Source organism: Streptomyces sp. NBC_00859 (assembly GCF_045161865.1).
In the GTDB taxonomy this organism is placed as follows: domain Bacteria; phylum Actinomycetota; class Actinomycetes; order Streptomycetales; family Streptomycetaceae; genus Streptomyces.
Window position 1 is genome coordinate 7,891,017 of the sequence record NZ_CP108826.1, and the last position, 57,671, is coordinate 7,948,687.

53 protein-coding genes and 1 pseudogene (2 of these 54 cut by a window edge) are annotated in these 57,671 nt (G+C 69.6%); 28 read left to right on the top strand and 26 right to left on the bottom strand.

All coding sequences use genetic code 11. The features are described 5' to 3' along the window. Both ccrA and OG584_RS34625 read left to right on the top strand, forming a co-directional pair. Window positions 1-671 carry the final stretch of a crotonyl-CoA carboxylase/reductase gene (ccrA, locus tag OG584_RS34620; protein WP_405783793.1) on the top strand. It extends 676 nt beyond the left edge of the window, so 671 of the gene's 1,347 nt are visible here — the last part of the coding sequence; its start codon lies beyond the left edge, outside the window; it ends in the stop codon at window positions 669-671. A gap of 72 nt (window positions 672-743) precedes the next feature. Then, window positions 744-1,388 carry an FMN-binding negative transcriptional regulator gene (locus OG584_RS34625; RefSeq protein ID WP_405783794.1) on the top strand — a complete coding sequence of 215 codons (645 nt, stop codon included), beginning with the start codon at window positions 744-746 and terminating at the stop codon, window positions 1,386-1,388. 122 nt (window positions 1,389-1,510) lie between these two features. Here OG584_RS34625 and OG584_RS34630 read toward each other — a convergent pair whose 3' ends face one another. The 5 genes and pseudogenes from OG584_RS34630 to OG584_RS34650 form a co-directional block, all read right to left on the bottom strand. Beyond that, the gene (locus OG584_RS34630; RefSeq protein ID WP_405783796.1) at window positions 1,511-2,185 is read right to left on the bottom strand and encodes an LmbU family transcriptional regulator; all 675 of its coding nucleotides are present in this window, start codon (window positions 2,183-2,185) and stop codon (window positions 1,511-1,513) included. Window positions 2,186-2,784: 599 nt separating this feature from the next. Beyond that, window positions 2,785-2,981, bottom strand: a pseudogene (locus tag OG584_RS34635) (transposase); the annotation flags it as partial. Between the two features lie 81 nt (window positions 2,982-3,062). Continuing rightward, entirely contained in the window at window positions 3,063-3,569 is a 507-nt protein-coding gene (locus tag OG584_RS34640) for a hypothetical protein (protein WP_405783798.1), read from the bottom strand. 989 nt (window positions 3,570-4,558) lie between these two features. Further along, entirely contained in the window at window positions 4,559-6,130 is a 1,572-nt protein-coding gene (locus tag OG584_RS34645) for an MBL fold metallo-hydrolase (RefSeq protein WP_405773794.1), read from the bottom strand. Beyond that, entirely contained in the window at window positions 6,127-7,173 is a 1,047-nt protein-coding gene (locus tag OG584_RS34650; RefSeq protein WP_405773792.1) for a class I SAM-dependent methyltransferase, read from the bottom strand. The genes OG584_RS34645 and OG584_RS34650 overlap by 4 nt, the downstream gene beginning before the upstream one ends. Before the next feature lie 63 nt (window positions 7,174-7,236). Here OG584_RS34650 and OG584_RS34655 point away from each other — a divergent pair, with 63 nt between their 5' ends. Beyond that, on the top strand, window positions 7,237-7,800 hold the full coding sequence (locus tag OG584_RS34655) for a histidine phosphatase family protein (RefSeq protein ID WP_405773790.1): 564 nt from the start codon (window positions 7,237-7,239) through the stop codon (window positions 7,798-7,800). 12 nt (window positions 7,801-7,812) lie between these two features. On the opposite strand, the gene OG584_RS34660 is transcribed toward OG584_RS34655, so the two are convergent. The 11 genes from OG584_RS34660 to OG584_RS34710 form a co-directional block, all read right to left on the bottom strand. Beyond that, entirely contained in the window at window positions 7,813-8,982 is a 1,170-nt protein-coding gene (locus OG584_RS34660; RefSeq protein ID WP_405773788.1) for a phosphotransferase, read from the bottom strand. A 10-nt stretch (window positions 8,983-8,992) separates the two neighbouring features. Further along, window positions 8,993-9,955 (bottom strand): aKG-HExxH-type peptide beta-hydroxylase, encoded by a 963-nt coding sequence (locus OG584_RS34665; protein WP_405773786.1) that lies wholly within the window; start codon window positions 9,953-9,955, stop codon window positions 8,993-8,995. Window positions 9,956-10,007: 52 nt separating this feature from the next. Next, window positions 10,008-10,961: a hypothetical protein gene (locus OG584_RS34670; protein ID WP_405773784.1), complete on the bottom strand. Its 954-nt coding sequence runs from the start codon at window positions 10,959-10,961 to the stop codon at window positions 10,008-10,010. A 28-nt stretch (window positions 10,962-10,989) separates the two neighbouring features. Continuing rightward, complete coding sequence (locus OG584_RS34675; RefSeq protein WP_405773782.1) at window positions 10,990-12,126, bottom strand: radical SAM protein; 1,137 nt, start codon at window positions 12,124-12,126, stop codon at window positions 10,990-10,992. A 150-nt stretch (window positions 12,127-12,276) separates the two neighbouring features. After that, window positions 12,277-13,281 (bottom strand): NAD-dependent epimerase/dehydratase family protein, encoded by a 1,005-nt coding sequence (locus OG584_RS34680; RefSeq protein WP_405773780.1) that lies wholly within the window; start codon window positions 13,279-13,281, stop codon window positions 12,277-12,279. Window positions 13,282-13,357: 76 nt separating this feature from the next. Next, window positions 13,358-14,356, bottom strand: a complete 999-nt coding sequence (locus OG584_RS34685; RefSeq protein WP_405773778.1) for a hypothetical protein — start codon at window positions 14,354-14,356, stop codon at window positions 13,358-13,360. Further along, the gene (locus OG584_RS34690) at window positions 14,353-15,234 is read right to left on the bottom strand and encodes a glycosyltransferase family 2 protein (protein ID WP_405773776.1); all 882 of its coding nucleotides are present in this window, start codon (window positions 15,232-15,234) and stop codon (window positions 14,353-14,355) included. The genes OG584_RS34685 and OG584_RS34690 overlap by 4 nt, the downstream gene beginning before the upstream one ends. After that, entirely contained in the window at window positions 15,231-15,902 is a 672-nt protein-coding gene (locus OG584_RS34695) for a dTMP kinase (RefSeq protein WP_405773774.1), read from the bottom strand. Before OG584_RS34695 ends, OG584_RS34690 begins: the two co-directional genes overlap by 4 nt. Before the next feature lie 104 nt (window positions 15,903-16,006). Next, on the bottom strand, window positions 16,007-17,359 hold the full coding sequence (locus OG584_RS34700) for a protoporphyrinogen/coproporphyrinogen oxidase (protein WP_405773772.1): 1,353 nt from the start codon (window positions 17,357-17,359) through the stop codon (window positions 16,007-16,009). 96 nt (window positions 17,360-17,455) lie between these two features. Next, window positions 17,456-17,626 carry a hypothetical protein gene (locus tag OG584_RS34705; protein ID WP_405773770.1) on the bottom strand — a complete coding sequence of 57 codons (171 nt, stop codon included), beginning with the start codon at window positions 17,624-17,626 and terminating at the stop codon, window positions 17,456-17,458. Window positions 17,627-17,857: 231 nt separating this feature from the next. After that, entirely contained in the window at window positions 17,858-19,117 is a 1,260-nt protein-coding gene (locus tag OG584_RS34710) for a nucleotide sugar dehydrogenase (RefSeq protein ID WP_405773768.1), read from the bottom strand. Window positions 19,118-19,357: 240 nt separating this feature from the next. Here OG584_RS34710 and OG584_RS34715 point away from each other — a divergent pair, with 240 nt between their 5' ends. Continuing rightward, window positions 19,358-20,041 (top strand): hypothetical protein, encoded by a 684-nt coding sequence (locus tag OG584_RS34715; RefSeq protein WP_405773766.1) that lies wholly within the window; start codon window positions 19,358-19,360, stop codon window positions 20,039-20,041. A gap of 22 nt (window positions 20,042-20,063) precedes the next feature. On the opposite strand, the gene OG584_RS34720 is transcribed toward OG584_RS34715, so the two are convergent. From OG584_RS34720 to OG584_RS34740, 5 genes are read right to left on the bottom strand one after another with little or no spacing between them, the layout of a single operon-like run. After that, window positions 20,064-20,864: an ABC transporter permease gene (locus OG584_RS34720; RefSeq protein ID WP_405773764.1), complete on the bottom strand. Its 801-nt coding sequence runs from the start codon at window positions 20,862-20,864 to the stop codon at window positions 20,064-20,066. Window positions 20,865-20,875: 11 nt separating this feature from the next. Next, a complete protein-coding gene (locus OG584_RS34725) occupies window positions 20,876-21,643 on the bottom strand; it encodes an ABC transporter permease (RefSeq protein WP_405773762.1) in 768 nt (255 codons plus the stop codon). Beyond that, window positions 21,640-22,596 (bottom strand): ABC transporter ATP-binding protein, encoded by a 957-nt coding sequence (locus tag OG584_RS34730; protein ID WP_405773760.1) that lies wholly within the window; start codon window positions 22,594-22,596, stop codon window positions 21,640-21,642. Before OG584_RS34730 ends, OG584_RS34725 begins: the two co-directional genes overlap by 4 nt. Next, window positions 22,593-23,420, bottom strand: coding sequence for a hypothetical protein (locus OG584_RS34735; RefSeq protein WP_405773758.1), 828 nt, complete (start codon window positions 23,418-23,420; stop codon window positions 22,593-22,595). The genes OG584_RS34730 and OG584_RS34735 overlap by 4 nt, the downstream gene beginning before the upstream one ends. After that, complete coding sequence (locus OG584_RS34740) at window positions 23,417-24,634, bottom strand: M16 family metallopeptidase (RefSeq protein WP_405773756.1); 1,218 nt, start codon at window positions 24,632-24,634, stop codon at window positions 23,417-23,419. Before OG584_RS34740 ends, OG584_RS34735 begins: the two co-directional genes overlap by 4 nt. A gap of 424 nt (window positions 24,635-25,058) precedes the next feature. Here OG584_RS34740 and OG584_RS34745 point away from each other — a divergent pair, with 424 nt between their 5' ends. From OG584_RS34745 to OG584_RS34760, 4 genes are all read left to right on the top strand, one after another. After that, on the top strand, window positions 25,059-26,093 hold the full coding sequence (locus OG584_RS34745; protein ID WP_405773754.1) for a hypothetical protein: 1,035 nt from the start codon (window positions 25,059-25,061) through the stop codon (window positions 26,091-26,093). 90 nt (window positions 26,094-26,183) lie between these two features. After that, window positions 26,184-27,128 (top strand): JmjC domain-containing protein, encoded by a 945-nt coding sequence (locus OG584_RS34750; RefSeq protein WP_405773752.1) that lies wholly within the window; start codon window positions 26,184-26,186, stop codon window positions 27,126-27,128. A 156-nt stretch (window positions 27,129-27,284) separates the two neighbouring features. Then, on the top strand, window positions 27,285-27,695 hold the full coding sequence (locus OG584_RS34755; protein ID WP_405773750.1) for a helix-turn-helix transcriptional regulator: 411 nt from the start codon (window positions 27,285-27,287) through the stop codon (window positions 27,693-27,695). Between the two features lie 245 nt (window positions 27,696-27,940). Then, on the top strand, window positions 27,941-28,813 hold the full coding sequence (locus OG584_RS34760) for a DUF899 family protein (RefSeq protein ID WP_405773748.1): 873 nt from the start codon (window positions 27,941-27,943) through the stop codon (window positions 28,811-28,813). A gap of 318 nt (window positions 28,814-29,131) precedes the next feature. Here OG584_RS34760 and OG584_RS34765 read toward each other — a convergent pair whose 3' ends face one another. Then, window positions 29,132-30,433 (bottom strand): helix-turn-helix domain-containing protein, encoded by a 1,302-nt coding sequence (locus OG584_RS34765; protein ID WP_405773746.1) that lies wholly within the window; start codon window positions 30,431-30,433, stop codon window positions 29,132-29,134. A 422-nt stretch (window positions 30,434-30,855) separates the two neighbouring features. Here OG584_RS34765 and OG584_RS34770 point away from each other — a divergent pair, with 422 nt between their 5' ends. The 10 genes from OG584_RS34770 (at window position 30,856) to OG584_RS34815 (ending at window position 42,324) form a co-directional block, all read left to right on the top strand. Next, window positions 30,856-31,014, top strand: coding sequence for a hypothetical protein (locus OG584_RS34770; RefSeq protein ID WP_405773744.1), 159 nt, complete (start codon window positions 30,856-30,858; stop codon window positions 31,012-31,014). A 38-nt stretch (window positions 31,015-31,052) separates the two neighbouring features. Then, entirely contained in the window at window positions 31,053-32,261 is a 1,209-nt protein-coding gene (gene hemA / locus OG584_RS34775; protein WP_405773742.1) for a 5-aminolevulinate synthase, read from the top strand. Window positions 32,262-32,358: 97 nt separating this feature from the next. Further along, complete coding sequence (locus tag OG584_RS34780) at window positions 32,359-33,213, top strand: TauD/TfdA dioxygenase family protein (RefSeq protein WP_405773740.1); 855 nt, start codon at window positions 32,359-32,361, stop codon at window positions 33,211-33,213. Then, on the top strand, window positions 33,201-34,163 hold the full coding sequence (locus tag OG584_RS34785) for a 3-oxoacyl-ACP synthase III family protein (protein WP_405773738.1): 963 nt from the start codon (window positions 33,201-33,203) through the stop codon (window positions 34,161-34,163). Before OG584_RS34780 ends, OG584_RS34785 begins: the two co-directional genes overlap by 13 nt. After that, window positions 34,160-35,347, top strand: a complete 1,188-nt coding sequence (locus tag OG584_RS34790) for an acetyl-CoA carboxylase biotin carboxylase subunit family protein (RefSeq protein ID WP_405773736.1) — start codon at window positions 34,160-34,162, stop codon at window positions 35,345-35,347. Before OG584_RS34785 ends, OG584_RS34790 begins: the two co-directional genes overlap by 4 nt. After that, a complete protein-coding gene (locus OG584_RS34795) occupies window positions 35,344-37,314 on the top strand; it encodes a phenylacetate--CoA ligase family protein (protein WP_405773734.1) in 1,971 nt (656 codons plus the stop codon). The genes OG584_RS34790 and OG584_RS34795 overlap by 4 nt, the downstream gene beginning before the upstream one ends. Continuing rightward, the gene (locus tag OG584_RS34800) at window positions 37,311-38,687 is read left to right on the top strand and encodes a hypothetical protein (protein WP_405773732.1); all 1,377 of its coding nucleotides are present in this window, start codon (window positions 37,311-37,313) and stop codon (window positions 38,685-38,687) included. The genes OG584_RS34795 and OG584_RS34800 overlap by 4 nt, the downstream gene beginning before the upstream one ends. After that, entirely contained in the window at window positions 38,684-39,928 is a 1,245-nt protein-coding gene (locus OG584_RS34805; protein WP_405773730.1) for an MFS transporter, read from the top strand. The genes OG584_RS34800 and OG584_RS34805 overlap by 4 nt, the downstream gene beginning before the upstream one ends. A gap of 58 nt (window positions 39,929-39,986) precedes the next feature. Further along, complete coding sequence (locus OG584_RS34810) at window positions 39,987-40,982, top strand: NADP-dependent oxidoreductase (protein WP_405773728.1); 996 nt, start codon at window positions 39,987-39,989, stop codon at window positions 40,980-40,982. Window positions 40,983-41,067: 85 nt separating this feature from the next. Next, the gene (locus tag OG584_RS34815; protein WP_405773726.1) at window positions 41,068-42,324 is read left to right on the top strand and encodes a PLP-dependent aminotransferase family protein; all 1,257 of its coding nucleotides are present in this window, start codon (window positions 41,068-41,070) and stop codon (window positions 42,322-42,324) included. Between the two features lie 295 nt (window positions 42,325-42,619). Here the strand turns inward: OG584_RS34815 and OG584_RS34820 are convergent, their stop codons facing one another. Next, window positions 42,620-42,916, bottom strand: a complete 297-nt coding sequence (locus OG584_RS34820) for a hypothetical protein (protein ID WP_405773724.1) — start codon at window positions 42,914-42,916, stop codon at window positions 42,620-42,622. Window positions 42,917-43,627: 711 nt separating this feature from the next. On the opposite strand from OG584_RS34820, the gene OG584_RS34825 reads away from it, so the two are divergent. Continuing rightward, on the top strand, window positions 43,628-44,389 hold the full coding sequence (locus tag OG584_RS34825; RefSeq protein ID WP_405773722.1) for an SDR family oxidoreductase: 762 nt from the start codon (window positions 43,628-43,630) through the stop codon (window positions 44,387-44,389). A gap of 352 nt (window positions 44,390-44,741) precedes the next feature. On the opposite strand, the gene OG584_RS34830 is transcribed toward OG584_RS34825, so the two are convergent. After that, a complete protein-coding gene (locus OG584_RS34830) occupies window positions 44,742-45,770 on the bottom strand; it encodes an ABC transporter permease subunit (protein ID WP_405773720.1) in 1,029 nt (342 codons plus the stop codon). Next, a complete protein-coding gene (locus tag OG584_RS34835; protein ID WP_405773718.1) occupies window positions 45,767-46,762 on the bottom strand; it encodes an ABC transporter ATP-binding protein in 996 nt (331 codons plus the stop codon). Before OG584_RS34835 ends, OG584_RS34830 begins: the two co-directional genes overlap by 4 nt. Before the next feature lie 348 nt (window positions 46,763-47,110). On the opposite strand from OG584_RS34835, the gene OG584_RS34840 reads away from it, so the two are divergent. Beyond that, window positions 47,111-48,322 carry a sensor histidine kinase gene (locus OG584_RS34840; RefSeq protein ID WP_405773716.1) on the top strand — a complete coding sequence of 404 codons (1,212 nt, stop codon included), beginning with the start codon at window positions 47,111-47,113 and terminating at the stop codon, window positions 48,320-48,322. Further along, window positions 48,319-48,993 carry a response regulator gene (locus OG584_RS34845; protein ID WP_405773714.1) on the top strand — a complete coding sequence of 225 codons (675 nt, stop codon included), beginning with the start codon at window positions 48,319-48,321 and terminating at the stop codon, window positions 48,991-48,993. Before OG584_RS34840 ends, OG584_RS34845 begins: the two co-directional genes overlap by 4 nt. 673 nt (window positions 48,994-49,666) lie before the next feature. Here OG584_RS34845 and OG584_RS34850 read toward each other — a convergent pair. Beyond that, window positions 49,667-51,082 carry a hydrolase gene (locus OG584_RS34850; RefSeq protein ID WP_405773712.1) on the bottom strand — a complete coding sequence of 472 codons (1,416 nt, stop codon included), beginning with the start codon at window positions 51,080-51,082 and terminating at the stop codon, window positions 49,667-49,669. A gap of 451 nt (window positions 51,083-51,533) precedes the next feature. Between OG584_RS34850 and OG584_RS34855 the strand changes: the two genes are divergently transcribed. The 7 genes from OG584_RS34855 to OG584_RS34885 all read left to right on the top strand — a co-directional run. Then, the gene (locus tag OG584_RS34855) at window positions 51,534-52,238 is read left to right on the top strand and encodes a transposase family protein (protein WP_405773711.1); all 705 of its coding nucleotides are present in this window, start codon (window positions 51,534-51,536) and stop codon (window positions 52,236-52,238) included. Window positions 52,239-53,120: 882 nt separating this feature from the next. Next, complete coding sequence (locus OG584_RS34860) at window positions 53,121-54,440, top strand: helix-turn-helix domain-containing protein (RefSeq protein ID WP_405773709.1); 1,320 nt, start codon at window positions 53,121-53,123, stop codon at window positions 54,438-54,440. A gap of 3 nt (window positions 54,441-54,443) precedes the next feature. Next, on the top strand, window positions 54,444-55,034 hold the full coding sequence (locus OG584_RS34865) for a hypothetical protein (RefSeq protein WP_405773707.1): 591 nt from the start codon (window positions 54,444-54,446) through the stop codon (window positions 55,032-55,034). Between the two features lie 101 nt (window positions 55,035-55,135). Continuing rightward, complete coding sequence (locus OG584_RS34870; protein WP_405773705.1) at window positions 55,136-55,591, top strand: VOC family protein; 456 nt, start codon at window positions 55,136-55,138, stop codon at window positions 55,589-55,591. A 365-nt stretch (window positions 55,592-55,956) separates the two neighbouring features. After that, window positions 55,957-56,565 (top strand): hypothetical protein, encoded by a 609-nt coding sequence (locus OG584_RS34875; RefSeq protein ID WP_405773703.1) that lies wholly within the window; start codon window positions 55,957-55,959, stop codon window positions 56,563-56,565. 60 nt (window positions 56,566-56,625) lie between these two features. Next, on the top strand, window positions 56,626-56,823 hold the full coding sequence (locus tag OG584_RS34880) for a hypothetical protein (RefSeq protein WP_405773701.1): 198 nt from the start codon (window positions 56,626-56,628) through the stop codon (window positions 56,821-56,823). A gap of 226 nt (window positions 56,824-57,049) precedes the next feature. Continuing rightward, on the top strand, window positions 57,050-57,671 hold the 5' portion of the coding sequence (locus OG584_RS34885; RefSeq protein WP_405773700.1) for an alpha/beta hydrolase. 563 nt of this gene lie beyond the right edge of the window; only the first 622 of its 1,185 coding nucleotides appear in the window; it begins with the start codon at window positions 57,050-57,052; its stop codon lies beyond the right edge, outside the window.

The window sequence follows — 57,671 nt, forward strand, 5'->3', positions numbered from 1 at the left end:
ATGTGGTGCTGATCTGGGGTGCCGGTGGCGGCCTTGGTTCGTACGCCACGCAACTGGCCCTCAACGGTGGTGCGGTGCCCGTGTGCATTGTCTCCAGCAATGAAAAGGCCCGCCTCGTTCGGGCCATGGGAGCCGAGCTGGTCATCAACCGGGCCGAAGAGGGGTACCGGTTCTGGAAGGACGAGACGACTCAGGACCCCCACGAGTGGCGCCGGTTCGGCGCCCGCATCAGGGAACTCACCGGTGGCGAAGATCCCGACATCGTCCTTGAGCACCCCGGCAGGGAGACCTTCGGCGCCAGCGTCTATGTGGCCCGACGAGGCGGAACAGTGGTCACCTGCGCCTCTACATCCGGGTACATGCACCAATTCGACAATCGCTATCTATGGATGAACCTCAAGCGTATTGTGGGGACTCACTTCGCCAATTACCGTGAGGCATGGGAAGCGAATCGCCTGATCGCACGGGGGATGGTGCACCCCACGCTCTCGACTGTGTTCCCTCTTTCAGGAACAGGGGATGCCGCACGGGCTGTCCATCGCAACGAACACAGTGGAAAAGTGGGAGTGCTGTGCCTCTCTCCGGAAGAGGGGCACGGTGTCCAGAACGCTGAACTGCGAGACCGTCACCGAACATCCATCAACCTGTTTCGCGGTCCTCTGTCCTGCTGACCAGACAACCTGTCAGACAGCATTCCTGCGGTTCAGCAACTGATCGAAGAAATTCACGGAAGGGAACTCTGCATGTTTGTCCCACCGCAATATAGCGAGCCGAATGGCTCGTGGATGGTGGATCTGATGCGCCGCTACCCGCTCGCCCTGTGTGTCACGGGTGGTGGTGCGGACCACGTGCCGTTCGCGACGCATCTGCCCGTCATTCGGGACCCGCAGGTGAGCCACGACTGGACTGATGACCTGTCAGGTGCCAGTCTGCTCGGACACATGAACCTCAAGAACCCCCACTGGGCGGCACTGCAGGACGGCGCGCCCGTCCTGCTGGTGTTTACGGGGCCGCATGCCTATGTTTCGCCGGTGGTTTATGAGAAGACTCCTGCTGCGCCGACGTGGGACTTCACTGCTGTCCATGTCCGGGGGACTGTTGAGAAGGTTGAGGCGTCGGAGGACACTCTGGAGGTGGTGAAAGCGACGGTCCGGGCCTTTGAGGGTGATGTTGGTATGGGCTGGGACATGACGGAGTCGGAGGGGTATTTCCGCGAGCTTGTCCCGGGTGTGGGTGCTTTTCGTGTTGCTGTGACTGGCGCGGAGGGTATGTTCAAGCTGAGTCAGGAGCAGGAGCCGCATATTCGGGCGCGTGTTCAGGAGTCGTTCGCGCAGCGTTCGTGTGGGCGGCATCGTGAGACTGCTGAGCTTATTGCCCGGTTGCCCTGACGGCGGGTTGCGGGTGCGGTCTGTGCGGTGGTGTGGCAAGTGGCGCGGGCGGTGGGTTTGTACTTGTTTCCGGGACCGCCGAAGCCGTCTCCCGGTTGGATGGGGGACGGCTCGGTGGGGGTTCAGGCGCTCAGGGCGGTTATGTTTTCGGTGTGTTCGAGGATTTGGCCGGCGGCGCTGTCGAGTGTGACGAGTACCCATCGGTCGAAGTCGATGCCGGAGTGTTCGGCGGCTTGGTGCCATCGGTCGATTCGGTGTCCGGGGAGTGCGATCTGTCGTGGGGTTTCCGGCCGCGGGGCGGTGGCTGGTTCTCCTTCGTTGATTGCTTTGATGGCGTTTCTGAGTTGTTTCGTCGTCCATCGCTTTGCTTCTGCGTCGTCGAGCCACATTTCTTGTTTTTCGTAGGGGAGGGATGCTACTTCTGCGTGGTGCTGGAAGGTCAGGGCGTCCCTGCGCCGGTGCATGTCGAATCTTCTGGATACCCATGCGTAGTTGCGTAGCGTCTGGTATTTCAGGCCGGCGGTTCGGATGCCCAGTTGGTAGCGGTCGGCGTAGTGGTCCTTGCCGTATACGAGCCAGTCGCCCAGCCACCAGGAGGATGAGTCGATCACTCCTGCCAGTTGTCCGCCCGCGCGTTGCCATGCGTCAAAGGTGAGGTTGGGGGCCATTTGGAGTCCCACTCGTGTGGTGAGCACGTCGCCGCGGCGTCCTTCGGCGCCCGACTTCGGCTGTCCGTGTCCTGTCGTCCGTGGCAGTCCAGGGCCAACAGAGGGTGAAGGAAAGCTCGATGGGTTCATCAATTGCCTCCGCGCAGGGAATGGATCGCCGGGCGAACAGGAGACGCAAGAGCTGAGAGAAGAAGGCTTGTGAGTTATACGACTCTCTGACGTGTCAGCGACTGAGTTGGCTCCTCGTGCCGAAGGTCCCCGTTCCGAAGTGTGCGATCTCAGTGAAACCCGAACGGTGATTCTGCGGCAAGGGAGTCATCGCCACGGTGCGCAACTTGCCCAGGTTGAAGGCGGAGGGTAGCTGGCTGGGCACTTGAGGTGACATCCGGTTTCCCGAACCAGGACAGAAGCCGCTAAAGGGTTCGCTGGTGGGATGTGTTCCGGTCGTCGGCAAGTGATTGGCTTTGTCTGCGCGGGCTAAAATCGGGTTCTGCATTTGATGCGCGTGGAGGTCTGTGCGGTGTTCGGTGTCCGCGATTCTGCGTGTATCAGTGAAGTCGCTTGAGGCAAGGCGCTACTCCGTGGTCGGCCGCATGCTCACCCAAGGGCCGTCCCGTAAATGATCCCTGAGTGGCCTCGGCGTGGTGGGCCACTGTTCGGCTGGTGGTCTATTCGGCGGGAGTGAGGTTGTGCATCCGTGCGATGCCTAGCATGGCGTGGTGCACTCAGGTCTTCCAGCTCCCGAACTGCTCCGGCAGTCCCGTCACGGGACACCCGTGCGAACCCGGAACAGGATCCCGTCGATCATCGTCCGACAGTCAGTCCAACGTCCATCCCGGCACCCGGTCTTCGGCAGATGTGGGGCAAGTTGCACCCACTCGCCATCCGTAGGGTCACCCGCCCCATGACCAACACGATGGGCCACGCGAGGCGATCACATGCTCCACCGCACAGAACCTGAGCCCAGACGCGTCACGCGATGAGCGACAAGCTCAGTGTTCCCGAGTCAGGTGTGGAGCAGTGAGGCATGGATGCGGGTGATGGCCCGCAGCACCTCGTCGCGATTCTTGGCTTGCTGCATCCACGCGGGCAGGCGGGTCACCACGGTCATCTTCCGGCCGTGGTCGTGCCATGGGATCCCTTCTCGTAGCGGTGCCTGCACGAATCGCCTGATCAGGTCCAGGTGTTCCAGGTTGTAGGCCCATACCCACCCGTGCCGGATCTCGGTCTGCAGCCACAGACTGACGCCGAAGTACGGATCGGTGGCTGGCTCGTACCGGTCCCGATGCAGGGCCACACCTCCACGGCTCCATTCCTTCGCCGCCCCGCAGTTCCGGCAGACGAGACGCCTTGGTGCGAAGAAGTCTCGATCGCGCACTCCGGCCGACTCTGCACCTGCCACGACGTGCGCGACCTTCTCGCAGCCGGGACAGCGTACGAGGACAGACTTGAGGAAGTCGTACTTCGTGCTGCGCGGGTCCCGGAACCGATGGTGTGCGGAGATCGGACTCATCAGACCAGTATGCGAGCCAAGCACCGAAGGCTTCTACGGAATCAACAAGGTCAAGATCTGCGTTACACGTGCGTGGAGGACGCCGTGTGCTCCGGCCGCAGCGTTGAGGGTCCGGGATGTGTGGGGGCTCGTCCCGGGTGGCTTGTCGTTGACTGGGGCTGGTGTTTTCGCCGGCCCGTTGTGTTCGTGGTGGGGTCCGCGGGATGCTGGTCCGCGGAAGGTGGCGGCGTATCGGGTCTGCGTCACGGAGCGCACTTGTGGCGTGTGTGTGGGTGGGTCTTGTGCTGGAGGGAGTTCCTGCTGGGCGGTGTGCGGTTCTGGTTGTGGTGCGGGCCTTTCTGGTTGTGATCGGGCGCGGGCGGGTGCAGGTTTTTGAGGAGTGAGGGGTTGCCGTGGCCGGTGTCTGTCGGCACGCGGTGGTCTGGTTGGTTTTGCCTTCCCCGGCACGTATCGCTGAGGCTTCCCTTGCAGCCCCGTGCGGTCCCGCAGCCCGTGCGCTCGTGCCTCCGTGGCCCCGTGCGCTCGTGCCCCTGTAGCCCGTGCGGTCCCGCGGCCCGTGCCTCCGCGGCCCGTGCGGTCCCGCGGCCCGTGCCTCCGCGGCCCCGTGGCCCGTGCGGCCCCGTAGCCCGTGCCCCCGCAGCCCCGCGGCCCGTGCGGCCCCGCGGTCCCGCAGCTCGTGCGCTCGTGCCTCCGCGGCCCGTGCGGCCCCGTGCGCTCGTGCCTCCGCGGCCCCGTGGCCCCGTGCGCTCGTGCCTCCGTGGCCCGTGCCCCCGCAGCCCCGTAGCTCGTGCGGCCCCGCGGTCCCGTAGCTCGTGCGGCCCTGCGGTCCCGTGGTCCGTGTGGTTTGTGCGCCTGTGGTTTGTGTGCGCGTGTGGTTTGTGTGCGCGTGTGGGTTTGTGTGCTCGTGCGGTCCCGCAGTCCCGCGGCTTGTGTGTCCGTGCGCAGTCCCGTGGCTTGTGTGGGTTTGTGTGCTGTGGGGGTGGTGTGGTTCAGGATGCCTGGTCGTGGGTGGGCGGGTGTATGTCCAGTGTCGCTCGCCCGTTCGCGCAGGTGCCGTCGGGGACGGTGAACTGCCAGGAGTGCCGGGGACAGACGATCGCTCCGAGTCTGGGATCGTAGTCCTCGGGGCCGAGGAGTGCTCCCATGTGGGGGCAGGTGTTGCTGATCTCGAGGTCTCCGTTTGCTGTGGTCAGGCGGAAGGATCCCGGTTCGTGGCCGCGGGCTTGTTCCATCCGGGTGCAGTACACGGCCAGGTCTTGGGGGTCGCTGCGGCTGAGGAGCGACATCAGTTCTTCGTTGTAGGCGTTGACCGATGGGCGCCAGGCCTGGAAGCGGAAGGAGAAGAAGAACTCTTCCCAGCTGCGTTCACCGCGCAGGATTCCCGGGACGAAGCGGGATTCCAGGGTGAAACGGTAGTCGTGCTGTGAGGGGGGTGTGTGCTCGTCGCGCTGTATCTGGCCGGTAGTGAAATCGACGCTCCACTGGCCGCCGCCCGTGCCGCGGATATCGAATCCGACGATGCAGTCCACTGCGGCGCAGGCCTTCGGTGCTACCGCGAACAGGGCCTCGAAGTGCGCGGCGAAGGCGGGATAGAGGTCTTGTGTGGGCTCCGGGCAGGCCGAGAGCACGGCTTGTATGTCGGGCGCCCGGCGTTTCGCGTAGCGGGCCGTGTACTCCTCCAGGCGGTCCCAGGCGAAGTCGCGGCGGATGCCGGGATCCTCCCGCATCGTGCTGCTGGTGACGTCCAGTACGTCACCGGGCAGCGGTGCGACGCACCGCTCGGCAAGGCCGGGGTCGGTTTCCTGCAGCCATTGCTGGAGTTCTACCGGTGTGGTGAAGATGGATCCGGGGCCGCGGGAGTGTGTGCGCAGGTCCGGGTCGAGGAGCGCGGGCGGCCCGGCGAAGGCTACGGCCGTGCGGGGCCGCAGTATCTTCATGTAGTCCGCCCAGCGCCGCATGGAGTTGACTTTTTTGGCGGCCGCCAGCTCCCGTTGCCGGCCGGCGGGGAACTCGTAGACGAAGGGGTACCAGGTAGCTCCGGAGTACTGGGCGAGCACCACGTCGATGCGCGGGTGACGCCGGCGCAGGGCGCGCAGCTGGTCACGGTCGGTCTGGCAGTCGTTGAGATTGACGACTACCTCGCCGGTCACGGTGTCCTGCACGATGAGTGCGGAGTCCTGGTGCCGGGCAGTGGGCGAGGTGATCAGGTGCAGCAGGAGCTGTCCGGCGCGCAGTGTCTGGCCGTCGTCCAGCAGGGTGGTGCGGGTGTGGCCGAGGCCCTCCACCAGCCGGTGCCAGCTCGGCAGCGGGTAGTTCGCGCTGATCAGCTCGACCGATTCGTCCAGGCCGCGGAGCACGTCTGTATCGAAGTGGTCCTCGTGGTCGTGGGAGACGTACACATGGGTGGCCTGCGTGAGCAGGTCCGTGCAGGCGCTGTTGTCGGGCAGCTGGTGCCAGCCCGACAGAAACGCGCCGCGGGGGGAGAACCAGGGGTCGCAGACCAGGCGCACGTCCCCGGCCTCGATGAGGGCGCCGGCGTGTCCGAGAAAGGTGATCTTCATTGCGTCCTTCGTCTGTTGCCGGGTCGGCGGCCGGTGTGGGCGACGACGAGATGGCGGAGGAGATTGGGGTCGTTCTGGTCGTGGAACGGGCGTCCCACCAGGCCGGCCCGCAGGCCGGCCGTGCGCAGGGTGTGGGTGAGTTCTTCACGGGTGGGGATCATCAGGATGGAGTGATGGACGCCCGCTACCCGCGGGCCGTGGGTGTCGACGGCGATCATGCGGTGCCCGACGGCTGAGCCGTCGGGCAGGGCGAATCCTTCACTGAGCAGCAGGTGCGGCCGGGCGTGGAACAGGCCGCCTCGCGGGCACAGCTGTGCCCGGCGGCCGTCGTCGAAGCCGGGCGCACCGTCCTCGGCGAGGAGGACGTCGAACACCGCGGTGCCGCCGTCGTGCAGCCGGTCCACCAGTGGAGCCAGCATCCGCACGGCTGCCCGCGGCGTGAAGAAGTTGAGCGCGTCGTAGGACAGCAGCAGACTGTCGAAGCCCCTGCCCGGCGCGTGTGTCCCGGCTGGTTGGGCCGGGCCGAGGAGCCCGGGGTCGGTGACATCGCCGCGCAGGAACGTGAAGCCCTCCGTGCCGTGCAGCCGCTGTCCGGCGTGGGCCACCACCGCGGGCCCGGCGTCGATACCGGTGTAGCGTTCCACACCGCGCTCACGCAGTGCGACGGCGTAGCTGCCCGGACCGCACAGCGGGTGCAGCACGGAACGGGGCTGCCAGGCTGCCGCGCCGGTAAGCCAGTCGAGCTGCCGGCGGATCAGCGCAAGCGGACGCGAGGAGTCCGAGGTCGCGGGGTTCAGCTGTTCCCGCAGCAGCCGCCGGCTGAAGCCGGCGTCGCTGTAGGGGAGGGACGGCAGGGCCGCCAGCTGGTCCCGGTCCAGGCGCACCAGGTCGGGGGCGTGGTCCAGGACGGCGGCGGCGCCGCGGTCCATGAAGGCTTCCGCTATGTCGTCCAGGGGGGTTCCCGCGGAGATCATCAGCACCTCCAGGGCGCGGTGGGGGAAAACTGCTTGCCCACTGTTGTGCGCGGCGTTGGGGGCGGTCAACGAAACTGCTGATTCACGCTAATGGCGAGGGCGCATGCCCAAGGGCGCGCCACAATGCGGCACATGTTCGCAGAAACAGCAGACCTCGTCATCGACGTCGTACCGCACTGCTCCTCGACACCCCGCGACACCTGGAGCGGGCACGACGACGCACGCCCCCTGAGTGAGGCGGGCCTGCGCCAGGCCGACGTCCTTGCCGGCGTGCTGGACGGCACGGTGACGGCCCTCTTCAGCAGCCCGGCGCTGCGGTGCCGTCAGTCGGTGGAAGCCCTGGCCCGGCGGGACGGTGTCGAGGTGACCCCGGTGGAGGGACTGCGTGAGGCCTTCGGTTTCGCCGAGCCCAGGGCATGGGTCGCCGGCCCGTTCGCGCCGGTGGGCGGTGCTATCGGCGGAGCGTGGGCGGCGGGCCGGGCGGCGGGAGTGATCATGGATCTTGCGGCGGGGCACCGCGGCGGGCACGTCGTGCTGTGCTCGCACGGCGACATCATCCCGGCCACGCTGTCCTTCCTCGCGGCCGCGTACGCTCTCCCGCTGCCCGGACTCGTCCCGCGGGGCGGCTGGTACCGCCTGCGGGTGCGGTCCGGGCGGCCGGTCATCTCCTCCCACCGCCCCCACACCACCGCCTGAGCCCGGGAAGCTTCAGGCCTCCACCGCCGGCAAGTCGCCTTGCGCACAGGCCAGGTGGTGCAGCATCACCTCGATACGGCGCCGCGTGTCCGCGTCGTCGGCGGCGGCACACAACGCACGCCGCGGCAGGGCCAGCAGCCGGGCCGCGGTACGGGCGACCGGAGTCCCGAAATGCAGCGCGGCCGTCACCCGGTACCCGACACCGACGGGGCCGGGGCCGGTGTTTTGTCCCGCACCGCGGAGCCCGGCACGGTGGCGGCGTGAGGCGTCCGCCCCCAGATCGGCGATCTCGTCCGCGGTGAGGCGGGCGGCCGGCGCCGATGCCAGGACGAGGGTGGCCAGATCCTCGCCTGCCGGGCCGAGCCCGACCTGCCCCCAGTCCACCGCGACGGTGCCCGTGGCGGTACGAAAGAGGTTCCCCGGGATCAGGTCCCGGTGCACCAGTGTCCGCGGCAGGGTGCGCAGCACTGCGGGCCCGTGCCGCCACACCGCCCGCAGCGCCGCACCCGACCAGGGCGGGAACAGGGCGCGCAGCGCCGGGTCCCGGGAGGTGCACGCCTCGTGCAGATGGTCCGCCAGCCCCGCCCGGTGGGCGGCTGCTCCCTGTTCGGCGAACGGCCGGCACAACCACGCGCTGGCCACCGGGGGGCGGGCGAAGTACCGGGCGTGGAAGGCCCCGAGATCCCCGGCGGCCGCGAGGACCTCTCCCGCGTCCCAGCCGGCGCCCGCCAGCCCCTCGACGTGTTCCAGCCACAGGCTCAGCCGGCCGTCACCGCTACGCTCGATGCCCAGGCAGCGCGCGGTACTGAACCGGCCGGGCAGCTCGCCGAGCAGCCCCGACTCCCGTGCCAGCGCCTCGCGTTCCCACAGGCACCAGTCCCCGGGGCCGTCGCCACCGTCGTCGATCTGGCGGGCCAGATCGCCGGGCAAGGGCTGCCAGGGCCGGTGCCGGAGCCGTTTGAGGACCATCGAGAACCGTTGCGCGCCGGTGCGGGTCAGCGCCATCCCGTGCACGAGGGCCACCCCGTCCGCGGCGCGGCTCCAGCTCTCGTACGCCACCGGTTCCCAGCAGAAACTCCCGATCCGGGCGCCGGGGTCCGCGAGCAGCCTGGCGAGGGGCGCCCGCAGTTCGCTTCGCCGCGGCGGCGGGGGAGGAGGGACCTGGTAGGGCGGGCCGTTCACCGCGGCCCGCCTACGCCGGGCGGTGTGCGTCGGCGACGGCCGCGCGCAGGTAGGCCCGCAGCCGTTCGCTGCTCACCATGTCGAAGCACTGCTCGGCGGCGTCACGGCCGCTGTTCAGGGAGTCGAGCTCATCGGCCCAGCGCCTGCGCAGTACGGCGGCCAGGCGGGAGTGGTCGCCGGCGTCGGGCTGGACGCGCGAGAGGTACTGGATGACATGTGCGAACGCGAGCGCTGCGTGGGTGATGCCGAAGGCCGGCCGCTCCTCGCCCTTCCACGGGGAGTGGAAGTTGGTTCCCGGGGGGAACTCCACTTCCTCGCTCTCCAGGCATTCGTTGAGCCATGAGTGCGTCGCTTCGTGCACCAGGGTCTCGGCCAGACGCAACGGCTCGCCCGACCAGTTGCTCACGACGGTCCCGGGCAGGAAGTCGAAGGTGTAGCTGCGGCAGGTCTCGCCGAGTGCCACCTCGCCGGTGCGGATCACCACGGCGGTGGAGGAGCGCAGTACCTCGGCGCCGACCGCGAGTGCGGCGTCGATGGCGGTGTTGAGGGTCAGGGCGAGCTGTTCGCGTTCCGGGCCGGGCAAGGGCTCGGGCGCGTCCAGGAGATACATCCTGCTGCCCAGCCGGTCGTCCTGCACGGGGGTGCACTGCTCGGCGCTGACCACCAGGACCGGTCCGACCGCGGTGGCGATGGCCTGGGCCCGCAGCGCATCGCGGTTCTGCCACAGGCGCAGGGCCCGTGCCACCCGCTCACCGTCACGGGTGGCGACCGCGGCCTGCACCTGCTGGAAGACGTGGTGCACAAGGGCGTTGTCGAAGGCGTCGGTCTCCGCGTCGTCGCCGGTGAGCGGTGTGTGGGGAGCCACGGAGCGCAGACTTGCCAGCAGCCGGCGCCGGCGGTCGCCCCGGCGGGTGATGACGGCATGGGTGAGGCCCTCGAACATCTCCCGGGTGGTGATGACGGGCAGGGACATGGCAGATCCTTTCGGTACGTACGGCGAAGGGGGGAGGGTGCGGCGGCCAGGGTCAGCGCGTGGCTCCGGCGACCCAGCGGGCGTGGTGCCCCTCGCGCTCCGCCTGGGTGAAGGGACGGAGCCGGCGCATGTAGTCGAAGGGTGACTTGACGCCGAACTGCCGCCGGTTCCAGACCGGATACATGAACGACACCAACTCGGTGACGATGCCGAAACCGGTGATCCGCCCGAGGCGCTCGGGCAGGGTGTCGCGCAGCTCCCGCAGTTCGGCCAGGAGTGTCCCGGCCCGCTCGGCGCACTCCTGGTGGCCGGGGTGCTCGGTGGCCAGCCGGTCGTGGAGCTGGTGGGCGAAGCAGTCGGCGAGCAGGCCGGCGACCCAGGCACGGTCCTCGTCGGCCGGCGGCGCGGTGCGGATGCCCGCCTCGTGTTCGGCGCGCAGCCACTGGCCGGCCCAGGCGCGGGCGCCGGCCCTCAGCAGCTGTTCGGCATCCGCGAGGGGGGAGCCCGCCGGCTGCGGCAGCCAGATGATCTCGGGCGTCTGCGGAAGGGGATGCGTATCACCGCCGAGGACGACCGCGCCGACACCGAGGTCCGTTACGTACCGCAGGCGGGCCCGGGAGAGCACGCGCAGGGCGTCCAGGACGGCATCGCGCAGCGGCTGCCCGGCGGGGCGCAGCCGCGGGGCGTCGCCGGGGCGCCCGCAGTCCTCCAGGACGGCGATCGGCGGGCCGCCCTGCGGTGTGACGGTGCCGGCCGGTCCCTGGGTACCGTCACCGGCGAGGTCGAGGCCGCCCTGCAGGGCTTGCAGGGCCGGCCGCGCCCGGTCGACCGGCTGGAGGACCGCGCTGCCCGCAAGCGTGGAGTCCTCGCCGAGCGCCGCACGCACGGCCCGCTCGGAGGCGGGTTCGCTCCACAGCAGGAACGAGTGGATCGCCCGGCCGTCGAGGGAGTCGTTCCAGACGCGGTTCTCGGACGGGTCGTCGTCGATCTCGGACAGCAGGAACATGTCGTGCTCCAGTTTCGGTAAGGCGGGTTCAGGAGGCGGTGGTGAGTTCGGGGGCGGACGCGGTGGGCAGGGCGGCCGCGACGTGGTCGATGACCTGGCGGCGGTGGTCGCAGTACTCCTCCTCGAAGCCGGTGCCCTCGAAGCGCAGCCGGTCGGGGAGGGCGCCCCCGCGGCAGGAGGCGAGGTGCGAGCAGCCGGCGCACTTGGCCAGCAGGGCCGAGAGGTCGCCGCGCAGCGGCGCGTTGCCGTCGAGGGTGAGCAGGTCGTCGATGTCGGTGAAGTCGCCGACCCTGCTCAGCAGCGAGGTGGGCATGCTGAGCTCGTCGGAGCTGCCTACCCGGCCGTCCGGGTAGAGGGTGACGATGAAGGGTTCCTTGCGGTCGCTGTAGCCGGAGTAACCGGCGGGCAGCCCGGACAGCGAGCGGATGATGCTGAAGAACGGCTCCAGCATGTAGGAGCGGAACGACTTGGTGGAGTGCCAGTGGTCGAAGGCCTCGATGAGGAATTCGGCGTACTCACCCGGGCTGGTCGCCCAGCCCGGCATGCCGACCCCGTCGGGATTGAGCAGCTTCAGGGAGGTGCGGTTCGGCGTCCGGTAGTTCTTGGTGCGGACGTTGAAGTCCAGGCAGCCGGACAGCTTGACGGTCTTGACCGCCTCGAACGCGGCGAGTGTGTCGAGGACTTCACCGGCCCGGCCCAGGACGTGCCGGGTCACCACGGTGATCACTCCCACCTGGCGGCCGCGAGCGGCCAGCAGCTCCAGCGCCCGGACCACCTTGGGGTAGGTGGGACGGTCGGCGAAGTCCACCCGGTGGGAGTTGCCCTTCATGTCACCGTCGAGGCTGACACCGATCTCGATGCCGGGCCATTCCCGGTCGAAGAAGTCCAGCCACGCACCGTCCAGCAGGATGCCGTTCGTCTGCATCGCGACGGACACCGGCCCCGGATAGGCCCGGATCTCCTCGAAGAGCGCAGCCATCTTCTTCCGGCCGATCAGCAGCGGTTCCCCGCCGTGCAGTTCGATGGCCAGCGGCCGCTCGCCGCAGGTCTCCAGGAAACTCCGGAGCAGATCCGGCTTCAGCATCAGCGCGTTCGGATACGGCTTGCGGCGTTCATAGCAGTAGTGGCAGTTTATGTTGCACATTTCCCCGGGGAGCTTGAGCATCACCAGAAGTGTTTCCCCAGGTGCGGGAAGTCGTAGTTCCATGGTCCTCAGTCTCCTCGCGTGAAAGCAGTACGGTCGGCTGCGCAATTCCCGTGGATAATGCTTCTCTTTCCGGGCGCGCCGCGTCAACGCCGAACGGCGGAACTGCGGCTATCCGCAGTGCGGTTCGGGTGTTTTCCCGGTGCGGTCGGCGAGCATTTTCGCCACGATCGAGGCGGCCGGCAGCCACACGGTCTCGCCGGTCAGGTCGCGGAGCCGGTCGACGCGCGGAACGCGGCCGGTCACATCGACGCGTCCGGGGAAGACGGACTCGTAAGGGACATGGGTGATACCGGCCGTGCCGCCGGTGGCCTTCAGGACCAGAGCGGCCAGCTCGGTGATGCTGGTGCTGGTGACGGAGCCGATGTTGTAGAGCGGCCGGCGTGCCTGCCAGGCGCGCGGGGCGGCGCACAACTCCCGCAGCCGGCCGATGAACTGGCCGACGTCGGTGAAGCAGCGCCGCTGGCTGCCGTCCCCGTGCACGGTGAGCGCCACCCCGGCTTGGGCCTGGCCCCAGAACGTCGGCAGCACCATGCCGTAGCGGCCGCTCTGGCGCGGGCCGACCACGTTGAACGGCCGGACGATCAGGACCGGCCGGCGGGCGGCGGCATCCAGACCCAGACGTTCCATCTCCCACTTGCCGGTGGCGTAGCCGGGGGCGCCCCCGTCGTAGGCGAGCGGCACCGAGCGGTCCACGGGCAGCTCGTCGTCGAGCGGGCTGCTGCCGTCGGACAGCCCGTAGACCGCCGAACTGGAGACCAGGACGACAGGGGTCCCTCCGGTGTGACGCAGTACGGTGTCGGTGCCCTCGCGCCCGACACGGTAGGCGTGGTCGGCCATCTCGGCGGCGAGCCGCATGCCGACGACACCGGCGAGATGAATGACCAGTCCGGTGCCCTCGGCCGCCCGGGAGACATCGCCGGCGTCGAGCACGCTGCCGCGCACCAGTCTCACGCCCGGCAGGTCCTGGACGGTCGCGGCCAGCCCGGTGGACAGGTCGTCCAGCACCCGTACCCGGTGCCCGGCACGGGACAGTGCCTCGACGAGGTGCCCGCCGATGAATCCCGCTCCACCGGTCACCAGGACCGGGCGATCGGATTCGGTGAAACGCTGCATGGTTCTCCTTCGGGATGTGCCGGGCCGCGGCGCCCGCGCGCGATCGCGGGGCGCCGCAGCCCGGACGGGTGGCGGTTCAGGAGCGGGAGAACCGGTCGCCGGTGACCGTCCAGCTCATGCCGTGCCGCGCGCAGGCCTCCAGGACCGCGGCGGGACCGGCCGCCCCGCGCGGGGTGACGAGTTGGGTGACACCGAGGCCGGCGGCGATCTCGACGACCTCGGCGAGCGCGAAGTCCTCGTCCGCGGCAAGGGTCACCGCCGGGAACGCACCGGGCCCCAATTCCACCGCGAGCAGGTCCGGACCGTGGCGACGCAGCCAGGTACGGGCCCGGCCGGCCGCCAGAGGGGACTCGTCCAGCCGGTCGCGGTGGCCCGTGCCGAAGCCGGCGGCCCGGCCCTGCACCGCGAACACCATCGAACCCGCAGGGGCCTGACGTGCGGTCAGGGCGGCGACGGTGAGGTCTTCGAGGTCCGTGACCTCCCCGCAGAGGGTCTCCACACCGCCCAGGAACCGGGCCGGCTCGGGAGTCTCGCGCACCAGCCGCAGGCCGTGGAACTCCGTGACGCTGCGCCGGACGGCCGGCGGCGGCGCCGGGCGGCTCTGCAGCACGACCAGGCGTCCGCCGTCCAGCTCCCGCAGCCGCGCCAGCGCCGAGGGCGAGTACCGCGGGGCGATCACACCTGAGGCACCGGCGAACAGCTCCGGTGCGAAGCCGACCGTGCGGGAGACGGCCACGAAGTCGCCCTGGGCGCAGCCGGGGCCGCTCCCGCGGGCGCGGAGCACCGCCGAGGCGGTCGGGCCGGCGGGCTGCGGCCCCCCTGCGGCGGACTCGGCGGCCCGCGCCGGACGGACACCGAGGGCGGCCCCGGCCGGCGCGCCGTGCCGGAGCGCGGCGCAGGCGGCCCGGCCGGTGCGGCTGTCCAGTTCCCTGGCCAGCGCCCAGCCGCCGAGGGCGTCCAGGACGTGGTCCCAGGACGGCGAACCGGCCAGCACATCGAAGGGCTCCTCGCCGGGCACACAGGGTTCCATCCAGGCGGACTCGTTCGGATTGAGCCCTCGGGACAAGGTGATCATGAGTTCTCCGGGCGGGCGGTGGCGGGACGGGGGAGCGGCCGGTGGCTGATCAGGGAGCCCAGTTCGCCCGTCTGCCATCCCAGGTCCCAGACCAGGCAGGAGCGCCCGGCGGGCCGGGTGGCACGGCCGGCGCCGGTGACCAGGCGCAGCCAGCCGGACGCGTGGGCGCGCCAGGTGACCGCGGGCAGTCCGTGCGGCGCGTACTTCGCCCGCAGCGGGACGATGTCGCGGGCCTGGAACCTCGCCCGGCGCAGCCGCGAGCGGTGACCGTCGTGCAGGCCCACCGAGACCACGGTGTCGGCCAGCCCGATCGAGTGGCCCGCGAGCTGGGCCCGCCAGGAGATGTCCAGGTCGGCGAGGGCGGGCAGCGACTCGTCGAAACCGCCGATCTCCTCGAAGAGCCCGCGGGTCATCCCCACCAGCCCGCCGAGGGCGAACGGGAGGAAGAAGCCGTCGTCCAGGACCGGGCACAGCTGGTCCGGCGGGGTGCGGCGGATCACGCGGGCGGGGTTCAGGAGCCGGTAGTCGATCCCGGCGCTCACGATGGCGCTGGACTCCAGCGCCTTGGTCATGGCCTCGACGTAGTCGTCGGCGACCTCGTCGTCGGCGTCGAGGAAGAGCAGCACGTCCGACGTGCCCGCGCGGGCACCGGCGTTGCGGCCGGCCCCGGTGCCGCGGCGGCGGTGCTGGCGGACGACGAGGATGTCCAGGTGGTGTTCGTAGCGGCGGACCACGTCGGTGAGGTGGTCCTGGGAACCGTCGTCGACCAGGACCACCTTCAGCTCCCGGGCCGACGGCTGCCGTGTGAGGGCGGCGAGCTGGCGCCCGACGAGGTGCGCCGCGTTGAGGCACGGGATGACGACGCAGACGCTGCTCACGGGGTGCTCACCAGCCGCCCGCCGGGGCTGAGATGCCGGCCGATGGCGCCGGCCAGCTCGGTGAAGCGGTGGTCGTGGTGCGCGCCCTCACTGTTGTGGAAGACCTGGACGGGCGGCAGGTAGGGCGGGGGATTGTCCAGCAGCAGGTCACGGTAGATCCGGCTCACCTTGCCCAGCGCATAGCCGTTCTCGTAGTGCCGCATGCCCCGCCCGCGGGTGATCACGCGGTCGGTGGCGACACCGACGGGGACGTCGACGTAGATGATCAGGTCGGGGAACAGCGAGCCGGAGGCGTGGTAGCGGTCCAGGGTCTCGCGCGCGGGGGTTCCGTACAGCGCCTCCATATAGACGGCCTCGCTGAAGACGAAGCGGTCGCTGAGCACGCTGCGGTCCCGCAGGAGCCGGCCGACGGCCGCGGCCTGGAGCCGGCGGTCGGTGAAGTAGGCGTCGGCGATCTCCCGCGGGCTGTACGCGTGTTCCTCGTTCTCGCGCACGGTGATGATCTTCCGCGCCGCCTGCGGGTCCAGCCAGGAGTGCTGGCCGATACGGGACAGCCGGTGGCCCCGGCCGCGTACGTGCGCGGCGATGAGCCCGCCGGTCGTGGTCTTCCCCGACCCGTCGATGCCTTCCATGACGAAGAAGCGGTGGCTGGTGGTGGTTGACGGCATCAGTGTGTCCATTCCCGCCGCCCGTCCGGGCCGTCGCGCCTGGCCTGCGGCGTCGTGTGAGGTGCGCGGCAATCGCTCGCGCGGGGCAGAAAGGGGGGGGCGGGTCAGCGGTTCGCCGCCCAGGCGAACGCCGACTCCATGACCTGGGACATCGACGAATAGGTCCAGGTGCCGTAGCGGCCCAGGGCGGTGACGCCCTCGCGCGCCAGGAACGCCGTCGCCTCCTGGGTCACCGCACGGCTCTCGGGGGTGAAGACCACATAGCCGGGGTCACAGGTCAGAACCCGGGTGGCGACGAGTTCATCGGCTTCGCTCAGCAGGCCTACGGCGCGGACCCCGGTGATCACCTGCTCGATGAGGGCGCTGTCGGAGCAGGGCGCTTCCTCGGCCCGCTCGACGACCTCCGCCAGCAGCCCCCAGCCGTCCGGCGGTGCCATACCGGGATCGAACTCCGTCATGAACACCAGGCGGGTGAAGGGCACGTCCTCCCGCGTGTAGTACCGCCAGTGACCGGTGCCGGCCGGGCGCGGACCGCGGACCGCGAGCGCCACCGAACGCACCCGGTTGCGCGGCAGCGCGGCACAGCGCTCCACCAGGTCCGCCGGGGCCGTGCTGCACAGCGCCACGGTGACCGGCAGCGGCAGCGTCGAGACGCAGTCCCGCACGTACCGGAACCGGGCCGTGCCCTGCGGGGTGCGGGCGGTGACGGTGCGCGAGAGCGGATCGATGCCTTCGACGGTATGGCGCAGCCGCAGTCCGGGAACCTGGGCCGCCAGAGCCTGGCTCAGCACCTCCATGCCCCGCCGCCCCGGGCCGGCCGGACGCGGGTACCAGCCGCGGGAGTTGTACCCCTGGGCCACCTCACGACCGGGATCGGCCCCGCGCACGACGTCGGCGACGCTCGGCCGGGTCAGGTTCCAGTGGAAACCGGAAGCCGACAGTTCCGACGGCGGACGCCGCCACAGCTTCCGGTTGTACGGAAAGAAGAACAGCTCGCACAGGGAGCGCCCGAAGGCGTTGAGGAGCAGCTTTTCGTAATCGGCCGCCGGCAGCGGCCGCTCATGGGCGGCCTCCAGGTCGGTGAGGCAGGCCGCGCGCGCGGCAGGTTCCAGGCCGGCGAGGTTGAGCTGGATGGGGAAGCGGGTGTCGCCCGCACTCGTCTCGATCCAGGAGACCGGCGGACAGGGCTGCAGGACATCGCCCAGGAGGGCGGTGACACGTTCCTCGACCACCGGATGGCTGAAGTACAGCAGATGGATGACATGGTCGAACCAGTAGTCACCGATCCGCTCGGTACGCACCAGGCCACCGGGGCGGTCCTGCGCCTCCAGGACCACGGCCTCATCACCGGGACCGGACGCGGCGGCGAGACCGGACAGACCGCCGCCGAGGATGACCGTGTCCGCCTCGACGGCATGATCGGGCCCGGTGCCTGCCGGATTGCGGTTCGCTGACATACCTGCCTCGTGTCCGTGCCGTGGGTGGAGGGGACCGCGCCCGCGGGAGCGGCCGGATGGGACCGGCCGCCCCCGCGGGTTATCGGGGGGCCCGGATCAGCGGGCGACGGTGCCGCCGCCGAGCTGCTCCTCAACGTGCTGCCAGGGGCGGACGGAGACCGCGGACGAGTGGGCGGTGTCCTTGGCGCTGACCGCCTCCAGGCCGTACGTCTTGACCGCGTCGACGAAGGAGTCGAACTCGAACTCGGCGTTCTGGGACTGCGACATCTTTCCTCTCCCATTCTCTCCGGAAGGCAATTCCCTTCCGCTGCACACGAAATTAGCAATGCGTCTCGGGGCGCGGCAATGATTTCCGGCCGCTGAAATTTCCGATTGCCGCAGTTCTGTTTTCCGCATTTCGGGGATGCGGGATGCAGGATGCGGGAACACGGAAAACTCCTTTCCTGCCCGCCGCAGCGGCGGGCAGGAACGAAAGGAGTCGTTCCGTGAGCGGGCGGCTCACAGGAGAGTGACCCCGCTGCCGGCCGCACGGCCGCTGGTGTCGAAGAACAGGCCGGCACGGTCGGCGAGGGTGACGACGTCGTACTCGCGGTGCGCCTGGAGCAGGACCACGAGGTCCGCCCGCGCGACCGCGTCCTCCAGCGACTCCTCGCACCGCAGCGTCAGCCCGGCCACATCGGCCCGCTCCACGTACGGGTCGTGGAAGGCCACTCGGGCACCGAGGCGGTGCAGCCGCTCGGCGACCGGCACCAGGGGCGCACCCCGGTCGTCCGCGATGTCCGGCTTGTACGTGGCGCCGAGCAGCAGCACCCGGGCCGAACGGACACTGCGCCGCTGGTCGTTCAGGATGCGGGTGATGCGCTCGACGACGATGCCGGGCATGGCGTCGTTGATCTCCTGGGCTACTTCGACGATGCGCAGCGGACTGCCCACGCTCCGGCCGCGGAAGGCCAGATACCGGGGATCGACCGGGATGCAGTGCCCCCCGACGCCGGCGCCGGGGTGGAAGGACTGGAAGCCGAACGGCTTGGTGCCCGCGGCGGCGACGACCTCCCAGACGTCGATTCCCATGCCGTTGCAGAAGACCGCCAGCTCGTTGACGAGCGCGATGTTGACCTGCCGGTAGGTGTTCTCCAGCAGCTTTGCCGTCTCGGCGGCGGCGGGCGTGCTGACGCTGATGACCTTCTGCACCAGCGGCTCGTAGAGCGCGGAGGCGGCGTGTGCGCACTCGGGGGTGACACCGCCCACGATCTTCGGCGTGTTGTCCAGCCGGTAGGCCGGGTTGCCGGGGTCGATACGTTCCGGCGAGTAGGCGAGGAAGAAGTCCTTGCCCACCGTCCGCCCGCCCGCGGCGAGCACCGGCAGCAGCAGATCCGTGGTCGTCCCCGGGTAGGTCGTGGACTCCAGCACGACCAGGGCCCCCGGCCGCAGGCGCGGCGCGATCAGCCCGACCGTGTCGGTGACCGCCGTCAGGTCCGGCTGCTCGTCGCGCACCGGTGTCGGCACGCAGATGGCGATCGCCGAGGCGCCGGCCAGCACGTCCGGGTCCGTCGTCGCGGTGAACCCCGCCGCCAGGGCGCCGGCCACCTCGCCGGCGGGAACGTCGTCCACGTAACTGCCGCCCGCACTCAGCCGGGCGACCCGCTCCGCGTCGGTGTCCAGGCCCGCGACCCGCAGGCCGGCCCGGGAGGCGGCCATCGCGAGCGGAAGACCGGCATAGCCCAGACCGACCACGGCGAGATCGTACGGTGCTCTCACAGCCGGGTTCCTTCCGTTGGAGGGGTACGTGTGCGTCCGGATCCGGACGCAGCCCTGCCAAGAGAATCCGGTACCGCCCGCCCGATGTCGAAGAAATTGCGGGTATGCGAAACGGGGCGGCCCCGTAGGCCGCGGATTCTGCCGGAAAGCGCAAACCCCGGCGCCCGGTGCGGACAACACGTGCGGCCTGCGTCGTTAGGATGGCCCGAAAAATTCTCATTCTCCGCACGGAGGAATTTCATGACCGAGAAAACACACTCCCCGCAGGACGCGCTTGCGGCGGCACCGGATTCCTGCCGGCTGATCGGTGTGCGCCGGCGGGAACCCAACGTGATGCCGGACATCGCGGCCTTCCTCGCGCGGTGGGACGACCCGGCGGCCTGGCGCCCCCAAGCGCGGCTGCACGTGAGCAGCGCGGGCAACGTCAACACCGTCGGCCTGACGGGCATCCAGGAGGCCGACGATCTCGACCCGCACCACCCGCGGTGGCGGGAGGCGATCGAGCCCGGGGTCTGGCCCCTGGTGAACATCCTGACCACCGGCGCCTGGCGGCTGACCACGTACGACAGCTGCCAGGGCCATGCCTACGGCCAGGACGGCCCCGAGCCCGCCCTTCGCCGGGTGGGCGTGCTCCCGCGCGACGGCGCCCAGCAGGCCGCGGCCGAGGCGGCGTTGTGCCGCGCGGTCCACGAGGCGATACCGCACACCCCGCCGCAGGTCGCGCTGTCGCTGAACCGCTGCCGGCTCACCTGCGCTCGCAGCGGCGGACACCGCGTCGTACTCGACCTCGGACTCGATCCGGCGGCCCGTACCGGTGGGGACGCCTACGCCGCCGCCGTCGACGAGGCAACGGCCGTCCTGGCCCGCTCCCTGGCCGCGCACTGCCCGGACCCGGGGACTGCCTGCGGCTGCCGGCCGCGCTGAACCCGGCCGGCCGCGCGGCGGGTCAGGCCGACAGATCGAGGGAGCCTAAGCGGCGGGCGCGGACCGAGACCATCCAGTGGAACGCCCCGAACGCCGCCAGCAGCCAGCCCGCCGCGCACAGCAGCGCGGGCGCCGCCTCCACGGCCACGGCGGACAGCGGTGCGCCGCCGACCACGAGCCGCAGGGCCGACAGCGTGTGGGTCAGCGGCACCGCCTGCGCGGCCACCCGCACGGCCGGGGACCAGAACGACGCCGGCACCTGCACCCCGCAGAACGCCATCATGGCCAGATAGGCGCAGTTGGACACCACGTTGCGCCACTGCGGGACGTTGAGCACCGCCATCGCCAAAAACAGGCCGACGCAGTACGTGCCCAATGCCGTCAGGAACACCAGCGCCACGGCCACCGGCACCTGCGCGGCCTGCCAGCGGATCCCGTAGAGCGGCCCCAGGGCGAACAGCGCCACGACCGACGTCGCCACCCCGCTCGCCGGCCAGTGCAGACTGCGGCCGAACAGCACCCAGACCGGGTCGGACGGCGAGGCGATCAGCAGCGACAGGGTGCCCGCGCGGCGCTCCCCGCTCGTGGTCGCCACCACCGCCATCGCGTCGATCACACACGTCATCATCGCGTTGCCCAGGACCAGGAAGCCGACCTCGCCGGGGGAGCCGATGGCGCGGCCGAGGCCGGTGAAGAAGACCACCTGCGCCAGCATCCGGCCGAGCCAGGCGAACAGCCAACTGCGCCACGTGTACGTCGCCTTGAAATCGGCGACCGCGTTGCGGAACCCGGACCGGATGAGCCGGGCGCTCGGAAAGTACATCGGGTGGCCTCTCAAGAGTGGCTGAGGGTGCCGGTTCTGCGGACCCGGCGCAGCACGCGGGCCAGCAGCACGGCACCGGTCAGGTAGCCGGCCATGCCCAGGACGGCGATCATGGCGATCCGGCCCGCCACGTGGTCGACGGCGGCCCCCGACAGGGCCCGGCGCAGCAGATCGGCACTCCAGCTGAGGAAGACCACGTGGGAGGCCGGCCGGATCCAGGCCGGCAGGGTGCTGACCGGCGCCAGCACCCCGCTGAGCAGGAACACGGGATAGTTGAGGGTGTTCTGCACCGTCCGGGCGGTCGGGATCAGCACGAACAGCGGCGAGAGGATACTGGCCGTGCCCGCCATCGCCGCGGCCGTGGCCAGCGACCCCAGCGCCAGGACGACCGGGTGCGGCACGGCGATCCACCGGCCGAAGAAGACACCCGCCACCGTCCAGGACTCCGCCATCGCCACCAGACCCATCAGGCTCACGGCGCAGATCCGGCCCACGACGACGACGGACAGCCGCCCCGGAGTGGCGGTCAGCCCCTCCAGCGTGCCCTGGTTGCGCTCATCGGTGATGATCTCCCCGGCCACGCCCAGCGTCAGCGCCCACTGCCCCATGAGGGTGGGCGCCACCACGGCGTACGAGGTGATGTCCTGCCGGTGCGCGTGCTCGGCGATCGACAGGAAGATCGTGGTGAACAGCGGTGCGGTGAACCAGACTTGCAGCGCGCTGCGGGAGCGCGGGGCCAGGCGCAGCTGGAACCGGAGGGAGACGAGGAACAGACTCACGGTGTCACCGTCATTCCCCGCCGGCCCACCAGGTGCAGGTAGACCTCCTCCAGCCCGGGGTGGGAGGTGCTGATGTGCCGTGCGCCCGCGCCGACCAGTACCGCAAGCGCCGCGGAGGTGGCCTCGCCGCCGTCGGTCTCCAGCGACAGCGTGTCGCCGTCGCACTCGGCGCCCGCCACACCCGGCAGATCCCGGACCAGGTCCAGCAGACCGGGCGCGGCCTGGCGGACCGTGATCCGCTCGAACCGGGTGACCAGGCGGCCGATGGTCGCCGGGCTCTCGGTGACGACCAGTTTCCCGTGATCGATGAGCGTGACCCGGTCGCAGACCGCCGCCGCCTCCGCCATGTCGTGCGTGGTCAGCAGGATCGTGCGGTTCTCCGCGCGCAGTTCGTCGATGAGGGTACGGAAGTCCAGTGCGGCCACCGGATCCATACCGACCGTCGGCTCGTCCAGCAGCAGCAGCTGCGGGGAACCGATCAGCCCACGGGCCAGGTGCAGGCGCTGCTTCATCCCCCGGGAGAACGTGTCGACCCGGGAGCCGGCCCTCTCCGCAAGCCCCACACGCTCCAGCAACTCATCCGCACGGCGGCGCAGTTCACTGCCTCCCACCCCGTACATGGAACCCCAGAACTGCAGGTTCTCCCGGGCACTGAGCCGGCCGTACAGGCCCCGGTCACCGCCGAAGACCAGGCCGATGGACCGGCGCACGGCGCGCGCCTCGCGCACCACGTCCAGGCCCAGAACGCTCGCCCGGCCCGACGACGGCTCCAGCACGGTGCTGAGGATTTTGCACAGGGTGGTCTTGCCGGCCCCGTTCGGGCCGATCAGACCGTGCACCTCACCCCTCTCCACCGTGAGAGCGACCCCTTCCAGGGCGGTGACCTCCCGCTGGGACCCCGAACGGCGCTCGACGTAATGGCGGCTGAGGTCCTGGGTGACTACGGCGTTCAACACTGCCTCCTCATACCGTCGGCCGCACCGCCCCCAGCGGCGGGCACCGCCGTCAGGTCCCGGTCCCAGAAGCCGTGGGCGATGTGCCAGCCGGCATGCAGCAGGCCGCCCAGCACCTGCCCCGCACGCGCGCCGCCGGCGCCGTCCCGGGGATGGACCACGTGCCCACGCAGCGGCAGATCCCCGCCGGCCGCGGCAGCAGCCGACACCAGTGCGCCGGTGGCCGCCCTGCGGTGCTCCGGCGGATCGATCAGAATGTCCACCAGCTCGGCGAAGGGCTCACCCGTGATCTCGTCCGACTCGCCCAGCAGCACCGTGCCGTGACCCACCGGCACACCGGCCACCTCCGCGATGAAGGACCGCCGGCCGGGAGCCGACAGAAGAGACGTGATACCGGCGTGCTGCGGATCGATGACCTGGCCCGGATAGGAGTTACGGAACGCGCACACCAGCCACCGGTGGACCAGCGGATCGTCCGCCGCCCGCGCCGGGCGCACCGTGACGGCGCCCGCAGACGGCTGCCGGTCACCGCCGCCGTACTCGATGTACGTCGTGCGCCGCTGCCAGGGCGCCGGCAGGACCCCCGCACCCGCCACCCGCAACAGCACCCGCCCGGCCAGCGGATGACGCTCCATCACAGACCCCAGCAGGGCGCCGAGGCGGCCGTGCGGAGCCACGAGGCCGGGGGCGCAGTACTCGACGAGGACTTGGTGCACCCCGGTGAACGGGTCGTCGTAGCGGTCCGCCACATAGGGCAGCCCGCACACTTCACCGGCCAGCCCGGCCTCGGCCGCCCGCTCCAAGTACGACACGACGGAGCTCACTTCGCCTCCGGACGGACGACCGTGCGCAGACCGCCGAGCACCTGCCGGGCCGCGGACCGGACATCGACCGCACTGATCCGGCCGATGAAATCGACCTCCGCGCCCGGCGACCAGCCGGCCGGCCCACCGCTGCGCATCGCCAGGAACCGGGCGCACTCCAGCGGCGTGTCGACGCAGGTGAGGATACGCATCTGGGCCTGCCGTCGGGCGGAGGCCAGATCCTCGGGCTCCGGCCCCCGCTCGGCCAGCTCCTCCAGGGTGTCGCGGATGACCTTCAGCGCGGTCTCCCCGTTGCCCGGTTCGACCCCGGCCATCACCCGCCACGCACCGCTCTCGCCGTACCCCCGGTTCCACGCCTGGAACGAGTACGCCAGTCCCGCCTCACCCCGCAGCCGCCGGTACAGCAACGACGAGGGGCTGGAACCCATGAGCTGGGCGAGCACGTTGTAGTGCGGGCGCCGCGGGTCGTGGTTGTGCACCGAGTGCGCCCCCACACACAGCCAGGCGAACTCGTCCGGCCAGGCCGGCGGCGGGGACGGGGCCAGCGAGGGCACCGGGGACGAGGCCACCGGCAGGGTGGCGAGCGAGGCGAAGGCCGAGGCGCTCACACCGGCGGCCGCCGGATCGACTGCTTCCGGGATACGCGGCCCGACCACGACCACCGACAACGCCGCATTCCGCAGGCGCTCCGCGTGGGCGGCGGCCAGCGCTGCGGCGTCCAGGGCCTCGACGTCCGCGCTCAGCCCGCCGACGGGACGGCCCAGCGGGTGGCCGGGGAACAGGTCGGCGAGGATGGCGTCCTGGACCACATCACTGGGATCGGCCGCCCCCGCCGCCAGCTCCTGGAAGACCGCGCGCTTCTCCTGCTCCACCACGCGCTCCTGCCACCGCGGCTCGAGAACCGCCTGCTGCAGCAGACGGGCGACATCGTCCGCGTCGTCGGCGCCGACCTGGGCGTAGAAGAGCATCCGGTCCGGACCGGTCTCGGCGTTCGCATATCCGCCCAGGCGCTCGACGTGCTCACTGAGCGAGGACACGGAGCCCACCGGAGCCGACATGAGCACATGCTCCAGCAGATGGGCGGCCCCGCACTGCCCCTGCGGATCATGCCGGGCGCCATATTTCGACGCCAGACAGATCGTGGTCGTGTGCAGACGCTCATCGATCTGCGCGACGACCGGAATCTCGTTGTCGATCGTCCTGTACTGGTCCACAGTTGACTCCTCGGAAGGAAATTCCCTGCCAATTGGGAATACCGCCACCCGAAGGTGGCGGCATTCCGTTCATCGGGCTGTGATTCAGCGGTCCTGCGGCTTGATCTTGTCCAGACGCGGACGCAGGATCGAGGCGTGGTTCGTCATGATCACTCCTTGTTTGATTCCGGTATTACTGGTGGTGCGAGAAGGAAGCTAGCCGTCACGACTTGCGGTCGGCAAGGAATCTTCTGAATCACGAAATCTGCATCCGGGCGGCCCGCCATATCCCTGCTGAATACGGAAAAGAAACGCATCGCACACGGTGCTCCGCTGTTACGGTGCGATATCTCCACGCCCCGCTCCACTTCCCGCCCGACGGGCAGGAGCGATGCGGCTCCGGCCCGCGCACGGCGTGCCCCCTCAACGACTCCCGGGAGTAAACGTGCAGTTGTCGCTGGAGTCCGTCCGGGCGGTCATGGGACTGCGCCCCGACATCCTGCCCGGCCTGGTACTTGAACGCGCCCAGCCCCGCACGAACCGGCTGGCCGCCACGGTGCTCACCCTCGTCCACGCGCAGGGACTGAGACTGGGCGCCACCGGCAAGGCCCAGCTGGCCGCCGCGAACGCCCGCCGCACCGAATACGCACACCTCACCGGCATCGCAGCCGAGCACGCGCACCTCACGGTCCTCAAGGGGGCCGCGGTGGAACACTGCTACCCGGACGGCATCCTGCGCACCAGCCACGACGTCGACCTGCTGATACCGGACGAGGACGAGCTGTGGGCGGCCGTGGCCGCCGTCGACGCGGCCCGCCCCGGCGCCGAGCCGGCGATGAGCCTGCTGGAGAGCCCCGGCCGCCGCGACTGGGCCGTCGCCCTGACCTGGCCGGCCCCCGAGTCCGACCTGGAATACCCCTACGCCGCGGAGTTCGTCACCGCGGCCTTCACCGGCGACAACTCCACCGTCCCCCTGCGCCCGGGACACCCCGACAACCCCGAGGCCACACAACTCCTGTGCATCGCGGAGGAGTTGTTCCAGCAGAAACCGCGCGGACGCGACGTTCTGGACGCCGCTGTCCTGATGGACGCGACCGGCGACGCGGGCCGCCCCGCGCTGCTGCGGGCGGCAGCGCAGTGGCGGCTCGCACCGGAACTCCTGCGCCTGGCCGAAGCCGTGGCGGCCGTACCACAGCTGAGATGCCGGGCGGCAGCCGGGCTCGCCCAGGACCTGGCACAACCGGCGGCCGCCGAGACAGCGCGACGCAGCACGGGCGCGGACCGCGCACCACGCACCCGCTACGGATTCTTCCTCGGCCGCGGGCCGGCCCTGCCCCGCACGGTGGTCGAGGAGCGGCAGGGCCTGACCATGGTCCGCTGCCCGGTCGGCGGGTTCCTCCTGGTCGACGGGCCGGTCGTCTCCCCGGAACTGGTGGACGCCGCCTGCCGGCAGTGGCCGCAAGCGGCCCTCCCCGGCTGACCCGGGCACGCCGGCCGCACGCGCCGCCGCGGGCGGCAGCGACCGGCCCGCCACCCAACCCCACAACCCGCTGACAAGGAGCCCACCACCGTGACCGAATCCCTGCTCGCCCCCTGGGTCGGCGACGTCCGCGACTTCTTCGCCGCCCACTGGCGCCGCCACCCCGCAGTGTTCACCCCCGACCCCGCTCCTGCCCCGCCCCTCACCCTCGAAGACGTCGATACCGCACTGGCCACCGGATTCCTGCGCACGCCCTATGCGGAGATGTGGGCGGACGGCAAGATGCTCTCCGGACGCCACTACACCACCAGCCGTACGGTCGCCCGGGACAAGCCCGACGGCTTCGTCGACACCGGAAAGATCGGCACCCTGCTGGACGAGGGCGCCACGCTGCTGCTGCGCAGTCTCGACCAATGGCACGCCCCGACAAGGGAGTTCATCACCGCACTGGCGCAGGAGATGGGCCGGCCCATCGAGTCCTTCTGCTTCATCACCCCGGCCGGCAGCCCCGGGCTGCCCCTGCACCGTGACGACGCCGACGTACTGGTCCTCCAGATCGCCGGGTCCAAGCGCTGGGCCGTCCACGAGGGACCGGCCGGAGCCGACTGGCACGCCGGACGCATCACCGCGGACGAGCCGCAGCCCGCGCAGATCGCCGACCACGTCCTCAGCCCCGGACACGTCCTCTACGTACCCCGCGGATTCGCGCACCGGGCCACCGGCCAGGAAGGCCTTTCCGTGCACCTCTCGCTGACCGTCCGCGAGGTCGCCACCGCCGACCTGTCGGCCGCACTCGGCGAGGGCATCGGCGAAGGCGTCACCCGCCAACGGCTGCCGCTGAGCGACCAGGACGTGGAGGACACCGCCGCGGCCCTGCTGGACGCAGCCCGCCACCGGCTCGACGCTCTCACCCCGAAGGACCTCGTGGAACTGGCCCGCCGCGCCCGCATCGACCGCATGCCCACGGCCGCCGAGCCCCTGTCCCTCACCGCACTCGGCGGCTCCGCCCCGCCCGGCACACCGCCCCTGTCATGACCGGGCGGCTCCACACCTCGTGACGCCGGGCCGAGCAGACACGGACCGGACGTCTTTGATTCCGCGCTGATCCGGCGCTGATCCGGCGCGGATCGGGTGGCGATCGCTGCCTGCCACGGTGAGCGAGTCGATGGCCTACCCGAAGGACGTGAGGCAGTGACAGCTCAGAACACGATCTCCAGTGCGGTCCCTGCGCGGTTTTGGACACTCGGGGCAAACGCTGCCAGGAGCCGCCCGCACCCCCAGGCACTGCACCTCGACGAACGCCAGCGCAAACTCATCGCGCTCCTCCGGGCGGGCTGCACCGATTCCAGCGCGGCGAGCCGGCTCGGCGTGAGCCCCCGGACGGTGACCAACATCCTGCGTTCCCTGATGGACCGCCTCGGAGTGGACAACCGCTTCCAGCTCGGCATGGCCCTCGGAGCCCTCATGAGTCCCGACCAGCCCGCCGGCGCCCCGCGCGGCCCCGGCCCGTTGTCGTCCGGCAATGTGCGCACCATGGTCCCCGGCCTCTCCCGCCGCTCGTCCCCGGCCGTCGAAAGGACACGCGCCAGGCACCTGGGATGACGTACGGGCGTGAACGAGCGGCCGCGGGCGGGAACAGCGCGGGCCGCGGCCCCGCGGCGGCCCTCCCGCTGCCCCTCCCGGGACGCTCCGGATACGGCGCGCATCTCAAGCCCGTCGCCGCAACGGCCGAAGAGACAGAAGGGAGCACGGGGGCACAGCCCGGCCCGGCTCGGCCGGCGCCAGGATCCATCACTGCCGGCGCAGCCGCGTGGCCCCCGTACAGCCGTACGCAGACGGAGGCGATCATGAACGATGACTCGAAGTCCACCGCGACGCCGGCCCCCGGCGACGCCAGCCCCGCGCTGCCCCCGGTCGTCGAACGGGCCGCCTGGCAGGCCGAAGTGGACGCGCTGCGCGTGAGGGAGAAGGCACATACCCACGAAGGCGACTCCATCGCAGCGGCCCGCCGGCGGCTGCCGATGGTCGAGGTGGACGCCAGTCTCGGGCTGATCGGACCCGGTGGGCCGCTGACCCTGCTCGACGCGTTCGAAGGACGCCGACAGCTCATCGCCTACTACTTCATGTGGAACCCGGGCCGGCCCGCACCCGAGCAGTGCGAAGGCTGCACCTTCTACACCAGCCACGTCACCGAGCTGTCCTACCTGCATTCCCGTGACATCACCTACGCGGTCTTCTGCCAGGGGCGCAACGTCTCCGCCGGCGGGGGAGAGCCCCGGGCGTCGTACGACGAGAGCGTCCGCTACCGCGACTTCATGGGCTGGGACATGCCCTGGTACTCGGCGCAGCCCTCCCTCGACGCGCTGCTGGTGGGACGCCGGCTGGGCCTGTTCCACCTGGTGTGCTACCTGCGGGACGGCGACCGCGTGTTCGAGACGTACTGGACCACACGCCGAGGCGTGCAGACCATGGACTACAGCTACGCGCTGATGGACCTCACCGCCTACGGACGGCAGGAAGGCTGGGAGGACTCGCCCGCCGGCTGGCCCCAGCAGTGCTCCAACGTGCGGACGCAGGGCGGCCCGCCGGGCTGGCCACCCGTATCGGACCGGTCGGGCGGACGCCCCATCGGTCAGTGGCCGCGCCTCGCAAAGGGCCGCTGCGACGACCTCGGGAGCCGGGGGAGGGGGACGGCGCCGGGACCGCACACGTGCCACTAGTCGTTGCGGGCCAGGACGTTGGTGACGGCGCCCTCGCCGCCCCGGATCGTCCCGGCGGCGGCAGCGGTGCCGTCGCGGCGCTGAAAGCGGACTGACGCTGCGCCGCGACCGGAGCCCGGCCGGCGTGACCGCCGGCCCTTCGCCGATGCCGGGCAGAGCTTGGGTCCGCGGTCCCGTCCGGACCTAGATCATCCGTACGTTACGTTGCGGAGCTGAAGGCAGCCTGTGTGATTCATGGCCGGTCCTGCTGAACCGCGTGTCCGGAACAGCAGGGGGCGGGTGGTCCTGTCGGGTGACGGCGGCTCAGCGGACCGGTTTTCACCGGGCGTGCGGGGCCGTCCGGGCGCCGAGAATTTCGGCGAGGGTACGCCAGATGTCGGCGGCCAGGTCGATGTTGAGGGCGTCGCGGGCTTCGGTGGCGAGGGCCTGGAGGCGGGCCACGCCGCGGTCGGTATCGCCGTCGATCATCATGAGGCGGCACCGGAGGATGTCCAGGCGCATGCGGTCGCGGAAGCTCAGCTGCAGATTGTTCTTCTCCAGTCGCCGGCACAGTGTGCGGGCGTCGTCCAGGCGGCCTTCGTCGAATGCCAGGCGGGCACGGAGGGAGAGCAGCTCCTGCTTGTGCCGCTCGGTCCCCACGAGGCCGATGACCATCTCCGCTTCCCGCAGGCGTTCGGCCGCGGCGTGTGTGTGGGGCGGATTGATCTGGAGGTACATGGATGCGGCGGCCATGCGCAGGCGAAGCCAGAGCAGCAGATCGTCGTGGCTGTCGAGGCCGGCGAGCGCTTCTTCGAGGAGTTTCAGGGCGGTGGTGTGGTCTCCCTGGCGGACCCGGACCATGGCACATGTCCACCGCGCTTCTGCCGGCAGTGTGCCCGAGGTCTGCGGGGCGAGTTCCAGGAGTTCGTCGGCGTGTGCCGCTGCCTCCGGCAGCCGCCCGGCCTCGGCCTCGGCCGATACCAGTGCCAGAAGGGCACTGACGCGCTCGTGGGCAGGCAGGTCATGCTCGGCGGCTGTCCGGGCGGCCCCCGCGGCGTAGCGCAGAGACTCCTGGACCTGCCCCGAGCCGCGCAGACATCGGGCCAGTTGCGTGCGGGCCCGTACGCGTAGTTCGGGACGGGGCAGTCCGTCGCTGAGCTCGGTGAGCTCACGCAGGTGCTGCAGTTCCTCCTCGTGTTCGCCGTTTCGGCCCGCGTACCGTGCCAGCAGCCAGAGCGCCTGCCAGCGAAGCTCGGGGCTGTGGTTCTCGTCCGAGCCCAGTGCTTCGCGCAGGGACCGGGTGAGCTGGGGAACGTCGGCCTCGGTGGTGGATGCCGCGGTGGCCAGCAGGGACGGCAGGTCGGTCGGGGCGGCGAGCATGGCCGGCTCTTCGAAGTCCCGGGCAGGGACGCCCAGTCGGTCGGCGAGATAGGTCGCGGCCCTCTCGGTGGGCGGGCGTTCGCCGCGCTCCAGCCGTGAGAGGTATCCCGTGGACATGCCTTCGCCCGCCAGCGCTTTCTGCGAGAGGCCGCGTTCGACGCGCAACGACTTCAGTCTTCGCCCGAAGCCCGGCTGCCCCCAGGAGTGGACCGTTCGTGCCACCACGGGGTGGAGTGCGGCACCACGATCTTCGTTCACCATTGGGGCCCCTCGCTTCTGGGCATCTGCAGATGACGGCTGCCCGGCCCGGCCGCTACACCTGTGCGCCGGGTGAGGTGCGCCGTGCACATGCAGGCTCCCCTTTGAGTCGCATTGTGGAGTCACTCAGGCTAATCGACTGGCGCAGCATTGGCAACTTGCTGTCTCTGTCTTGGCAACCCAGGATCCTCGCCGCCTCCTCCGGGGCCGCCCATGGTCACGCTCTGGGTGTAGCTATTCACAGTTCCCTAGGTTGTTGCCAAGTTGGACAATCTTTTGGCATGGGTTGCCAACGGTCGATTCGGCGGTCTAGGTTCCTCATCGAGGGCAACGGAGCGAACACGTTTCGTGAGCGCCCTGTCCGGCAGTCCGCCGGGCTCGGGACCTGCGACGCAGACCCGGAACAGACAACGGGAGAAAACACCATGAGATCCAGCCAGCGTGTACGGCGTGTACTGATCGCTCTCGGCCTCTTCGTCATCGTTCAGGCCGGCGGTCACGCGGCCTACGCGACGAGTCCGCAGCACGAGGCGTCGGCAGCCGCCGCCCAGGACACCACCACTGGCGAAATCGACTGGCCGTGACTCTCCTTGCCCAGCGGACCGCCAGCGAAAGGAACGGCATGACCACGGCCCTGGCCGAAGTACGCCCCCACCCCGCGTTCGACACGCTCCGACACGATCTCGACCAGCTCCGCGCAGCCGGTCTCTACCGGGACTTCGTCGCGTGTTCCTACCTCGCCGACGAACCCGGCCACGCCATCCACAAGGACCGGCGCATTCAGGTGTGGTGCACCAACGACTACCTCGGCATGAGCCAGCACCCGCAAGTCATCCAGGCGCAGGTCGACTCCACCCTCCGCCACGGCACCGGAAACGGGGGGTCCCGCAACATCGCGGGTACCAGCGAGGCCCACGTCGCACTGGAGACGTCACTGGCGAGCTGGCACGGCAAGGAACGCGCCCTCGTCTTCAACAGCGGCTACATCGCCAACCTGGAGACACTCAGCACGCTGATCGGCGCAGTGCCCGACATGGTGGTCTTCTCCGACGCTCTCAACCACCGGTCACTGATCGAAGGCATCCGCCGGACCGGCGCCGACAAACACGTCTTCCCGCACAACGACCTCGGCCAGCTGGAGAGGGCACTGGCCGGCCACCCCGTCGAGCGCCCGAAACTGATCGTCTTCGAGTCGGTCTACTCGATGGACGGCGACTACGCACCGCTGCGCGAGATCTGCGACCTCGCGGAGCGCTACAACGCCCTGACCTACCTCGACGAGACCCACGCCATCGGTACCAACGGGCCCACCGGCGCCGGCCTGTGCGAGGAGACCGGCGAGACCCGGGTCACCTTCGTCCAGGGCGTGTTCGGCAAAGCCGTCGGCACCACCGGTGGATACGTCGCCGGCCCCGACACCGCACTGGACTACGTACGTTCCCACGCACCGGGCTTCATCTTCACGACCACGATTCCGCGCTCCAGCCTCGACGCCACCGTCACCAGCCTGGAGATCATCCGACAGGACGCCCGGCTCCGCCGTGACCTGCGGCGCAACGCGGCACGGATGAAACAGGCCCTGCGCCGGGCGCACATCGACTTCATCGACGCACCCAGCCACCTGGTACCCGTGCTCGTTCCCGGCGGCGCCCGCATCCGCCAGGTCTCGCGCCGCCTGCTGGACGAGTACGGGATCTATGTACAGCCCGTCAACTTCCCTTCCGTGCCAAAGGGCGGGGAACGGTTCCGCGTGACCGTCGCCCCCTTCCGCACCCCCCAGCAGATCGACGACTTCGCCAGTGCCCTGCGCACCTGCCTGTCCGAGAGCTGAAACCGTTCCCGCCGCAGCGTCCGCCAGGCCGTTGCCGGCACCACGTTTCCGTGCGCCGCACCACTGCCCACCGGACCACTACCCAGGAGAACCCACCATGGACATGCGTGACCTCACTCCGTTCATCGGCACCGAGATCACCGGTGCCACCATCGAGGACCTGCGTCAGGACGAGGTCTTCGACTCGGTGCTCGAGCGCCTGGCCGAACGCGAACTCGTCGTCGTGCGGGGCCTGCAGATCACCCCCTCCGAGCAGATAGAACTGGCCCGCCGCATCGGCCGTCCGGTCCCCTTCCTCATGAGCCGGTACCGGCACCCCGACCACGAGGAGATCATGATCTCCTCCAACGAAATGCGAGAGAACAAGCCGGTGGGCGTCGCCCGCGTAGGCAACTTCTGGCACCAGGACTCCAGCTACGTCGCCGACCCCGCCCCCTACACCCTGCTGCACGGCGTCAACGCCCCCAGCACCAGCGGCCACACCCTCTACGCCAACGCCGTGGACGTCTACAACCGCCTTCCCGACGAGTGGAAGGCCCGCATCGCGGGGCGCACGGCACTGCACTCGGTCGCCAAGCGCTACCGCATCCGTGCCGAGCATGCCGGCCTCTCGGTGGCTGAACTGCGCGCCGTCATCGCCCAGGAGCACCCGCCGGTGGAACACCCGCTGGTGTGCAAGGACCCCGACAGCGGCCACGAGTACCTGTACGGCGCACCCGAGTACCTGCACTCCGTGGTGGGCTTCGACGCCAACGAGAACGAGGAGTTCTTCTCACTCATCGACTCCTTGATCCAGGACCCGGACCACGTCTACGTCCACCGCTGGACCCCCAACGACCTGGTGCTGTGGAAGACCGCCACCACCTACCACGCGGCCACCGCCGTGGAGCCGGGTGTCTCGCGCACCGTCCACCGCGTCAGCATCGTGTCGGCTGATCAGTGGGCGGCATAACCGACATCGAGATCCGCTACCCCGCGTCGCAGGTGAGCGTCCGTGCACTGCACGCGGGGTCGGGTCTCGGCATCGAGGAGATCCGCGCGGTCACACACTGCGAGACGTTCCCCGTCCTCGGCGAGAACGAACCGTCCTGGCGCCTGGCGCTGGACGCAGCACGGGCGCTGCTCGACCGGTCACCCGCCGCCGCCTCCTCCATACAACAGGTGATCTTCGCGGGCTCCGGCGAGTGGGACCTGCCGTTCTGGTCGCCCGCCGCGAAGGTCGCACACGCACTCGGCATCGAGACGGCGCACTGCTTCGAAGTGACAAACTTCTGCAACGCCGGCACCGCGGCACTGCAGATCGCCTCCGACGCGCTCACCCGCAGGGGCGACGACGGCCACGCCCTGGTCCTGATAGCCGACCGGCTCAGCAGAATGGTGGACCAGGGTGACCCCGGCTCCAAGGCACTTTTCAATTTCGGTGATGCGGCTGCAGCGGTTCTGCTGGCGCGTGACGGGGGGATCCTCCCCCTCCTCCACACCGCCACCCGCACCGATCCCAGCTGGAGCGACTACTACTACGGCGAGCGCCGTGACGGCGACGTCATCATCCGCCGCGGCCCCCACCGCAAGGGCCTGGCACAGGCCTACGTCGACAACTTCACCGCACTCGTCGACGACAGCCTCGCCTCCCTGGGCCGCAAACCCGGCGACATCGACCACTTCCTGATCAACCAAGGCGACCGCACCATGCACCTGCGGCTCCTGCAGGCTCTCGGGATTCCCGAGGAACGCAGCGTCTTCAACTACCACCGGCTGGGTCACATGGGCGGGGCAGACACCCTGATCGCGCTCCGGGACCTCCTCGACCAGGAGCGCCTTCGGCCCGGCGACCTCATCCTCCTGGCCACCAGTGCCATGGGTTTCACCTGGGGCGTCACGACTCTGGAGTACCGACCATGAAGATCCTCGTCATTCACCAGGTGCCCTACCGCAAGGTCGAGTACCACCGGGCACTCGACCACCACCAGCACGAGATCACCTACGCCGGTTCAGCCAGCATGCTCGCACGCGTTCCCACCGACCTGCCCTGCACCCTGATGGAAATCCCCCAGGACGAGGACGTCGCAGACACAATCATCGCCCGTACCTCCCGCGCCGACGGCTACGACGATGTGCTCTCACTGTCGGAGTTCGGCATCCTCCTCGCCCACCGGGTACGCGAGCACCTCGCCCTGCCCGGCCCCTGCCTGCAACAACTGGAGCAGGTCCGCGACAAAGTGACCATGAAACAGGCGCTGGAGGGATCCGGCATCCGGGTACCGCGATTCGTGCCGCACCCCCCCGCCTGCGGCCCGCTGCCGTGGAGCGGACGCACCGTACTCAAGCCACGCCGCGGCGCGTCCAGCGAGGGCGTGAGCGTGTACGAAACGGCCCGCGAAGCACTGGCGGCATACCGCAAACTGCAGGACCGGCTGGACTACCAGCTGGAGGAGCACATCGACGGACACATCCTGCACACCGACGCCGTAGTCCGCGACGGATCACTGACCTCCCTGGTCACCAGCAGATACGTCGGCAAACCGGTCGACTTCGCCGACGGCAAGCCACTCGGCTCACACCAACTGCCCCACGAACCCAGGCACCACGCCTTCGCCGCCCAGGTAGTGGAGACCCTGGGCATCACCACCGGCTGCGTGCACCTCGAATTCTTCGAGACACCCGACAACGACCTGGTGTTCCTGGAGATCGGCAATCGGGTCGGAGGGGCCGGCGTGATCACCGCCCACCACCGGCACACCGGCGTCCACCTGCCGTCCTGGGAAATCGCGGCCCGGCTCGGCCTCAACCCTGTCCCGGCACAGCAGCCCAGCGGCCGCTACCACGGCTGGCTCGTCCTTCCGGGCCACCACCTGCCACCAGGCGGCGACCACAACATCGCCGTACCCCGCCGGCTGCGCGAACACCCCTGCATGGACCGCCTGCACGTCCTCGCCCCCGGCACCCCCCTGCCCACCGAGATCACCTACCAGGAATGGAAAACACCGGTCTTCGTAGAGGCCTCACACCACGACTCCGCCCTCCTGCGGGAATTCCTGGAGGACTGCGCCCGCTCCATCACGGTCGAGGGAGGCACAACACTGTGATCCACCACCCCACCGACCTGCTGCTCGCCGTCGAGGACGCCCGCGCCGAACTGGACACCGCACCCACCGGCCCCCTCGCCACCCTCCTGGCACAGCACGACCTGACCCCTCTCGCCCTGCTCCTGGCCCCCGACCCCCTCACCCGGACACTCGACGATCTCTTCGACGGACTGAGCCAGTACCCATGGCAGCCCCTGCCGGCCACCGGCGACGTCGTGGAATGGTCACCGGTCGGCCGTGTCGTGCTGGACGACATACGCCCCGGAAACACCCTGCGGGGCCTGCTGCTGGGCTGGGCCACCGGGAACACAGTCGTCGTCCACGCCCCCGCGAACCGGATCCCCTTCTGGAACGCACTCCTGCAGGATCTGCGCGGCCGCACCCACCGCCTCCCGCCGGGCCACGCCACGGACCACACCGGCGAGACGGACGGCACAGCAATACGCGTCCCCGACGCAGCACTACTGCCCGACGGCCTCCGCACGGCGCACCAGACCCCAGCCGTATCCGAAACGCTGGTGACACCAGCGCACGACGACCCGTCGGCACTACGCATCCACCTCCCCGCCAACCTGGTCACGGACGAGAAAGCACTGGGACGGGCCCTGTGGGCCGCAGACCGCGACGCAGCCTGGACCCGCCAGCTCTCCCGCCGTACACACCACCACGGCGTATCCCTCCCCGCAGCCCGCAGCCAGACACCGGCGGACGCGGCGGACGCGAGGATCGACGCCAAACTCCGCTACCTGGTACGACGCGCCTCACACACCACCCACTACGCAGGACTGCCCCCCATCACCGGCCGCGCCGACCTGAACACGCTGCCCGTTCTGGACAAAACAGCCCTGGAAGCACACTCCCTGCCCCACGGCAGCGGCCTGTCCACCGACGCCGCCCCCAGCGGCGAAGTACTGCGCAGCGGAGCATCCAGCGGCACACCCCGCTACGTCGTCTACTCCCGCAGCGACTGGGCCAACATGGTCCGCGAGGCAGTCCCACTGTTCTACGCACTGGGACTGTCCGAAGGCGACCGGCTGGTCAACACCCTCTTCGGCGGCGGCCTGTACGGCGGCCTCGTCACCACCGTGTGCGAACTCTCCCTCATGCCGGTGCAGTGCTACACCACCGGCCAGCTGGTGACCGTCGACGACCTGCTGATGCTCACCGGCGAAGGCTTCGCCGCCAACGCCGTACTGGGACAGCCCGCCCTGCTCCTGCCCCTGCTCCGCCAGGCCAAGGCACGCCGGCCACAACTGCGGCTGCAAAAGGTCATCTACGGCGGCACACCCATGGCGGAGACCGACAAGGACTGGCTGCGCCGCGAACTGGGCACCGAGATCATCTCCAGCATCCTGGCCGCGAACGACGGCGCCCAGCTCGGCTACCAGTGCGCCGCCATGGGCGGCTCCCTCCACCACCTGTGCGAGGACTACAACCTCATCGAGACAGTGGACGACGACGGACGACCGGTACCCGACGGAGAATTCGGCCATCTGCTGGTCACCTGCCTGCAGAAGACCGAAGGCCCGTTGATCCGCTACCGCATAGGCGACTACGGCCGCCTCCGCCACCACCACTGCCCCTGCGGCGTCTCGGGCCCCGTCCTGGAGTATGCAGGCCGCTCCGACGGCCTCCTGAAGATCATGGGCCGCCGCGTGCTGCACGGCGAACTCCTCGACGCCCTCACACCATTCGGCATCGCACGCCTCCAAGTGGAGATCCTGTCCGACGGACACCGGGAGACAGTGGTGCTGCGCACCGAGTCCGACCCCCAGCCCGACCCCGAGAAGGTGCGCTCCCACCTGCTGGAACGCTTCGCCTCACTGGGAGAGACGACCGACTTCGACGCAGGCCTCGACGTCTTCGCCCTGCGCGTGGAATGCCTCCAGGAGGGCGACCTGCCCCGCGACGCCGTCAGCGGGAAGTTCGCCACCGTCATCGACCACCGACTGGAACCCGTCTCATGATCGCGACCACCGCGGATCGGACCGTGACGACCGACCCCCTCACACACGCCTACCAACAGGCCGTCAACACCCCCGGAAGCCAACTGGCACACGCCATGCAGCGCGCCGAACAGGCCCCCGAACTCAAAGACTGGGCAGGGCAGTTCCTCTCCCGCCCGGTATTCGCAGACCGCAGGCAGCTGCGAACGTTCGCCGACGACGTACACCACATGCTGCGCCTGCTCACCTCACTCCCGCACCGCCTGTTCGACGGAGACCTCGACCGGTACTGCGCAGCAGCCGGCATCGAGGGACCTCGAGCAGAACTCGCCCGGCACTGCGGCGGGGGCGCCCCACCGCTGTACGGGCGGGCCGACATGTACCACGACGGCACCTCCTTCCGACTGCTGGAATTCGGGCTCGCCAGCGCGGTCGGCGGTGTCGACCGCGCCGGCGAGATACCCCGCGCACTGCTCGGCGACCCCGAGTTCGCCGCCTTCGCCGACCACCACGGACTGCAACACACCGACACCGGCGCACAGCTGGCCACAGCCCTTCGCACAGCGGGAGCAGCCGTGGCGCCCGGACGCGACCCGGTGATCGCGCTCGTCGAGGGACCCGGCGGCCTGGCCCGCTACGGCACCGCCTGGCGGCCGCTGCGATCCATGCTGCGCCGACACGGCCTGGAGTGCCACATCGGAGAACTGGACGGCCTGCGGCTGCAGGGCAACCGCCTGGCGCTGGCGGGGACACCCGTCGATGTGATCTTCCGGTGCTTCAACACCGAGCAGGTGCTGGCGGAACCCGACGGGCTGGACCTGATCGCCCCTGTACTGCACGCCCACCGTGAAGGACTGGCCGCCCTGTGGATACCGATGGAGAGCGAGCTCTTCGCGGGCAAACGCGGCATGGCACTGCTGTCCGACCCCCGCCACACCCAGGCGTTCTCCACCGAGGACCGGGCCGTGGTGGAGCGAACCCTGCCGTGGACGCGACGCCTGGGCGCCCCCGAAGACCTGCGCGACTCGACACTCATGGACTACTGCCGGCACGAGCGTGAACACCTGGTGGTCAAGCCCGACGCGGAGTTCGGCGGACGCGGCGTGGTGGCAGGCTGGGACACCGCCGTGGACGACTGGCGACGCGTCCTGCACGAAGGCGCAGAAGCCGGGTGCGTGGTGCAGCGCCGTGTGGTCCCGCGCCCGGAGCCGGTCACCGACCCGGCCACCGGCCAGGAACATCTGTGGCAGACGGCCTGGGGACTCTTCTACACCCCCGCCGGACACGCGGGCACCTACGCGAGAGCGTTGCCGTCCGGCCTCAGCCCGGTCATCGGCATCACCGCCCACCCCGCGACACGGACAGCCGGCGTGTTCCACGGAGACACACAGTGACCACCACCGCGCCGGAATCGGCCGGCGCCCCGACTCAGGACCGGCGCCCCCGGATGGGACGTGACTGGTTCCTGCTGTGGTCGGCCGGCGCCGTCTCCACCCTGGGCGACGGCGCGCTCCTGGCCGCTCTGCCCCTGCTGGCCCACCGGCTCACCGACGATCCGCGGCTGATTTCCGGCATCACGCTGGCCGCAGGACTGCCATGGCTGCTGCTGGCCGTGATCGGCGGCACGATCGTGGACCGCTTCGACCGCCGCCGGCTGATGGTAGCGGCGCAGGTCGGCCAGGGCCTGCTCGTTGCCGGCATCGCACTGACCGCGACCCTCGGCCTGCACCAGGTATGGCCCCTCTACGTACTCGCGTTCGGAGTGGGGACCGGCGACGTCCTGTTCAGCGGCGCCAATCAGGCCCTGGTGGTCAACGTCGTACCGTCAGACCTGCTGGAAGCGGCCAACGGCCGTCAGATCGCAACCGAATCAGTCACCCGGGACTTCGCCGGGCCACCTCTCGGCGCCGCCCTGTTCGCCTTCTGGCTCCCACTGCCCTTCTGGATCGACGCCCTTACCTTCCTGACGTCACTGCTGCTCGTCCTGCGCATCCGCCGACTGCCCCGGCAGGAGCGCGTGAACGCCCCCGCCTCACTGTTCGCGGGCACCGCCGAGGGCCTGCGGTTCCTCCTGGGCCACCGGCTACTGCGCAACCTGTCCTTGATGGCGGCCGCCAGCAACTTCTGCAAGACCATGGCCCTTTCCACACTCGTTCTCTTCGCCCGCGACATACTGCACGTGGGTGACAGCGGCTACGGGCTGCTGCTGGCCGCGATGGCGGTCGGCGGAGTGCTGGGCGGCCTGGCATCCAAACGGCTCGTGGACCGCTTCGGCGGACGCGCAGTAGCGCTCACCGTCCAGCTCGCAGGCCCATTCATCTGGTTCGCCATCGGAGTCCTGGGCCGCAGCGCCCTCGTCGTGGTCGCACTCTTCACCCTCCGCTCGGCGTCACTGTCGGTCTGGAACGTCGTCTCCGGCACGCTCAAACAGCGGCTGACCCCCAACGCACTGCTGGGCCGTGTCAGCGGCGCCGGACGCATGCTGGCCTACGGAGCCATACCCCTGGGGGCCCTGGCAGGCGGGATGGTCGCCGACTCCTACGGCCTGGTCGCCCCATGGACCGTCGGCGCCGTCCTCAACCTCGCCGTCGTCCTGCTGGCCCTGCCCACCCTGCGGCGCTGGGACAACGACTGACCCCCCACCGGCCGGCCGGCCCCAGCACCCTTCCCCCGCACAACAGGAGCAGCACATCATGAAGCCCACCATGCTCGCCGTCCACCAGGCCCGCCGCCCCGACGGCATGCCCGTCGCCGAAGACTTCGCCTTCGTCTCGTCCCCGCTTCCCGTCCCGGAACCCGGGACAGCCCTCGTGGAGAACCTCTATCTGTCCGTCGACCCCTACATGCGGGAGAACATGGACGCGGTATGGCAGCTCGGCAGCCCACTGGAAGGGCGCTCCCTGGGGCGGGTAGTGGACTCCCGCACCCCCTCGCTCCCCGAAGGGACCATCGTCCAGCACCGCCAGGGATGGCGAACCCACGCCGTCGTGCGACCCGACGACGCCCGGATCCTGCCGCCACACACCGGGGTGCCACTGACCGCATGGCTCGGCATTCTGGGCGGCACCGGGCTGAGCGCCTACGTGGCACTGACCAAGATCGCCAAAGTACGCCCGGGTGAGACAGTCTTCATCTCGGCAGCCGCCGGTGGAGTCGGCAGCGCAGCCGGCCAGATGGCCCGGCTGCGTGGTGCGGGCAAGGTGATCGGCAGTACGGGCTCGGCAGCCAAGGCCGCCCGCCTCACCCAGCTGGGCTTCGACACCGCCTTCGACTACCACGCCGGCCCGGTGCGCGACCAGCTCGCCCAGGCGGCACCCGACGGCATCGACGTCTGCATCGACAACGTCGGCGGGGAGCACCTGGAGGCCGCCATCGCATCACTGCGCGAATACGGCCGCATCGCATGGTGCGGCGCCATCGCCCAGTACAACAGCACCGAGCCGCCGCCCGCACCCCGCAACCTCTTCGACATCGTCGAGAAGAGCATCACGCTGGAGGGCTTCCTCGTCCGCAACCACCGCGACAGCAGACACGAGTTGGAGGACTTCCTCATCCCGCACCTGCAGGAGGGCCGCGTCCTTTCGCAGGAGACCGTCATCGACGGCTTCGACCACGTCGTCTCCGCGTTCACAGGCATGCTCCGGGGCGAGAACAGCGGCAAGATGCTCGTCCGGCTCACTTCTGACTGACGCACGCCGCACCCCACATCCCTTCCCCTCCCACCCTCCCGTTCCCGATTTCCAGCCGCCCCGCACGCCGGCTCGAGGAGTTCGCATGCACACAACGGATGACCCCTGGCAGTCCCGTTACGCCACCCGCACGGCTTTGATGGTGCCCTCCGAAGTCAGGGCCCTGTTCGCTGTAGCGGCACGGCCGGAGATCATCTCCCTGGCCGGCGGCATGCCCGACGTCGGCGCTCTGCCGACCGGCGTGATGGCGGACCTGGTGGCCGCACTCCTCACCACACACGGAAAAACGGCACTGCAGTACGGGACGGCACAGGGCGACCCGAGCCTGCGGGAAAGCATCTGCGAAGTGATGTCGCTGGAAGGAGTGGCCGCGGACCCGGACGACGTAGTCGTCACCGTAGGATCCCAGCAAGCACTCGACCTGGTCACACGTCTCTTCGTCGACCCCGGCGACACGGTGGTGACCGAAGCCCCCACCTACGTGACCGCGCTCGCGGTGTTCGCCGCGCACCAGGCACGCGTGGCACAAGTAGAGATGGACGAGGAGGGAGTACTGCCGGGCGCCCTCTCGGAAACCTTCGCGCGCCTCGCCGCACAGGGACGACCGGCCAAGCTCTTCTACACGATCCCCACCTTCCACAACCCGACCGGTATCACCATGAGCGCGCGACGCCGGCAAGAGGTACTGGAGGTGTGCCGGCGGGCCCGCGTCCTCGTGCTGGAGGACAACCCGTACGGGCTGCTCCGGTACGACGGCGAGTCGCTGCGGCCCCTGCGGGCGTCCGCCCCGGACGAGGTGATCTACCTCGGCTCCTTCTCCAAGACACTGGCCCCCGGCCTGCGCGTGGGATGGGCACTGGCACCCCCGGCAGTACGCGAGAAACTGGTCCTCGCCGCGGAGAGCGCGATGCTCTCACAGTCCCCGCTGACACAGATGACCGTGGACCGCTACCTGCGCACCCAGCTCTGGCAGGCCCAACTGGTGGAAACCTGCACGATGTACCGCTCCCGGCGGGACGCGATGCTGCGGGCCCTGGAGCGATACATGCCGCCCGGAGCCAGCTGGACCGTACCGCAGGGAGGCTTCTTCGTGTGGGTCTCACTACCGGAGCCGCTGGACACCAAAGCGATGCTGGACGCCGCGGTCGCCGCCGGTGTGGCTTACGTGCCGGGCACTGGCTTCTACACCGGCGGCCGCGGCCGCCGCGAGCTGCGCCTCTCCTTCTGCTACCCCACCCCCGAACACGTCACCGAGGGCGTACGGCGGCTGGCCGCGGTGCTTCAGGACGCGTGGGAGCCGCTTTCGGCCCCTCACCGAATCCCGGTGCTGAGCAGCCGATGAGTGCCGGGCCGGCGGATACCGATTGCGAACTCTGCGACCGACCGACCGACCGACAGACCGATCGCTCGCCGGAGCCGGAGCCGAAGTGCGGCTCGGACTGGCTCCCCGCGCCGGCCCGAGCAAAGACACCGGCCAGGGCGAAGCCCTCCTCCGATGCACCGGAAAGACGGCAGGCGAGAAGGAAGCCTCCCGCAACAACCACTCCACAGACTTCGACGTCCACTGACGCCAAACCCCAACCCCGCCGGGAACCGCTCCCGAAACACCCCCTCAACCACCGGGGACAGGCCCAGCCCTACTCGGTGTGTGAGGTGTGGGTAGTGATGTGGATGTACTGGACGTCGAGTTCGTCGGCAATCGTGATGAGAGCGCCGGCAAGGGCGCGGACGGTCACGGGTTCCAGAGTGATGTCCGCACTGTCCTCGACAACGAGTACGGGAATCCCGTCACATGTACCGGCTTTCCAGCTGCGCGCGATGGAACGCAGGAGCGCGGTGACGTGGCCAGCGGGTACGGTCAGCCGCCCGTCGGTCTCAACACTGACCTCGGGCGCCGCGAGCCGCGCCTCGCGCCCTTCGCCACCGGCGGTCATGCTGCCCACCCCACGCCCAGCACCCGCAGAGCATCCAACTGCCCCCGGGCGAGCCCGCCCCGCCGGGATCTGGAGTCAAAGACCCCTGCGCCCAGCTTCACGGCCACTGACTCCCTCTCACCGCCACCTGCGATCTGCCCGCTGCGATCACGTGGCACCGGCCGGCCTGCGCCTCCTCGTCCCACCCACTGCGCCAACGCTGCCAGGCCCCACCGCAAGGCCTGTTGACCCTTGGCCGGCTCCCCGCGGCCCGCCCGCTCACCAGCCGGTGGAAGAAAAGACGCCTCAGCAGGCCGCACGCCGAACTTCACCGCCGCCCCTGCTGGGCCGCGCCCAGCTGCCGGCCAGTTCCTGCCACTGAAGCCACTTCCCCAGGTCATCGCCGTCGAAGTGTACGCCGGGCGCAATGTCGTACGGATGACCGTCGGCGTCGACAGGACGCCGAGCACTGTGTCGGGACGTTGCCGAGGCGGGCAGCCCGTGTGAGGGCAGGCCCACGTCGCCCGGCTGGATCCGGGCGCGGCGCGACTGCAGGTACCCGCCCGGACCTGTATCTATGACAGCAGCCCCGATCACGGGTGGCACCCGAGCCTGGTACAGGCAGCAGCAGACCCAGGAACAGCACCACCCCGGGCGGCCGTCGCGACCGGCAGCACAGTGAAGGGCGTCAGCAGGACATACCCGCCACCACCACCTCAGGGAGCATGCCGCATGAGCTACGACAACCTCGCAGGCCGTACCGCAGTCGTCACCGGAGCCGCCAGCGGCATGGGGGAGGCCACCGCCCGATTGCTCGCGGCGAACGGCGCCCGGGTGACGCTGCTGGCCCGCCGCGCGGACCGGCTGGACGAGCTCGCTGAAAGCATTGCCGCAGCCGGCGGACAAGCGCTGGCTGTACCGGTCGACGTCACCGACGGCACCTCCGTGGACACAGCCGCCGACCGGATCCACCAGGCATACGGTCCGGTCGACCTGGTGGTGAACTCGGCCGGCGTCATGCTGCCCAACCCGGTCGACGACGGCCGGATCGACGAGTGGTCCCGCATGATCGACACCAACCTGACGGGTGCGCTGCGGATCATCCGCGCCTTCACCGCCGACCTCGTCGCCGCGGCGGCCGAGCAGCGGCCGGCCGACCTGGTCAACATCTCCTCGAACGGCGCGCACGTCACATTCCCCCAGTACGCCGTGTACGGGGCAACCAAAGCCGCGCTCACCCACCTGTCGGCAACACTGCGCACCGAACTCGGCACGCGCGACGTCCGCGTCACCAACATCGAGCCAGGGCTGACCAAGACCGAGCTCGATCAACACCTCGACAACCAGGAACTGTCGTCACAACTCGGGGGCATGTACGAGGCGATCGGCACCCTGGCACCGGAGGATGTCGCCGACCTCATCGGGTACGTCGTCAGCCGACCGGCGCACGTCAACCTGCGCCAAGTGATCGTGCTGCCGAACCGGCAGGTGTGATCCGGCCGCGAGGCCGCACACGCGGGACCCAATGACCTGAATGCCTCCCCGCCCCTGGCAGCCGAACCCAGTCGGCAGTGCGAGGCAGCACGCTCGGCACGGTCGCCGCCGCACTTCCGGGACCGACGGACCGACGGCTGGACACGCCGCACCCGCACCCCTATTGCGGGTGCGGGTTGGTGGCCAGGCCCGCAAGCGGGTTGCCGAGCAGCATCACGATGGCGCCGCCGAGGATCGGACCCGGCCCCGGGTTCCCCGCCGTGCGAGGGCGCCGCCCCCCGGCCCCCGCCGCAACCCCGCGCCCAGGGAGCGCCCGCGACCCCCGCATCCCACGCGCCGCCCCCGCACCCCCTCACAGGAGTCGCTTGCGGCCCCAGAGGATGACGAAGGCGGCGATCGCGGCCGTCAGGGTGAGCATGATGCCCGCTCCGAGCCACTGCATCGTGTGCATCTGGGAGACGGGGAGGTAGTCCATCGACCAGCCGATGACGTGCCTGGACTCCAGACACGCGGTGTGCGCCTTCTCGTTGTCCGGTGCGTCCAGGCAGGTGGTCCAGTCCAGACGGCCTCCGGAGCTGGTGAGGAAGTAGGTACCCCGGCCCTGCTGGACCGCCTCGGCGGGCAGCTTCGGGAGCCTGGCTCCGGGGCCGACACCCTTGCTGGTACTGACCGACAGGACATGCCCCAGGTCCAGCCGGAACCGGTCCCAGACCACCCCGATCGCCACGACGATACCCAGAGTGACCACCATCGACACCAGCGTGCGGCGCAGGAGCATACCGACCGCCGCACCCACGGCGAACGTGAGCAGCGCGTAGGCCACCGGCATGATCCCTGTGACATCGAAGAAGGTGCCGCTGGTCCATTCCACCTGATCGGTAAGAGTCTTGACCGGATGCCACCACCAGCTGAACACAGCGCCGAGCACAGCGGCGGACAGAGCGATCAGCACGGCGGGTATGGCGAGCTTCGCGGCGAGCCACCGCAGCCGGCTGACGGATTGCGAGGTCACCAGCTTGGCCGTGCCGGTCTCCAGGTCACCCGCGATCAGCGGAGCGCCGAGGAAGACCCCGGCCAGGACAGGGAGATAGCCCAGGTAACCCCCGAAACCGGACAGGCGGTTGGAGTACTTCTCGAAATCCGGCGGCAGACTGCCGGCCTTCCGCTGGGATGAGCCCAGGGCGTCCAGGTAGTTCATCATCTGCCCGCGCAGACAGACCATGGCGATCACACAGAGGAGGGTGAGGGCGAAGAGGGTCCAGAACGCCGCGCGGTGCTGGCGCAGGATGAGCCAGGCCGGACCCCCGAGCCGCGGACCCCGCCCGTTGTGTGCGCGCCCACCGCGCGCCGAACGGACCGGGTCAGGAGTGAGCGTGGTCATGCGGTCACAGCCTTCTTCTGATCGCGGGTGATGATGTCGTGGATGTCGCCGATCCTGGCGCTGGGGGCGATCAGCGGCGGCGCGTCGGGTGAGCGCAGATAGGCGAGCAGAAGCTCCTCCAGGGTGGGGGACTCGGCCTGACCGCCGTACTCGACAGGCCCGCCGAGGCGCACCAGGGCGCCCGGCCTGCCCTCGCCGCCGCGCGCGTCGATGACCGTGTGCGGTGCGACGGCGGCGAGCGACCCGTCCCCCCGGGCTGTGAACAGGGCGTGGGCGGCGCGCAGTTCGTTCACCCCGCCCGCGAGACGCAGACCGCCGTTCGCGATGACGAGGAGGTAGTCGCAGATGTACTCCAGCTCGGCGAGCATGTGTGACGAGACCAGGACCGTCGTGCCGTGTTCAGCGGCCTCCGCCGTCAGTGTGGCCATGAGCTCGCGGCGGACCAGCGGATCCAGATCGGACATCGGCTCGTCGAGGATCAGCAGGTCAGGGCGCTTCCCGAAGGCCAGGGCGAAGGCGACGCGAGTGCGCTGACCGCCGGACAGTGTGCCGACCTTCGCCTTCAGCGGCACCTGGCCCGCGTGGACGATGCCCTCGGCGACCTCCTGGTCCCAGCGGGGGTTCAGCTCACGGCCCAGACGCAGGGTCTCGGCCACGGTGAAGCGCCGGAACAGCGGCTTCTCCTGAGTGAGGAACGCGGTCTGCAGGACCGCCTCCGCCGACCCCGGAGCCGCACCGAACACCCGCAGGGCGCCGGTCGTCGGCCGGACCATGCGGGTGGCCAGACCCATCAGCGTGCTCTTGCCTGCGCCGTTGGGGCCGACAAGGCCACACACCCGCCCGGCCGGCAGCCGGAAGGAAACGTCCCGCAGGGCCCAGCCGCGCCGATACCTCTTGCCGAGCCCACGGGCCTCGATCGCCGGCTCCCCGGCGGGGGGTACGCACCCCGGCCCGATTCCGTGCCGCATCTCCGCGTGGTCCCTGTGCTCCATGTGTGGCTCCTGTACGTGTGGGGCGGGCATGCCGTGTGGGGGAGCGGCCGGCCGGGGGCTGCCGCGCAGTGCCCGGAAAGCAGCGCCCGCAAAGCAGCCGCGCGGGCAGCCTCCCCGGCTGCCACCAAGCTCCCGGCCGACGCGGGATCCGAACCCCCCGGGGCTCCCCACTAGGGTGATATCGGCCGTGATCATGACGTGGTCCTTGCGTCTTGCGTGATGAACGGCGAACGCCGCCCGGTGACCACGACTCTCCTGCGCGGCGACTCGCGGCGGATCGGACGAAAGACAGATCATGCGCGACCGGCTCCTACTTTCGGCCGGTCCGCCGGAAGGACGGTGCGAGAGATGGTGCAAGCGGCGAACGAAGCGTCCACACCCACGGACACAAGGAAAAGAGAGACGGGGCGTTCGCAGGTACTGCCCGTCACGGCATGGATGCTGCTCGCCGGGGTCCTGATCGGCCTCGTCGTGCTCGACTCGGCAGGCGGCCTCTACTGGATCCACTACCGCGGCCCCGCCAAACTGATCGGCGCCCTGCTGATCGTCGCTCTCGCCGTCGTCTCACCCCGACTCGACAGCCGGGCGCTGCCGGTGGCCGCCTGCGTGTGCGCGGCCGGATCGCTGTGCCTCTCGGTCTGGATCCACCTCGAAATGGTGGGCAGCTCCCAGGCGTTGGGATTCGCCGAACCGGCCGCGCTCGTGTGGCTCCTGCTGCTGGTCGCCCGACGGGGGAAACCGTCGTGGGCGACCCCCGCTCTGCCTCTGCTCGGCATGGCCATCGTGCTGCGGCCGGTATCGGTCTCGGTGCGGCAGTCCACCACCATCATGGCGCTCCTCTTCGCCCTGGCGGCAGTCACGGCGCTGGGCACCGGCCTCGGCATGCGTCTGCTGCTGGTGGACCGGCGCCGGCAGGCTGCAGCCCTCAGACTGGAGCAGCGCACGGAGTTCGCCAGAGACCTGCACGACTTCGTCGCCCATCACGTGACCGGCATCGTCGTACAGGCACAAGGAGCCCAGGCGATCGCCGGCCGGCGCCCCGAACTGCTGCCACCCGCGCTGCAGCGGATCGAACAGGCGGGCTCGGAGGCACTGACCTCCATGCGGTACATGGTGGGGATGCTGCGCGACACCGACGGGGAAGTGGCTCTGACACCCCTGGCCGGCATCGGCGAAGTACGGTCACTGGTCGAGGAGTTCTCGGCCGTCGGCGGCGCCCGCGCCCTGCTTCACACGGCGGGGACCTTCGACGACCTGCCCGTGGAGGTGACCACCACCGCGCACCGGGTGGTCATGGAAGCCCTCACCAACGTACGCAAACACGCCCACGGCTGCACCGAAGTGCTGGTATGCGTGGACCGCTCACAGGGCCGGCTCACCGTACGGATCAGCGACGACGGACACCCGCGCCACGCCTCCCACAACGGTTTCGGGCTGAAGGGCCTGTCCGAGCGGGTGAGCCTGATCGGCGGAAGCATCCAGGCGGGGCCGGTGACAGCCGGCGGCTGGGGCGTCGAGGCGACCCTCCCCGTGTCCACGGCAGGAGCGGTGGCCCTATGACGATCCGCGTACTGATCGCCGACGACCAGGCCATGGTCCGCGCCGGGTTCGCGATGATCCTCGCCGCTGAGAACGACATCGACGTGGTGGCAGAGGCCACGGACGGGCTGCATGCCGTGGAACTGGCCGAGCGCCACCGGCCCGACGTGGTGCTGATGGACATCCGGATGCCCCGCATGGACGGGCTGGAGGCCCTGCGCAGGCTGACGCGCCCCGGCACCGTGGACCCACCGAAGATCGTCGTGGTCACCACGTTCGACGACGACGAATACGTCCAACGCGCCCTGAGCGAAGGGGCCTCCGGATTCCTGATCAAGGACTCCGGCCCCGCCCTCCTGGTCGAGGCCATCAGAGCAGCCGCCTCCGGCGAGGCGCTGGTGAGCCCGGCCATCACCGTCCGGTTGCTGCGGCGCCTCAACAGCGCCGTCCCCGCTCCCCGGGAGCCGCACACCGCGCTCTCCGCACGCGAGAAAGACCTGGTGCGGCTGGTGGCCCGGGGACTGACCAACGCAGAAATCGCCACCGAACTGTCCATCTCCGTAGGCACCGTGAAGACGCACCTCGGCAACGTGCAGACCAAACTGTCCGCCCGCAACCGCGTGGAGATCGCCGCCTGGGCCTGGGAGTCCGGCCTTGTCGACGGACGGCGACAGGCCCCGCACGAGCGGTAACTCCGGGCTCCGGGCCGGGCCCCGATACCGCACCGGTCGAAGTACCCCGGACCGCACCACCGCCACCCCATGCCCGTGGGCGGAGAACCCCACCAAGGCACGCCAGAAGCCCTACCTGGCCCTCGACCAGCGGGACACCTCCCACAGGGCGGTTCGTGAGCATTTGGCCGTGCCTCGCCTTGAAGGGCGCTCATCAGCGGTTACTTCAAAAGGCGCTGCCCGGTGGGGCCACAGGCGATACTCGTCTCGTGGACTGGTCGGAGCGGGCTCGGGCGGCGGAACAGCTACAGGACTGGGACGTGGCGATCGCGCTGGTAAGCGCCCACGCCGAATGCTTCTCCGACGATCCAGACATGCACAACAACCATCTGTGGCACATGGATCTACTGGCCCGAGCGGAACGGATTCCAGAACTCACGCAGCGCGCCCCCACGGATAACCACGCACGTCGAAGACTCAACAGATCACTTCGAGAGCAGGGCATGGAGGCGGCGCTGCGTGACCGTGCCGAAGACGGCGACCGTGGCGCCCTGTACGCAAGTCACCTGGGTACGGCTTGCGTTCACTCACCCGGTCACATCACCAGATCACCAACCGCGGACCGGCCGACTCCGCCCGGCCGCCACACCATCAGGCGACAGCAGACCAACCCAAAGAATCACGAACCCCCCACCTAGCTGCCCACACCGTCCATGCTGTCCATCTTGAGCTGGAAGGCTTCGAGGTGGAGTGTCTGACCAGTGACCCCGACACTGATCCAATGGGCCGCGCCACCCGGGCTGTCACACTGCTTTCCCAGCCACTGGTCCCTCTCGATGAAGGCGTTGCCGCAGATGACGCCGTCACTGAGGCTCATGGTGAACTGGTCCAACTGCAGGCCCTTGCCGGGGGTCCCAACCGTCAAATCCTTCTTCTCCGCGGCGGACGTCCATGAGGGCGGGAAACCGACCGTCTCCATGAACGCGTTGCCCGACGTGGCCCTGCTGCCCGACACGGCGATATTGACGGCCTCGATGGAGCGGCCCTCGTTCTGCGTGCCGACTATGGCGCCGTCGCACGCCGAGTGCTGCCAGCCGATATCGGCCACGTAGGCCCGGTAACAGACGTGCCGGCCTGGCGCCTTCTCGTTCAGCCTGGTGACAGCGACCGACGCGGTGTCCGGCTTGGGCTTCGCCTTCGGCTTGGGCTTGGCCTTCGGCTCGGCCGGCGCCCCTCCACCGCCTCCGGCCTCGGCCTGCGTCTCGGTCGCTGACGGGGACGGCGTATCGCTGGGCGCCGGAGGCACTGAGGTGGGCGGCGGGGCGAGGGCGGTGACGGCGGGCTGCGAGGCCTGCGGGGTGGCCCGACTGGTGACCGAAGCTGCCTTGGTGAACCAGAGCACAAGAAAGACGACGGCGAGGGCGATCAGCAGGGTGAGAAGGGTGGCTAGCCAGCCGGGAAGAAAACCGCGCTGGATGTACGTGCCCTCGATGTCGAGCGGCGCGGTGCCGGAACGGCGTACGGCCAGGCGGTAGGGCCGCTGCTGTTTGTGGCCGAACCAGATGAGCTGACGGGGCCGTAGCGTCGCATTGACGAAGGCGGCGCGCCCCGGCTCGATCTGGACATTGGCGGGGTGGACGTCGTACGAGAGTTGGTCGCCGTTGTCGTTCCCCGCGATGGAAGCGGTGAGCGTGGTGTTGCCGATGTTGTCGATGGCGAGCTTGGGCCGCCCCCGGAAGCGTCCCTTGACGGTGTGCGGGACGAGTTCCGCCCGTATCTCGGTGAACGGCGTGATGGTGAGGTTGCCCTCGGGGACCGCGGTCGCCTCGGGGTGCTCCGTCGGAATGATCTGCACGGCGTACGGGTTGGGCCCGGCGGTGGCGTCCGGGGTACGCGGCGGCGCGAAGGTGAGTTGGACGGTTCCGGTCGTGCCCGGGTACAGCCGGAGGGTCGGCGGCTCCACAGCGACGTAGGGCGCGATCTCCCCGACGGGGACGAAGCGGTACTCGTCAACCACGTCGCCGGTGTTGCGAAGCCGTAGTCGTACGGTGGCTGCACCGCCCGCGTCTACGGTGGTTGACGCCGGCTCAAGGGAAGTCCATAGGCTCACCGTACGAAAATACCGGCAGAGCAGGTCTCCGGTCAGCAGACCGGGGGACACAGCCGGTGTCCCGGCAGACGCGTCCGGATGCCCTCAAGGTGCGGAGGCACTGCCTTTTCCCCTTCCGGCGGGCCCAGTTGATCCCGTACCTATGAGGCGGCCCTTCCTGTTCCTCGGAAGAGGCTCACCGCATGTGCGCGCGGGATCCGGGCAAAGCGACAGACGAGGCGAAGCCCCGCCGTCCGGCACGGCTCCACCGGTTCCGAGCCCAGCGCCGTTCGGCAGGGCCGGCGGCGCCCCGGCCGCGATCCACGCGTTCCAGCGGAGCATCGGCAACGCGGCGGTGGCCGCGGCAACGCGGCGGTGGCCCACGTGTATTCCAGTTCCGATGTCATGCCGGCGCACGCTACCGGGGCGGTCGGGAGGGGACACCTGGGATTTATGGGCTCTTCCGCGAGCGATGATCTTCGTCACGATTGGGAACATCAGGATGTTCGTGCGAATTATCCGGATCGTGATGACCCATCAAATCCATGCGGTGATGACGCATCCCGCCTTCTGCGGTGTCCCGGAGTGGCTCCTGGGCGAGCTGATCACGGAGCTCACTGGGCACTGGGAGGCCCGCTGCGAGTCCGAACGTCATGACCGGCGTCAGGCTTTGCGCCGACGTGAGGCGGGGGCCGGGCCGAAGTACGAGTTGGTGTTCACCGATCGGCAGCTGGCCACGCTGGTGCACCTGCCGACCAAGCTCACCTATGAGGCGCTGGGCGTCATCTACCAGGTAGGCAAGTCGACGATCGGCCGGGCGGTGGCAGAGGTGAGGCCACTACTCGCGGCCCGCGGGCTCGCGGTGCCGCAGCGCCCCGGGCTGCGGCTGCGCACATTGGAGGATGTGTTCGCCCATGCCGAGGCCGAGGGGGTGACCCTGCGGATCGACGAGATGGAGACCCAGGTGAGGCGCCCCAGAGCACACCGGCCCGGCCGACGTGCGTTTGAGTCGGGCAAGCGCAAGAAGAACACGGTCAAGACGACCACGATCAGCGATGGGCAGGGCCGGACGCTGTGGTCCGGAGCGGTGCGTCCGGGCCGGATGCATGACCAGACCTGCGAGCGCACCGAGGGCATGGCCGAGCAGTTTCGCCTCCACCCTGGCGTTAAGGCATAGGTGGACGACGGCTATCGGGGCCTTGCGAACGAGTTCCCCAACCAGATCTCAGCCCCGCCACGACGACCGAAGGACTTGGACGACCTGCCGGTCACCGAGTACTACCGCTGGCGCGAGCGCAAACGCCGCCAGTCCTCATGCCGGATCCGCGTCGAACACGCCAACGCCGAACTCCACAGTGGCGTCCGCTCCAGAGATACACCGGGCAATGTGGCGCCTACGGCGAAACCCACGCAGCGGTCGCCGGCCTGGCCTCCGACCGCGCCGCCAAGCGCACCACCCAGCGCCGGACGAGCACCGAACTCGTGCCCGTCCGTCCGATGACCCGCTGAACCAACCACCGGCCGAACCTCCAGGCCAACACGCCTCATGACCAATCGCGGGACAGCCCGTAAGGGATGACGCGCCGCCGACGCCTCCGGATCGCGGACTGTGGCGCCAGCGCATCCCCCATCCACCGAAGGAGCTATCCGTCATGCGAAGGAGCTATCCGTCATGACTACCCCGGCCCCGATCGCGCCTGCGCAGACCACCCCGGCCCCGGCGCGCCCGCCGCCCGACCCCTGGGCCAGTGCCACCACCAGCCGCTCCCGTCTCGATCGGGTTGGTGGACACTGGCCGCGATCGGTGTACTGCTGACGCTCCTGGCGTATGCCTTCGGAGGTTCCTCGTCCACGCGCACCCGGCACTGCAAGAGCCGCTGACGTTCGCTGTGGGAGTCGCGGCGGCGCTGCTCACCCTCGGGCTCTCATCGCGGCCAGGGCCCGGCGGTGACTACCTGCCCCGGAAGCTCTCCGGCCACAGGGCATCCGAGGCAAGCATCCGGTATGGCTATTCCGCATGTTCTATGCGGAATAGCCATAGTATTGATAGGGTGTAGTCATGCTGATGAGTACCGAGGAAACCCTGCGGGTGACGGTGACCGCGCTCGCACACCGCACCGGCGAGCAGCAGTCCGCACTGGCGACCGCCCTGGGCCTGACACAGGGCCAGGTCAGCCGCAGGCAGAGCGGCAAGGCCGCGTGGACTCTCACGGACTGCGACCGCCTCGCCGCTCACTGGGGAATGCCCGTACTGGACCTCCTCGCCGGTCCCACCCACGCCCTGACGAAACTGCCCGCCGACCGCATCGCGACCGGCGGACAGCAGACCCTGCCTCCACCCGACGCCCCGACCCCCGCCGGAGCCGAGCCTGCGCCCCCGGCCCCGGCCCCGGAGCCCGCAGCCCTGCCGGCCCCGAAGCGGGTGGCCCCGCCCGCCGGCCCGCTCGCGGACCGCGTCCACGGGCGCGTCCGGGAGGAGCTGGCCGCGCACGGCGGGGACCTGGAGGCCGCGCGAGCCGCACTCATCAAGGCCGCGATCCCGGACGTGATGGCCTTGTTCGCCGCCTCGCGGGTCGGCGGCCGCTACGAGCACTCCGAGTTCCCGCCCACAGCCGGGATCCTCAAGAAGGCCTCACAAAAGGGTGCGGATCAGGTCTGGGAGGCCCGGCCGAAATGGCGCTCGGAGGAGCTGCACCGTGCCGCGCGCGGCGGGCACGTCCGCCTGGAGGTGACGGCCCTGGACATGAATGCGGCCTATCTCAGCGCGCTGAAGACGTGGTTGCCGATCGGGAAGTTGGTGCACTCCGAGGGCGACCGCCACGACGCGAAGCGCTCCGGTATCCACCGGGTCACTCCGGCCGTCTGGGAGCAGCCGGACCTCCCCTCACCGCTCGGCGCACGGAAAGAGCCGGGGGACCTGTGGGTCACGGAACCCACGCTTAGGCTCCTGCTTCGGTGCGCCAAGTTGGGATACTCCGAGGCTCCTGTCATTCACGAATCATGGACATCCGGCGCCTCCGAAGGGCTGTTGGAAAAGATGCGCCGCACTCTCGCGGAAGTGCGCAAGGAATCCATTTCGAAGAATGACGAACTGGCCCTGGAATACGTGAAATCCATGTATTCTAAGTTTGTGTCCACGATCGGCGAGAGCAGCGCGAACCGGGAAATCCGGCGCCCCGACTGGATGCACATCATTCGCTCGCAAGCATTCGCGAACCTGTGGCTGAAAGCGCATAAAGCACACACCTCAGGACTGACGGTCGTTCAAATGTCAGGCACCGACGAACTACACATCGCCGGAGACTGGAAAACCGTGTTCCCAGAAGGCCGCGACCTGTCACAGGTCAAGGCGAAGTCCATCTACACGCTGGGGGAGTAGACCATGTCCGGCGGAGCTACCGACCTGTGGGGCGAGTGGCAGAAGTACGGCGCCCAGGGCATGAGCGGCGCACGCGCCCTCGCGGCCGAACTGGACCGCATCGCCCGGGAAGGCGGCATCGCCTCACCGGTGACAACCAACCGCGGACTCTCCGCCCGACTCCGCTACCTCAACAGTCGGCCCGGCCGCGAAGTCCTGCGCGAGCACGGCGTCAGCGCCCGCCTCCTGCGCTCCTGGGAGCGCGGCGCACACCCCAGCCGCGCCAAGCTGGAAGCCGTCGACAGGGCCTACCAGGAACGTCGCCGGGACAACCTCGTCCGCTCGGGCGCGCTCAAGCGCCTGCTCGACAACGAGGGCCGCGGTCGGCGCATCGAGATCTACCCGGTGGACCAGACATACGTGGACGAGCGCTATCGCCGGCCGAGCGTCAGTGAACGCTCCGTGCAGGCCCGGTACGTCTGGGATGACATGGTCGACGCTTGGGGAAAGGGCGACATGGGCACCCTGGATGACATCTGGGACGACATCATCACCGACCTCGACTCCGACTACGCCGCATACGCCTACGTCGGCTCCATCGGCATCGGCGCCTGAAACAGTGCGCGCGTGACGGTAGGAGCGGCAGAGCCGTCATACGCACGAAGGCCAGTTGCGAAAGCAGATCGCCTGCCAGACCAGCCTGGGATGCTCCGAGCATGGAGATGACAGTGCAGCTGACGATCGACTGCTCCGATCCGCAGCGAATGGTGACCTTCTGGGTCGAGGCCCTGGGCTACGTGGTTGAGCCTCCGCCGGGCGGGCACGCCACGTGGCGTGCTTACTGGGCTGCGCTGGGAGTGCCCGAGGCTGAATTGCCGGCCGGTGCAGGAGACATCCCCGAGTCGATCATCGATCCCGCGGGACATGGCCCGAGGGTCTGGTTCCAGCAGGTCCCGGAGCCGAAGGTTGCCAAGAACCGTTGGCACTTCGATCTAAAAGCCGGTGGGGGCCGTGACGTCCCGCTGGACGTCCGCACGCAGCGGGTCAAGGCCACGGTGGAACGGCTGGTCAAAGCGGGGGCCACCGTGCTGCGGATCAAGGATGAGCCGGAGACGGGGCTCTACGCCGCCGCGATGCAGGACCCCGAGGGCAACGAATTCGACGTCGTCTGACGCCGGTTCGACGGCGATGGTTACAGCCACTCGTTCACGGCTGCGACCAGCACCGTCGCCTCGTAGCAGGCACCTGACCGCTCAGCCGCAGCGCAGGACGTTCCTCAGCGGGCGCCGAGACCGCGGCAGCCCGTCAGAGTCCACACCGCCTTTGCCGGGATACGAAGGTATCGGCGAATCGCTTCATGCGTGGTGCACCCTTGCCGAACCGCTCGAAGCGGGAAGAACGAGGTGCACTGCCTCTGCCCGGCAGGCGCCGGTCAGTTGACACCTCTCAACCGCGACGACTTGTCTCACCTCTGCACGATCCATGGGAAACAGATGTCCCGCCAGACCGGGATACGCACTACACGGGGGACAACCCAATGAACACATCACGATCCGTACAGGCCGGGCACCGCCGACGCTTCACCCCGGCCGTTGCCCTGGTGGCTACCGCATGCACCCTGACCGCATGCGGAGCGACAACCAACGACACCGGCTTGGGCAGCACCTCACCCAAGCCCCAGCACCTCAACCTCGGCCGGCCCGGACCCGCGCAGGAGATCACCAAATACAAGAAGACGTCGAAGTTCCTGATCACCCCGACGAAGGTGGTCGAGGGCGACGCCGCAGACCTCAAAGAGCTCGACGACCAGAGCAAGTACGAGGGACAGAAGGTCGCCTGGGTCTACGTGAAAGCGAAGAACATCGGCCACTACGGGATCAACTCACCGCTGGTGATGAGCAACGTCGGTGCCGAGGCCAACGGGAGCGCCGCACAGCCGCTCATCATCATGATGGGAGACCTGAGCAGCAGACCGAAGGACTGTCTCGGCAACGACGGTAGCCGCGAACTCGCCGGCGAGGACATCTGGAAGCCGGGTGAGCAGCGCACCGTGTGCGAGCCGTACGTGCTGCCGGCCGACGCGAAGATCACCTCGGTCACGTACTCCCAGGGTTTCGACAACGAGCCCTTGAAGTGGTCTGTCTGACGGGCGCTCAAGCGCCTGCTCGACAACGAGGGTCGCGGTCGGCGCATCGAGATCTACCCGGTGGACCAGACATACGTGGACGAGCGCTATCGCCGGCCGAGCGTCAGTGAACGCTCCGTGCAGGCCCGGTACGTCTGGGATGACATGGTCGACGCTTGGGGAAAGGGCGACATGGGCACCCTGGATGACATCTGGGACGACATCATCACCGATTATGCGGCATACGCATACGTCGGATCCATCGGAATCGAAGCGTGAAATCCGCATAGAACTCGTAACACGATCTTGCTGAAGTGTGCGGGTGGGGCGTCGCCGGTGAGACGATTTGGCCGTTCTGAGGGTGTGGGTACTCGACCCTGGACGACGAGCTCTGGGTGCTGATCGAACCGTTGCCCCACCGTTGCGCCCCGCCTGCGGCTTGGACGGGAAGCTACTCAAGTACACCTTCGCAGCGAGCACTTCACCCTCCCGCATCATCCCAACCGTGGTACCACAGAAGGGGTTTGTCAGGTCGACTGTCGAACGGGGTGATGTGGTGGCTGTGGGCTATCTGGTGACCGTGGTGTTGGCCGTACTGATCGTGGTGTTCTGTCTGGCCCGCATACGCGGGCCGAAACCGCTCTTCTACTTCAGCTACCGGCTCGGCCTGGTCTTCAACGAGATCCCGCACCTCGCTCTCTACGCGTTGGTGGCCTCCACGGCACTGGCCTTCTCCGAGGGCGACATCACCACTACCTCCGACCGGGTGAACGTCGGGGTGGCAGGGGCCGCGGCTGCCGGGCTTGTGGTGGTCACCCTGCGCGGAATGCGGGCGGCGTCCGTGGTACGTGTCGCCTTGGACGACGCGCTCGGCGTCGGGACAGGGACACATCGCCGGCCGCCGCTGGCACGCATCCTGCTCAGGCCCGTCCTTCGCCGCCGCCGTGACGTCAAGCGGGTGGGGAACCTCAGCTACGGGGACGCAGGCCGTCGCAACCTCCTCGACGTCTACCACCACCGCTCACGCCCCGAGGGCGGCCCCGTAATGATCCACTTCCATGGTGGCCACTACGACCAGGGTCGGAAGAACACTCAGTCGCTGCCCCTCCTCTACCGGCTCGCCAGCC

Bases quoted from the DNA above. Each gene is read 5' to 3' on its own strand.
- OG584_RS34845 (WP_405773714.1), top strand. From the start codon at position 48,319: ATGACGATCCGCGTACTGATCGCCGACGACCAGGCCATGGTCCGCGCC.
- OG584_RS34715 (WP_405773766.1), top strand. From the start codon at position 19,358: ATGACCGAGAAAACACACTCCCCGCAGGACGCGCTTGCGGCGGCACCG.
- OG584_RS34840 (WP_405773716.1), top strand. From the start codon at position 47,111: ATGGTGCAAGCGGCGAACGAAGCGTCCACACCCACGGACACAAGGAAA.
- OG584_RS34670 (WP_405773784.1), bottom strand. From the start codon at position 10,961: ATGTTCCTGCTGTCCGAGATCGACGACGACCCGTCCGAGAACCGCGTC.
- OG584_RS34675 (WP_405773782.1), bottom strand. From the start codon at position 12,126: ATGCTCAAGCTCCCCGGGGAAATGTGCAACATAAACTGCCACTACTGC.
- OG584_RS34875 (WP_405773703.1), top strand. From the start codon at position 55,957: ATGAACACATCACGATCCGTACAGGCCGGGCACCGCCGACGCTTCACC.
- OG584_RS34790 (WP_405773736.1), top strand. From the start codon at position 34,160: ATGAAGATCCTCGTCATTCACCAGGTGCCCTACCGCAAGGTCGAGTAC.
- OG584_RS34860 (WP_405773709.1), top strand. From the start codon at position 53,121: ATGCTGATGAGTACCGAGGAAACCCTGCGGGTGACGGTGACCGCGCTC.
- OG584_RS34820 (WP_405773724.1), bottom strand. From the start codon at position 42,916: ATGACCGCCGGTGGCGAAGGGCGCGAGGCGCGGCTCGCGGCGCCCGAG.
- OG584_RS34780 (WP_405773740.1), top strand. From the start codon at position 32,359: ATGGACATGCGTGACCTCACTCCGTTCATCGGCACCGAGATCACCGGT.
- OG584_RS34630 (WP_405783796.1), bottom strand. From the start codon at position 2,185: ATGAACCCATCGAGCTTTCCTTCACCCTCTGTTGGCCCTGGACTGCCA.
- OG584_RS34705 (WP_405773770.1), bottom strand. From the start codon at position 17,626: ATGTCGCAGTCCCAGAACGCCGAGTTCGAGTTCGACTCCTTCGTCGAC.
- OG584_RS34865 (WP_405773707.1), top strand. From the start codon at position 54,444: ATGTCCGGCGGAGCTACCGACCTGTGGGGCGAGTGGCAGAAGTACGGC.
- OG584_RS34815 (WP_405773726.1), top strand. From the start codon at position 41,068: ATGCACACAACGGATGACCCCTGGCAGTCCCGTTACGCCACCCGCACG.
- hemA (WP_405773742.1), top strand. From the start codon at position 31,053: ATGACCACGGCCCTGGCCGAAGTACGCCCCCACCCCGCGTTCGACACG.
- OG584_RS34855 (WP_405773711.1), top strand. From the start codon at position 51,534: ATGATCTTCGTCACGATTGGGAACATCAGGATGTTCGTGCGAATTATC.
- OG584_RS34680 (WP_405773780.1), bottom strand. From the start codon at position 13,281: ATGCAGCGTTTCACCGAATCCGATCGCCCGGTCCTGGTGACCGGTGGA.
- OG584_RS34655 (WP_405773790.1), top strand. From the start codon at position 7,237: ATGTTCGCAGAAACAGCAGACCTCGTCATCGACGTCGTACCGCACTGC.
- OG584_RS34810 (WP_405773728.1), top strand. From the start codon at position 39,987: ATGAAGCCCACCATGCTCGCCGTCCACCAGGCCCGCCGCCCCGACGGC.
- OG584_RS34835 (WP_405773718.1), bottom strand. From the start codon at position 46,762: ATGGAGCACAGGGACCACGCGGAGATGCGGCACGGAATCGGGCCGGGG.
- OG584_RS34685 (WP_405773778.1), bottom strand. From the start codon at position 14,356: ATGATCACCTTGTCCCGAGGGCTCAATCCGAACGAGTCCGCCTGGATG.
- OG584_RS34665 (WP_405773786.1), bottom strand. From the start codon at position 9,955: ATGTCCCTGCCCGTCATCACCACCCGGGAGATGTTCGAGGGCCTCACC.
- OG584_RS34720 (WP_405773764.1), bottom strand. From the start codon at position 20,864: ATGTACTTTCCGAGCGCCCGGCTCATCCGGTCCGGGTTCCGCAACGCG.
- OG584_RS34800 (WP_405773732.1), top strand. From the start codon at position 37,311: ATGATCGCGACCACCGCGGATCGGACCGTGACGACCGACCCCCTCACA.
- OG584_RS34870 (WP_405773705.1), top strand. From the start codon at position 55,136: ATGGAGATGACAGTGCAGCTGACGATCGACTGCTCCGATCCGCAGCGA.
- OG584_RS34830 (WP_405773720.1), bottom strand. From the start codon at position 45,770: ATGACCACGCTCACTCCTGACCCGGTCCGTTCGGCGCGCGGTGGGCGC.
- OG584_RS34695 (WP_405773774.1), bottom strand. From the start codon at position 15,902: ATGCCGTCAACCACCACCAGCCACCGCTTCTTCGTCATGGAAGGCATC.
- OG584_RS34825 (WP_405773722.1), top strand. From the start codon at position 43,628: ATGAGCTACGACAACCTCGCAGGCCGTACCGCAGTCGTCACCGGAGCC.
- OG584_RS34645 (WP_405773794.1), bottom strand. From the start codon at position 6,130: ATGAAGATCACCTTTCTCGGACACGCCGGCGCCCTCATCGAGGCCGGG.
- OG584_RS34625 (WP_405783794.1), top strand. From the start codon at position 744: ATGTTTGTCCCACCGCAATATAGCGAGCCGAATGGCTCGTGGATGGTG.
- OG584_RS34770 (WP_405773744.1), top strand. From the start codon at position 30,856: ATGAGATCCAGCCAGCGTGTACGGCGTGTACTGATCGCTCTCGGCCTC.
- OG584_RS34760 (WP_405773748.1), top strand. From the start codon at position 27,941: ATGAACGATGACTCGAAGTCCACCGCGACGCCGGCCCCCGGCGACGCC.
- OG584_RS34765 (WP_405773746.1), bottom strand. From the start codon at position 30,433: ATGGTGAACGAAGATCGTGGTGCCGCACTCCACCCCGTGGTGGCACGA.
- OG584_RS34640 (WP_405783798.1), bottom strand. From the start codon at position 3,569: ATGAGTCCGATCTCCGCACACCATCGGTTCCGGGACCCGCGCAGCACG.
- OG584_RS34700 (WP_405773772.1), bottom strand. From the start codon at position 17,359: ATGTCAGCGAACCGCAATCCGGCAGGCACCGGGCCCGATCATGCCGTC.